53 protein-coding genes (1 of these 53 cut by a window edge) are annotated in these 55,650 nt (G+C 63.4%); 28 read left to right on the top strand and 25 right to left on the bottom strand.

Annotated features, from left to right (window positions below):
* Positions 1-149 precede the first annotated feature (149 nt).
* Both ACQ4WO_RS15735 and ACQ4WO_RS15730 read left to right on the top strand, forming a co-directional pair.
* Positions 150-1,271 carry a beta-ketoacyl-ACP synthase III gene (locus ACQ4WO_RS15735; RefSeq protein WP_436482254.1) on the top strand — a complete coding sequence of 374 codons (1,122 nt, stop codon included), beginning with the start codon at positions 150-152 and terminating at the stop codon, positions 1,269-1,271.
* 211 nt (positions 1,272-1,482) lie between these two features.
* Positions 1,483-3,195, top strand: coding sequence for a cation:proton antiporter domain-containing protein (locus ACQ4WO_RS15730; RefSeq protein WP_436482253.1), 1,713 nt, complete (start codon positions 1,483-1,485; stop codon positions 3,193-3,195).
* Between the two features lie 57 nt (positions 3,196-3,252).
* Here the strand turns inward: ACQ4WO_RS15730 and ACQ4WO_RS15725 are convergent, their stop codons facing one another.
* Positions 3,253-5,298 (bottom strand): oxidoreductase, encoded by a 2,046-nt coding sequence (locus ACQ4WO_RS15725; RefSeq protein ID WP_436482252.1) that lies wholly within the window; start codon positions 5,296-5,298, stop codon positions 3,253-3,255.
* Positions 5,299-5,459: 161 nt separating this feature from the next.
* Between ACQ4WO_RS15725 and ACQ4WO_RS15720 the strand changes: the two genes are divergently transcribed.
* A complete protein-coding gene (locus ACQ4WO_RS15720; protein WP_436482251.1) occupies positions 5,460-6,041 on the top strand; it encodes an SRPBCC family protein in 582 nt (193 codons plus the stop codon).
* A gap of 1 nt (position 6,042) precedes the next feature.
* On the opposite strand, the gene ACQ4WO_RS15715 is transcribed toward ACQ4WO_RS15720, so the two are convergent.
* The 4 genes from ACQ4WO_RS15715 to ACQ4WO_RS15700 form a co-directional block, all read right to left on the bottom strand.
* Positions 6,043-6,498 carry a hypothetical protein gene (locus ACQ4WO_RS15715; protein WP_034752899.1) on the bottom strand — a complete coding sequence of 152 codons (456 nt, stop codon included), beginning with the start codon at positions 6,496-6,498 and terminating at the stop codon, positions 6,043-6,045.
* Positions 6,499-6,540: 42 nt separating this feature from the next.
* Positions 6,541-6,981, bottom strand: a complete 441-nt coding sequence (locus ACQ4WO_RS15710; RefSeq protein WP_034752898.1) for a DUF2721 domain-containing protein — start codon at positions 6,979-6,981, stop codon at positions 6,541-6,543.
* A 112-nt stretch (positions 6,982-7,093) separates the two neighbouring features.
* Positions 7,094-8,050 (bottom strand): prolyl aminopeptidase, encoded by a 957-nt coding sequence (gene pip / locus ACQ4WO_RS15705; protein ID WP_436482250.1) that lies wholly within the window; start codon positions 8,048-8,050, stop codon positions 7,094-7,096.
* A 78-nt stretch (positions 8,051-8,128) separates the two neighbouring features.
* Entirely contained in the window at positions 8,129-8,611 is a 483-nt protein-coding gene (locus ACQ4WO_RS15700) for an Lrp/AsnC family transcriptional regulator (protein ID WP_034752896.1), read from the bottom strand.
* A 153-nt stretch (positions 8,612-8,764) separates the two neighbouring features.
* On the opposite strand from ACQ4WO_RS15700, the gene ACQ4WO_RS15695 reads away from it, so the two are divergent.
* Positions 8,765-9,385, top strand: a complete 621-nt coding sequence (locus tag ACQ4WO_RS15695) for a LysE family translocator (RefSeq protein WP_436482248.1) — start codon at positions 8,765-8,767, stop codon at positions 9,383-9,385.
* Here ACQ4WO_RS15695 and ACQ4WO_RS15690 read toward each other — a convergent pair.
* The 5 genes from ACQ4WO_RS15690 to ACQ4WO_RS15670 all read right to left on the bottom strand — a co-directional run bounded on the left by ACQ4WO_RS15690 (position 9,322) and on the right by ACQ4WO_RS15670 (position 14,724).
* Positions 9,322-10,746 (bottom strand): tetratricopeptide repeat protein, encoded by a 1,425-nt coding sequence (locus tag ACQ4WO_RS15690; protein ID WP_436482247.1) that lies wholly within the window; start codon positions 10,744-10,746, stop codon positions 9,322-9,324. The two genes, ACQ4WO_RS15695 and ACQ4WO_RS15690, sit on opposite strands and share 64 nt — an antisense overlap.
* 116 nt (positions 10,747-10,862) lie before the next feature.
* A complete protein-coding gene (gene phbB / locus ACQ4WO_RS15685) occupies positions 10,863-11,603 on the bottom strand; it encodes an acetoacetyl-CoA reductase (protein ID WP_034752894.1) in 741 nt (246 codons plus the stop codon).
* A gap of 211 nt (positions 11,604-11,814) precedes the next feature.
* Complete coding sequence (locus ACQ4WO_RS15680; RefSeq protein ID WP_436482246.1) at positions 11,815-12,993, bottom strand: acetyl-CoA C-acetyltransferase; 1,179 nt, start codon at positions 12,991-12,993, stop codon at positions 11,815-11,817.
* Positions 12,994-13,200: 207 nt separating this feature from the next.
* Complete coding sequence (locus ACQ4WO_RS15675) at positions 13,201-13,686, bottom strand: phasin family protein (protein WP_436482245.1); 486 nt, start codon at positions 13,684-13,686, stop codon at positions 13,201-13,203.
* A gap of 129 nt (positions 13,687-13,815) precedes the next feature.
* Positions 13,816-14,724, bottom strand: a complete 909-nt coding sequence (locus ACQ4WO_RS15670; RefSeq protein WP_436482244.1) for a LysR family transcriptional regulator — start codon at positions 14,722-14,724, stop codon at positions 13,816-13,818.
* A gap of 118 nt (positions 14,725-14,842) precedes the next feature.
* On the opposite strand from ACQ4WO_RS15670, the gene metE reads away from it, so the two are divergent.
* From metE to minE, 4 genes are all read left to right on the top strand, one after another.
* The gene (gene metE, locus ACQ4WO_RS15665) at positions 14,843-17,152 is read left to right on the top strand and encodes a 5-methyltetrahydropteroyltriglutamate--homocysteine S-methyltransferase (RefSeq protein WP_436482243.1); all 2,310 of its coding nucleotides are present in this window, start codon (positions 14,843-14,845) and stop codon (positions 17,150-17,152) included.
* 228 nt (positions 17,153-17,380) lie between these two features.
* The gene (gene minC / locus ACQ4WO_RS15660) at positions 17,381-18,130 is read left to right on the top strand and encodes a septum site-determining protein MinC (RefSeq protein ID WP_436482242.1); all 750 of its coding nucleotides are present in this window, start codon (positions 17,381-17,383) and stop codon (positions 18,128-18,130) included.
* Between the two features lie 37 nt (positions 18,131-18,167).
* Positions 18,168-18,983 (top strand): septum site-determining protein MinD, encoded by an 816-nt coding sequence (gene minD / locus ACQ4WO_RS15655; protein ID WP_436482240.1) that lies wholly within the window; start codon positions 18,168-18,170, stop codon positions 18,981-18,983.
* Position 18,984: 1 nt separating this feature from the next.
* Positions 18,985-19,236, top strand: a complete 252-nt coding sequence (gene minE / locus ACQ4WO_RS15650; RefSeq protein ID WP_034752886.1) for a cell division topological specificity factor MinE — start codon at positions 18,985-18,987, stop codon at positions 19,234-19,236.
* Positions 19,237-19,239: 3 nt separating this feature from the next.
* Here the strand turns inward: minE and ACQ4WO_RS15645 are convergent, their stop codons facing one another.
* A complete protein-coding gene (locus tag ACQ4WO_RS15645) occupies positions 19,240-19,743 on the bottom strand; it encodes a hypothetical protein (RefSeq protein ID WP_436482239.1) in 504 nt (167 codons plus the stop codon).
* Positions 19,744-19,911: 168 nt separating this feature from the next.
* Here ACQ4WO_RS15645 and ACQ4WO_RS15640 point away from each other — a divergent pair, with 168 nt between their 5' ends.
* From ACQ4WO_RS15640 to ACQ4WO_RS15610, 7 genes are all read left to right on the top strand, one after another.
* The gene (locus tag ACQ4WO_RS15640) at positions 19,912-20,601 is read left to right on the top strand and encodes a response regulator transcription factor (RefSeq protein ID WP_046681910.1); all 690 of its coding nucleotides are present in this window, start codon (positions 19,912-19,914) and stop codon (positions 20,599-20,601) included.
* 81 nt (positions 20,602-20,682) lie between these two features.
* Positions 20,683-21,957 (top strand): glutamyl-tRNA reductase, encoded by a 1,275-nt coding sequence (hemA, locus tag ACQ4WO_RS15635; RefSeq protein ID WP_139091343.1) that lies wholly within the window; start codon positions 20,683-20,685, stop codon positions 21,955-21,957.
* A gap of 96 nt (positions 21,958-22,053) precedes the next feature.
* Positions 22,054-23,130, top strand: a complete 1,077-nt coding sequence (gene prfA / locus ACQ4WO_RS15630) for a peptide chain release factor 1 (RefSeq protein ID WP_034752877.1) — start codon at positions 22,054-22,056, stop codon at positions 23,128-23,130.
* 126 nt (positions 23,131-23,256) lie between these two features.
* Entirely contained in the window at positions 23,257-23,727 is a 471-nt protein-coding gene (locus ACQ4WO_RS15625) for a disulfide bond formation protein B (protein WP_436482238.1), read from the top strand.
* An 11-nt stretch (positions 23,728-23,738) separates the two neighbouring features.
* Positions 23,739-24,569 (top strand): peptide chain release factor N(5)-glutamine methyltransferase, encoded by an 831-nt coding sequence (gene prmC / locus ACQ4WO_RS15620; RefSeq protein ID WP_436482237.1) that lies wholly within the window; start codon positions 23,739-23,741, stop codon positions 24,567-24,569.
* Positions 24,570-24,785: 216 nt separating this feature from the next.
* Positions 24,786-26,387 carry a glutamate--cysteine ligase gene (gene gshA / locus ACQ4WO_RS15615; RefSeq protein WP_436482236.1) on the top strand — a complete coding sequence of 534 codons (1,602 nt, stop codon included), beginning with the start codon at positions 24,786-24,788 and terminating at the stop codon, positions 26,385-26,387.
* Positions 26,388-26,415: 28 nt separating this feature from the next.
* Positions 26,416-27,459: a histone deacetylase family protein gene (locus ACQ4WO_RS15610; RefSeq protein WP_139091340.1), complete on the top strand. Its 1,044-nt coding sequence runs from the start codon at positions 26,416-26,418 to the stop codon at positions 27,457-27,459.
* Between the two features lie 81 nt (positions 27,460-27,540).
* Here the strand turns inward: ACQ4WO_RS15610 and ACQ4WO_RS15605 are convergent, their stop codons facing one another.
* Both ACQ4WO_RS15605 and ACQ4WO_RS15600 read right to left on the bottom strand, forming a co-directional pair.
* A complete protein-coding gene (locus ACQ4WO_RS15605) occupies positions 27,541-28,323 on the bottom strand; it encodes a LytR/AlgR family response regulator transcription factor (RefSeq protein WP_436482234.1) in 783 nt (260 codons plus the stop codon).
* On the bottom strand, positions 28,310-29,575 hold the full coding sequence (locus tag ACQ4WO_RS15600) for a histidine kinase (RefSeq protein WP_436482233.1): 1,266 nt from the start codon (positions 29,573-29,575) through the stop codon (positions 28,310-28,312). Before ACQ4WO_RS15600 ends, ACQ4WO_RS15605 begins: the two co-directional genes overlap by 14 nt.
* Positions 29,576-29,859: 284 nt before the next feature.
* Here ACQ4WO_RS15600 and ACQ4WO_RS15595 point away from each other — a divergent pair, with 284 nt between their 5' ends.
* Positions 29,860-30,285 carry an organic hydroperoxide resistance protein gene (locus ACQ4WO_RS15595; protein ID WP_034752862.1) on the top strand — a complete coding sequence of 142 codons (426 nt, stop codon included), beginning with the start codon at positions 29,860-29,862 and terminating at the stop codon, positions 30,283-30,285.
* A gap of 62 nt (positions 30,286-30,347) precedes the next feature.
* On the opposite strand, the gene ACQ4WO_RS15590 is transcribed toward ACQ4WO_RS15595, so the two are convergent.
* A complete protein-coding gene (locus tag ACQ4WO_RS15590) occupies positions 30,348-31,181 on the bottom strand; it encodes a type 1 glutamine amidotransferase domain-containing protein (RefSeq protein ID WP_436482232.1) in 834 nt (277 codons plus the stop codon).
* A gap of 120 nt (positions 31,182-31,301) precedes the next feature.
* Between ACQ4WO_RS15590 and ACQ4WO_RS15585 the strand changes: the two genes are divergently transcribed.
* Genes ACQ4WO_RS15585 through ACQ4WO_RS15575 form a run of 3 tightly spaced genes read left to right on the top strand, consistent with a single transcriptional unit; the run spans position 31,302 to position 33,394 of the window.
* A complete protein-coding gene (locus tag ACQ4WO_RS15585; protein WP_070304446.1) occupies positions 31,302-32,210 on the top strand; it encodes a LysR family transcriptional regulator in 909 nt (302 codons plus the stop codon).
* Positions 32,211-32,249: 39 nt separating this feature from the next.
* Entirely contained in the window at positions 32,250-32,720 is a 471-nt protein-coding gene (locus ACQ4WO_RS15580) for a GNAT family N-acetyltransferase (protein WP_436482231.1), read from the top strand.
* A complete protein-coding gene (locus ACQ4WO_RS15575; RefSeq protein ID WP_319992036.1) occupies positions 32,717-33,394 on the top strand; it encodes a Dph6-related ATP pyrophosphatase in 678 nt (225 codons plus the stop codon). The genes ACQ4WO_RS15580 and ACQ4WO_RS15575 overlap by 4 nt, the downstream gene beginning before the upstream one ends.
* Before the next feature lie 65 nt (positions 33,395-33,459).
* On the opposite strand, the gene ACQ4WO_RS15570 is transcribed toward ACQ4WO_RS15575, so the two are convergent.
* Complete coding sequence (locus ACQ4WO_RS15570) at positions 33,460-33,921, bottom strand: FKBP-type peptidyl-prolyl cis-trans isomerase (protein WP_436482229.1); 462 nt, start codon at positions 33,919-33,921, stop codon at positions 33,460-33,462.
* A 169-nt stretch (positions 33,922-34,090) separates the two neighbouring features.
* A complete protein-coding gene (locus tag ACQ4WO_RS15565) occupies positions 34,091-35,968 on the bottom strand; it encodes a potassium transporter Kup (protein WP_436482228.1) in 1,878 nt (625 codons plus the stop codon).
* A 238-nt stretch (positions 35,969-36,206) separates the two neighbouring features.
* Between ACQ4WO_RS15565 and rarD the strand changes: the two genes are divergently transcribed.
* Both rarD and ettA read left to right on the top strand, forming a co-directional pair.
* Entirely contained in the window at positions 36,207-37,091 is an 885-nt protein-coding gene (rarD, locus tag ACQ4WO_RS15560) for an EamA family transporter RarD (protein WP_436482227.1), read from the top strand.
* A gap of 87 nt (positions 37,092-37,178) precedes the next feature.
* Positions 37,179-38,846 carry an energy-dependent translational throttle protein EttA gene (gene ettA, locus ACQ4WO_RS15555; RefSeq protein ID WP_034752850.1) on the top strand — a complete coding sequence of 556 codons (1,668 nt, stop codon included), beginning with the start codon at positions 37,179-37,181 and terminating at the stop codon, positions 38,844-38,846.
* A gap of 183 nt (positions 38,847-39,029) precedes the next feature.
* On the opposite strand, the gene ACQ4WO_RS15550 is transcribed toward ettA, so the two are convergent.
* The gene (locus ACQ4WO_RS15550) at positions 39,030-39,611 is read right to left on the bottom strand and encodes a porin family protein (RefSeq protein ID WP_034752848.1); all 582 of its coding nucleotides are present in this window, start codon (positions 39,609-39,611) and stop codon (positions 39,030-39,032) included.
* Between the two features lie 235 nt (positions 39,612-39,846).
* Between ACQ4WO_RS15550 and ACQ4WO_RS15545 the strand changes: the two genes are divergently transcribed.
* The gene (locus tag ACQ4WO_RS15545; RefSeq protein ID WP_436482226.1) at positions 39,847-40,428 is read left to right on the top strand and encodes a putative pterin-binding protein; all 582 of its coding nucleotides are present in this window, start codon (positions 39,847-39,849) and stop codon (positions 40,426-40,428) included.
* A 15-nt stretch (positions 40,429-40,443) separates the two neighbouring features.
* Here the strand turns inward: ACQ4WO_RS15545 and ACQ4WO_RS15540 are convergent, their stop codons facing one another.
* Positions 40,444-40,806 (bottom strand): hypothetical protein, encoded by a 363-nt coding sequence (locus ACQ4WO_RS15540; RefSeq protein ID WP_436482225.1) that lies wholly within the window; start codon positions 40,804-40,806, stop codon positions 40,444-40,446.
* Between the two features lie 265 nt (positions 40,807-41,071).
* Here ACQ4WO_RS15540 and ACQ4WO_RS15535 point away from each other — a divergent pair, with 265 nt between their 5' ends.
* Entirely contained in the window at positions 41,072-42,526 is a 1,455-nt protein-coding gene (locus ACQ4WO_RS15535; RefSeq protein WP_436482224.1) for a sensor domain-containing diguanylate cyclase, read from the top strand.
* A gap of 1 nt (position 42,527) precedes the next feature.
* On the opposite strand, the gene ACQ4WO_RS15530 is transcribed toward ACQ4WO_RS15535, so the two are convergent.
* The 7 genes from ACQ4WO_RS15530 to ACQ4WO_RS15500 form a co-directional block, all read right to left on the bottom strand.
* Positions 42,528-43,370 (bottom strand): Rossmann-like and DUF2520 domain-containing protein, encoded by an 843-nt coding sequence (locus tag ACQ4WO_RS15530; RefSeq protein WP_436482223.1) that lies wholly within the window; start codon positions 43,368-43,370, stop codon positions 42,528-42,530.
* 9 nt (positions 43,371-43,379) lie between these two features.
* Positions 43,380-43,967 (bottom strand): DUF924 family protein, encoded by a 588-nt coding sequence (locus tag ACQ4WO_RS15525; protein WP_436482222.1) that lies wholly within the window; start codon positions 43,965-43,967, stop codon positions 43,380-43,382.
* A 16-nt stretch (positions 43,968-43,983) separates the two neighbouring features.
* Positions 43,984-44,724, bottom strand: coding sequence for an MgtC/SapB family protein (locus ACQ4WO_RS15520; RefSeq protein WP_092713279.1), 741 nt, complete (start codon positions 44,722-44,724; stop codon positions 43,984-43,986).
* Complete coding sequence (locus tag ACQ4WO_RS15515) at positions 44,725-44,973, bottom strand: hypothetical protein (protein ID WP_034752831.1); 249 nt, start codon at positions 44,971-44,973, stop codon at positions 44,725-44,727.
* Entirely contained in the window at positions 44,973-46,796 is a 1,824-nt protein-coding gene (locus ACQ4WO_RS15510) for an aminopeptidase P family protein (protein ID WP_436482221.1), read from the bottom strand. Before ACQ4WO_RS15510 ends, ACQ4WO_RS15515 begins: the two co-directional genes overlap by 1 nt.
* A 109-nt stretch (positions 46,797-46,905) precedes the next feature.
* Positions 46,906-48,954 carry a DUF4132 domain-containing protein gene (locus ACQ4WO_RS15505; RefSeq protein WP_436482220.1) on the bottom strand — a complete coding sequence of 683 codons (2,049 nt, stop codon included), beginning with the start codon at positions 48,952-48,954 and terminating at the stop codon, positions 46,906-46,908.
* Positions 48,941-49,639 (bottom strand): Crp/Fnr family transcriptional regulator, encoded by a 699-nt coding sequence (locus tag ACQ4WO_RS15500; RefSeq protein ID WP_070289386.1) that lies wholly within the window; start codon positions 49,637-49,639, stop codon positions 48,941-48,943. The genes ACQ4WO_RS15505 and ACQ4WO_RS15500 overlap by 14 nt, the downstream gene beginning before the upstream one ends.
* Before the next feature lie 180 nt (positions 49,640-49,819).
* On the opposite strand from ACQ4WO_RS15500, the gene ACQ4WO_RS15495 reads away from it, so the two are divergent.
* The 5 genes from ACQ4WO_RS15495 to ACQ4WO_RS15475 all read left to right on the top strand — a co-directional run.
* Positions 49,820-51,751 (top strand): AMP-binding protein, encoded by a 1,932-nt coding sequence (locus tag ACQ4WO_RS15495; protein WP_139091327.1) that lies wholly within the window; start codon positions 49,820-49,822, stop codon positions 51,749-51,751.
* A 14-nt stretch (positions 51,752-51,765) separates the two neighbouring features.
* On the top strand, positions 51,766-52,581 hold the full coding sequence (locus ACQ4WO_RS15490) for an ABC transporter ATP-binding protein (protein ID WP_034753577.1): 816 nt from the start codon (positions 51,766-51,768) through the stop codon (positions 52,579-52,581).
* Positions 52,582-52,606: 25 nt separating this feature from the next.
* Complete coding sequence (locus tag ACQ4WO_RS15485; RefSeq protein ID WP_175444594.1) at positions 52,607-53,503, top strand: branched-chain amino acid ABC transporter permease; 897 nt, start codon at positions 52,607-52,609, stop codon at positions 53,501-53,503.
* 78 nt (positions 53,504-53,581) lie between these two features.
* A complete protein-coding gene (locus ACQ4WO_RS15480; protein WP_034752817.1) occupies positions 53,582-54,640 on the top strand; it encodes a branched-chain amino acid ABC transporter permease in 1,059 nt (352 codons plus the stop codon).
* 58 nt (positions 54,641-54,698) lie between these two features.
* Positions 54,699-55,650, top strand: partial view of an ABC transporter substrate-binding protein gene (locus ACQ4WO_RS15475; protein WP_034752814.1) — the 5' portion only. 368 nt of this gene lie beyond the right edge of the window; the window shows 952 of its 1,320 coding nt (coding positions 1-952); the start codon lies at positions 54,699-54,701; its stop codon lies off the right edge, out of view.

The raw sequence follows: 55,650 nt of genomic DNA, 5'->3' as shown, positions 1-55,650 counted from the left end.
CCCGGTAAGCCGTCCACGCGACAAAAATCAATCTTCCGCCACACATCGCCCTGCCCCGCAACACGAAACTCTCTACAGTCGAGCACGTTTGTGTAAAATTTGCTTCACTTATCGGCGCCACGTCGATTGCCAAATTTGAAAGTTTAACCATGAAACAAGTCGTCATCAGCGGTACCGGACTGTACACGCCGCCATTTTCGATCTCCAACGAAGAGCTGGTCACCTGCTTCAATGCCTACGCGGAAAAGTTCAATGCCGACAACGCCGACGCGATCGCTGCGGGCACGGTGACGGCGCTGGACCTGTCGAGCGTGGCCTTCATCGAAAAGGCGTCCGGCATCAAGTCGCGCTTCGTGATGGAAAAGGAAGGCATCCTCGACCCGGCGCGCATGGTCTCGCGCATCCCGGAACGGGGCGATGACGAACTGTCCCTGCAGGCGGAAATGGCGGTCGCCGCCGCGCACGACGCGCTGGCGCGCGCCGGCCGCACGCCAGCCGATATCGATATGGTGCTGGTCGCTTGCAGCAACATGCAGCGCGCCTACCCGGCCATGGCCGTGGAAGTGCAGGATGCGCTGGGCATCGATGGTTATGGCTTTGACATGAACGTAGCGTGCTCGTCGGCCACCTTCGGCATCCAGCAAGCCGTGGCCGCCGTGCAAAGCGGACAGGCGCGCGCCGTGCTGGTCCTGAATCCCGAAATCACCAGCGGCCACCTGAACTGGCGCGACCGCGACAGCCATTTCATTTTCGGCGACGCCTGCACCGCCATCATCGTCGAAGCGAAAGACACGGCCGTGTCGCAGCACCAATTCGAGATCATCGGCACGGAACTCAAAACGCGCTTCTCCAACGCCATCCGCAACAATTTCGGCTTCCTCAACCGTTTTGACGAATCCGGCGTGGGCCAGGCCGATAAATTGTTCCGCCAGCAAGGCCGCAAGGTCTTCAAGGAAGTGTGCCCGATGGCCGCCGAGATGATCAAGGCGACCCTGGCCAAGGCCGGCGTGGAAGTGCCGCAAGTGAGCCGCTACTGGCTGCACCAGGCCAACCTGAACATGAACTTGCTGATCGCGCGCCTGATCCTGGGCCGCGACGCGCAAGAAAACGAAGCGCCCGTGATCCTCGATACCTACGCCAACACCTCGTCGGCCGGTTCCATCATCGCCTTCCATAAATATCAGGATGACATGGCGGTAGGCAGCACCGGCGTCATCTGCTCGTTCGGCGCCGGCTATTCCATCGGCTGCGTGGTCGTGCGCAAGCTCTGAGCACATGGGTGTAACATCGTTTGATACCTTGAATTAGGCGATGTTCGAGGTGGATAGGCATGCGTTCGTGGCCACCTGGACGAAGATATAGCACTGGTTTTTTGCAATAAAGCCGCAGGAAATTTTCCGGCAGGGGCTTTGATGCGTTTATACTTGGTCGCTGAGCAACATCTTTTTCTATCCGCACGTCCCCTTAAGGAACCCCACACGCATGCCCCATGACATCAGCCTGATCACCACCATCGCCGCCGCCCTCGGGTTCGGCCTCATCTTCGGCTTCATCGCCGCGCGCCTGAAACTGCCGGCACTGGTCGGCTATCTGGCCGCCGGCATCATCATCGGACCGGCCACGCCCGGTTTTGTGGCGGATGCGGAAATAGCGGGACAATTGGCGGAAATCGGGGTGATGCTGATGATGTTCGGTGTCGGCCTGCACTTTTCCATCGACGATTTGTGGGACGTGCGCAAGATCGCGCTGCCCGGCGCCATCCTGCAGATCGGCGTCGCCACGGCGATGGGCATGGGCCTGGCCCACTGGTGGGGCTGGACCCTTGGTGGCGGACTGATCTTTGGCCTGGCCCTGTCCGTGGCCAGTACCGTGGTGCTGCTGCGCGCGCTGGAAGAACGGGGCATCCTCGATTCCCTCAATGGCCGCATCGCCGTCGGCTGGCTGGTGGTGGAAGACCTCGTCACCGTGCTGGTGCTCGTGCTGCTGCCGGCGTTTGCCGGCGCGCTGGGCGGCAAGGTCGCCCCTGGCGCCGAAGCCGTCAACCTGTGGCAAACCCTGGCCGTGACCCTGGGGCAAGTGGCCGGTTTCATCGTCTTCATGCTGGTCGTCGGCCGCAAGCTGTTCCCGTGGATTTTGTGGCAAGTGGCGCGCACCGGTTCGCGCGAACTGTTCACCCTGTGCGTGATCGCCGCCGCCGTCGGCATTGCCTATGCTTCGACCAAGCTGTTTGGCGTGTCGTTCGCGCTGGGCGCCTTCTTCGCCGGCATGGTGCTGCGCGAGTCCGAACTCAGTCACCGCGCCGCGGAAGAATCCCTGCCCCTGCGCGACGCGTTCGCCGTGCTGTTCTTTGTTTCCGTCGGCATGCTGTTCGAGCCGAATATCCTCATCGACAAGCCCCTGCAAGTGCTGGCCGTGTGCGCCATCATTATCTTCGGCAAATCGATCGCCGCCTTTTTGCTCGTGATGGCGCTGCGCTATCCGCCGAAAACGGCCATCATCGTCTCGGCCAGCCTGGCGCAGATCGGCGAGTTCTCGTTCATCCTGGCCGCGCTGGGCCTGTCCCTGGGCCTGATGCCGCAGGAAGGGCAAAGCCTGATCCTGGCCGGCGCCATCCTGTCGATCGCCCTCAACCCGCTCGTCTTCAGCATGGCCAAGCCGCTGCTGCGCGTGATGAACAACAGCGATTTCGCCCGCAAGTTCGAACGCACGACCGACCCGCTGGCCGAGCTGCCGATGACCGTGCCGCAGGAAAAACTGTCGGGCCAGATCGTGCTCGTCGGCTATGGCCGCGTGGGCCGGCGCATCGCCGCCGCCCTGATGGAACGGGGCATTCACTTTGTCGTGGCCGAGGAAAACCGCGAAATCGTCGACCAGCTGCGCAAGCAGGGCATTCCCGCCGTGGCCGGCAATGCGGGCGAACCGGCCGTGCTGATCCAGGCACACATCACGCACGCCACCATGCTCGTCATCGCCACGCCCGACACCTTCCACGTGCGCGCCATGATCGAGACGGCGCGCGCGCTGAACCCCACCATCCTGACGGTGGTGCGCACACACAGCGAGGAAGAGGCGGAATTGCTGCGCGCGGAAAACGCGGGCAAGGTCTTCATTGGCGAGCACGAGCTGGCCAATGGCATGGCCGAGCACGTGCTGCAGAGTTTTGAGACGGCGAAAAAGGGGCATGGCGGGCATTAAGCCAGCGCCCTTTCCGTCCAGAAAGCCTGCCCGCTACCCAGCCGGCAGGCTTTCTTTTTACAGGCTGGCGGCCAGCTCCGCGCCTTCCCGTATCGCCCGCTTGGCATCGAGTTCCGCCGCCAGCGCGGCGCCGCCGATTTTATGGAAGCGCGGACCGCCCGGCGTCAGCGGCTTGCCATCCTTGTCGGTGGGCGGCATGAGTTCCGTCAAGCTGTCCTGACCCGCGCAGATGACCACGTTGTCCACCGCCAGCAGGCGCTGCTCGCCGCCCACGGTGATGTGCAAGCCCTGCTCGTCGATCTTGTCGTACGTCACGCCGGCCAGCATGGCCACGCCGTTTCTCGCCAGCGCCGCGCGGTGCACCCAGCCCGACGTCTTGCCCAGTCCGGCACCCACTTTCGACGTCTTGCGCTGCAACAGGAAGATTTGCCGTACGGGATGGGACGCCACGGGCGGCACCAGGCCGCCACCGGTCGCCGCATTCAAGTCCACGCCCCACTCGCCCGCCCAGGTGGCCACGGGTTGCGGCAGCGGGTGCGCCGGGTCGTGCAGCAAATACTCTCCCACGTCGAAGCCAATGCCGCCCGCACCGATGATGGCCACGCGCGCGCCCACCGGCTTCTTAGCTTGCAGCACATCCAGGTACGACAGCACTTTCGGGTGGTCGATGCCGGGAATGGCCGGCAGGCGCACCTTGATGCCGGTGGCGACAATGACGTCGTCGTAGCCGCCGGCCAGCAATTGCTCGCGCGTGACGCGCTGGCCCAGGCGCTGCTTGACGTCCAGCAGCGCCAGCCGTCGCGCAAAATAGCGGATGGTTTCCGTAAATTCTTCCTTGCCGGGAATTTGCATGGCCACCTTGAACTGGCCGCCCACGCTGTCGCTGCTGTCGAACAGGGTGACCTCGTGCCCGCATTCGGCCGCCACGCAGGCGGCGGACAAGCCGGCCGGGCCCGCGCCGACGACGGCGACCTTGCGCGGCACGGCCTTTTTCGCGTACACGAGTTTCGTTTCATGGCAGGCGCGCGGGTTGACGAGGCAGCTGGCGCGCTTGTTGGCGAACGTGTGGTCGAGGCAGGCCTGGTTGCAGCCGATGCAGGTATTGATTTCGTCGGCGCGTCCCGAGGCCGCCTTGGCGACAAAATCAGGGTCGGCCAGGAAGGGGCGCGCCATCGACACGAGGTCGCAGTCGCCCCGCTCGAGGATGGCGTTGGCTTCGTGCGGCATGTTGATGCGGTTCGACGCCACCACGGGAATCGTCACTTCGCGGCGCAATCGGCCCGCCACGGAAGCAAACGCGGCGCGCGGCACCGAGGTGACGATGGTGGGGACTCTTGCCTCGTGCCAGCCGAAGCCCGTATTCAAAATCGTCACGCCCGCGTGCTCCAGCGCCTTGGCCACCGCCACCACGTCCTCCCAGGTATTGCCGCCCTCGACCAGGTCGAGCAGCGAGTGGCGGTACATGATGATGAAGCTGGGGCCGACGGCGGCGCGGATGCGGCGCACGATCTCGACGGGCAGGCGCATGCGGTTCTCGATGCTGCCGCCCCAGCGGTCCTGGCGCAGATTCGTGCGCGCGCACAGGAACTGGTTCAATAAATATCCTTCGCTGCCCATCACTTCGATGCCGTCGTAGCCCGCCTTTTGCGCCAGGCGCGCGCAGCGGACGTAATCGCAGATCGTGCGTTCGATGCCGCGCTCGCTCAGGGGCCGGGGACGGAAGGGCGAGATCGGCGATTTCTTGGCCGACGCCGAGACGACGAACGGCTGATAGCCATAGCGGCCCGCATGCAGGATCTGCATGACGATCTTGCCGCCTTCCTCGTGCACGGCGCGCGTCACTTTACGGTGGTTCGGCACGTCGCCGAGGAAATTGAGGGTGCCGCCGAACGGCAGCAGCCAGCCCTGGCGGTTCGGCGAGATGCCGCCCGTGACGATCAGCCCCACGCCGCCGCGCGCCCGCTCGCGGTAAAAGGCGGCCAGCTTGCCATAATGATAAAAGCGGTCTTCCAGGCCCGTGTGCATGGACCCCATGATGACTCGGTTGCGCAAGGTGGTAAAACCCAGGTCGAGCGGGGCCAGCAGGTGAGGATAGGCAGTCATGGTGATCGGTCCGGTAGAAGTGGTATGCAGGCCGTACGGTAGCAAGCATTATCGATCGCCGCAGCGACTTTCTCTAGACCGGGAGTTCTAAATCGCCCGGCGCGCGGGCCGGCGAAGGGTACAGCTTGTGCCGGACGGTACTTTCCCGTAGGCTAGCTGGCATGAAGCGACTCTTCCTCTGCCTGCTGATGCTGTGCGCCGTCCCCGCTACCGCGCTGGCACAGGCGATACGCCTGGACAAGCTGAAGGTCGAGGTCAAGCGCATCGAGGTCGACGGGCAGCGCATGTATGAAGTCGATGCCAGCGCCAGCGTGCAGGCGCCGCCGGCGTCCGTGTGGAAAACCCTGACCACCTATGAGCGCATGAGTGAATTCGTGCCCGACCTCAGCTCCTGCCGCGTGCTGTCGCGCAACGGCAATGAAGTCATCATCGAGCAGCAGGGCATGGCGCGCTTCCTGTTCATGAACCACCCCATCCACCTGGTGGTGCGGGCCACGGAAACGCCGTTCATGTCCATCGATATCGCCCTGATCTCCGGCGACATGCGGCATTACGAATCGCGCTGGAATTTATATCCCGTGCCCGAGACGGGCGGCACGCGCATCGTCTTTTCCAGCCGCCTGATGCCGGGCTTCTATGTGCCCGGCATGCTGGGCACGACCATGATACGCGGCGATATCGAGCGCATGATGGCGGCCGTGCTGGCCCGCATCGACAGCCAGTACGCCGACAAGTCCAGCTGAACTACGCCAAGTACGTGTCGCGGTCGCGGATTTCCGCGAAGTTTTCCAGGCTGCCCAGTTTCACGGTGACGGGGTTCAGGCTCGCCTGCGGCTGCATCGAGCGCCAGGCGAACAGCCATTCCTGCTCGGGCGCTTCGGCGCGCGTCTTGGTGAAGGCGGCGCCCAGGGCGGCGCGCTGGCCGTATTCGACGAGGCCGTCGATGCCTGCCCAGCTGGGCAAGGTGCGCTGCACGGCGCGGTGCAGGCGTTCGCCGAATTCTTCCGTATTGTGGATGATCAAACAGGCGTCGGCCGGGGCGAACAGGTCGAACAGTTGCTTGTCCCACACTTGCGAAAAGCTCAGGGTCAGGCAATTGCCCGCGGGCGCCAGGCGGAACTGACCCAGGCTCAGGGCCAGCTCGAGTTCACTGCGTTGGCCGTAGCGGTGCAGGGTGGGGGGACGTTTGTAATCGTGCATGCTGGACTCGTTCTTCAATAGTAAGGTAAACCGGCGCGCCGCTTAACGTGGCGGGCGGATATGGCGCCGGATGCGCTGGGCCGTCGCGGCCAGATAAATTTCGCGCAGTAAATAAATAAAACAGCCGATCAGGCAAATCACGGCCAGCACAAAGAAGGCCGCGATGTATCTGTCCAGGGTCAGGTTCAGAATATCGCCCAAAAACAGCATGGCGATGATGACGCAGACGAAGAAACCGCACGCCGTGCTCAGCGAAATCGAATAATTGATCAAATGGGTACGCCGATACAAGGTATCGAGCTCATCCATATAGAAATCGTTGTAGCCGATGTCGAGCCGGTCTTCCAGCACGCGCGTGCGGTCGATGATGCGGCCCAGGCGGTTGGTCAGCACCACCAGCATGGTGCCGATACCGGTCAACAGGAAAACCGGCGCAATCGCCAGCTGGATGATATGGCCGATGTCGCCGATCTGTATGTTCATGGATAAAAAGTCGTGGGTTCACACCGGCGCCCGACCCTGGCGCCAGCACAGGCCATAGTGTAGCAGGTGGCACACGCCGGCTGGCCGCTTTGCCAACCGGCATGTTCACAGTTCATGCGAAGCCGCGCCCCGGCACGAAGCGCTCGGTGGCGCGCACCAGCGCCGAAGCGATGCCGTGCTCGAGCGCGCCATGGCCCGCGTCCGGGATCATTTCCAGTTGCGCACCGGGCCAGGCCTGCTGCAGGCGGTAGGCCGACAGCGGCGGGCAGATGGCGTCGTAGCGTCCTTGCACGATGACGGCCGGCAAATGCGCGATGCGCCCCATGTTGCGGATCAGCTGGTCTTCCTCGAAGAAACCGAGATTGGCCATGTAATGCGATTCGAGCCGCCCCACGCCCAGGTCCAGCGCATCGTTCGGCGCGTCTTCCGGCTGCGGCATCAGGTAGACGCGGCGCCCTTCGAAGCGGCTCCAGGCGCGCGCGGCCGGCCAGTACACGGCCGGGTCGCTGCTGAGGATTCGTTGCACGTAGGCCGCCAGCAGGTCGCCCCGCTCTTCCTGCGGAATCGGTGCGGCGAATTCCGCGTACAGTTCCGGATAGAACCAGCGCACGCCCTCAATGAACCAGTCGATTTCCGCCTGCGTGCACAGGAAAATGCCACGCAGCACGAAACCGAGGCAGGCTTCAGGATGCGCCTGGCCATACGCCAACGCCAGGGTGGAACCCCACGAGCCGCCAAACACCAGCCATTGGGCGATGCCGAACTGGGCGCGCAAGCGTTCGATGTCCTCGATCAGCAACTGCGTCGTGTTGTTGCGCCATTCGCCCAGCGGCGTGGACTTGCCGGCGCCGCGCTGGTCGAACAGGATCACACGGTAGCGCTGCGGGTCAAAAAAGCGGCGGTGCTGCGGCGACAGGCCCGCGCCGGGGCCGCCATGCAGGAACAGCACGGGAATGCCGTCGGGATTGCCGCACTCTTCCCAATAAATGGTGTGGATGTCATCGACCGCCAGCATGCCGTGCCGGTTCGGCGACAGGGCGGGAAACAGGGGAGACAGGGAATCGGGCATGGCGGTCCTTGGAGTGGCGGTCAGGGCGCCAGGCGCGAGTCCTGGCAACTGTTCCAATTATAGTGCGCGCCCGGCGCCTCAGGCCAGCAGCAAAGGCAGGCGGTTCGACGACTTGATTTCACGCATCGACAGGCTGGACTGGATTTCCGCCACGCCAGGCAGGCGGCGCAGCACAGTCGAGACGAATTCGCCATACGCTTCCAGGTCGCGCGCCACCACTTGCAGGAAATAGTCGGCTTCGCCCGCCACGTTGTGGCACGACAGAATTTCGGGAATCGTCGCGATCGCTTGCTCGAACTGCGACGGTTGCTCGCCGCCATGGTTGGCAAACACGACCCGTACGAACGCGACCAGGCCGATGCCCAGCTTCTTGCGGTTGAGCAAAGCCTGGTAGCCGGTAATAAAACCTTCCTCTTCCAGACGGCGCAAGCGGCGCCAGACGGGGGTTTCGCTCAGTTTCAAGCGCTCGGCCAGGCGCGCATTCGACAGCCTTCCTTCATCCTGCAACAGCCTGAGTATCTGCAAATCAGTGGCGTCGAGACTAACTTCTGAAATTTTCATCTAATTTTTGTTTTTATACGAGTGGAATCCACCCTAATACTAGGGCATGCAGGGCAGGAAAAGCAAGCACATTTCATCGCTGCAAGAACATAATGGGACCCGGCGAGCAGGCTGCACCGTGCGCATGCTCCCGCTTTTCTTTTCGACTGGCCCATGTCCGATTCTACCTTCCTGATGTACCTGCTGGCACTGGCTGGCGCCTTTTTATTACCGGGCCCCGACATGGCGCTGGTGCTGGCCACGGGCGCCGCGCGCGGCGTGGCCACGGCGCTGGTGACGGCGCTGGGCATCGCCGGCGCGCGCGCCGTCCACGTGGCGCTGTCGGGCGCGGGCCTGGCGGCGCTGATGGTGACGCATCCGCAAGCCTTGCAGTGGGTCAAATGGGCGGGTGCCGCCTACCTGCTGTACCTGGCGCTGCGCCTGCTGCAGTCGGCCCTGTCGAGCAAAACGGCGCAGGAAGAAGCGGCACCCGCCACGGCGCACAGCGCCCGCGCCAGCCTGGTGCGCGGCTTCCTGACGAATCTGCTCAATCCGAAGGCACTGCTGTTTTGCAGCATGTTCCTGCCGCAATTCGTCGCCGGCAGCGAACAGGTCGGCATGCAATACCTGCGCCTGGGCGCCATCCTGGTGCTGATGGGCCTGCTGTTCGACGCCATCTACGCCGTGCTGGCCGCGCGGCTGGCGCGCCGCCTGCGCGGCAAGCCTTCGCCTTACGGCAAGTTCGTGCTGCCCTCCGTCTTCGTGCTGCTGGCCGGACGGCTGGTGCTGGGCTGAACTGCTTTAGCGTCGGCAAAGAAGGCAGGATAATCGTTCAGCAGGCTGCGCTCAAGGTCGTTGACCTTGCGAAATTGCCGTAGCGACGGCGCCACGGCCCGGCCCGCATCCCAGCTACGCCAGGCATTTGGCGCATCGAATTGCGCCAGCAAGGCGTCGCCCAGATCCTGATACACGGCCGCCATCTGCGGCTTTGCCTGCAGCACTTGCAGATACAAGGCCGTCGCTTCCGGCCATTGTCCCAGCTTGGCGCGCAAATTCCCCTCGAACAAGGCCAGCACGGGCTGCTCCAGCCCCGTTTGCTTCCTCAATTCCTGCACGGTGGCCAGCGCGTCCGCGATGCCCTCCTTGTCCTTGGCCTGCAATCCCCGCGTCAAGTCGTGGATGGGCTGGCATTCCTGCATGGCCCGTTGTTGCTGAAGCGACAGTTTTTCGACCAGCGCGCCCGTGGAAAAATGGTCTTCCAGCATGGTCAAGAAAGCCTCGAAGGGTTTGTCTGCCGCAAACAGGCGCTCCGCCTCGGCTCGCAGCGCCGGATGCGCCTGGGGGCTCAACGGCGGCAGCGACGCCGCCTGCGCCAGCACCCGTTCGAGCGGCGGCGCATCGGCCGCCAGCGGACGGAGCCGGTAGGCAGCCAGCGAATACGTGGCGGGCGCCCCCGCCGTCATGGCGCTGATGCGGAAATGGCGCGCGACCTTACCGCCCACTTCCTCGTAGTGCAAGGTGAAGTCGGCGGGAATGCGCTTGCCGTTGGCCAGCAGCTTCAGTACCAGCGGGTGACCGCCCCAGGTGTAACGCACATACTGGGCAAACGCCGTCGCATCGTCGCCGCTGACGGGGCTGCCGGCAATGCCCAGGCGCAGCAGGGGCTGCTTATCGAGCGACCACAGCACGGCGCCATCGAGCAGCTGGGGCTGCAGCGCGCCGCGCCGCTTGTTGTCCAGCACCGATAAAGCTTGCTCCTCATACACGGGCAGCGTTGCGTGCTGCTCAAGGCCGCCCGCCTTCAATATGCCGACGATCCCCTGCCGGTGGCGCAGCTCGACGACGCGAAAACCCGCCACGTCGAACAACGAATACGTGTCGTAGGTAGACGCCGCCATATCGATGACGTGGCGGCGGCGCGTGGCAAAGTCCAACACCGACAAGGCCTTGCCATCGCGCACGCTCAGGTAATGCGGGCCCAGCACGACATCGCTTTCCTGCGTGGTGCGCGCGGGCAGGCTGGTTTTCACGCCGGGCTGGTTGACGCGTTCGGTAGTTACCGTGACGTGGAACGCAACGCTGGCCTGGGCCGCGCTGGCGCCCAGGAAAAGGATGGCGGCCACGCTGGCGCGGCGCAAGGCGGGAACAAGGGTCATGGAATGATGCAGTGAAGAAATGCTGATTTTAAGGCAAATCCGGCCATCCCCTTGTTTTGCTGGCAAGCATAAAAAAAGACAGCCGAAGCTGTCTCTCTGTTTTACCTCAACAACGATTACGACATGTGCTGGCCGCCGTTGATCGAGATGTTGGCGCCCGTGACGAACGCCGCTTCATCGGAAGCCAGGTAGGCCACCAGGCCGGCCACTTCTTCCGGCTTGCCCAGGCGCGCCATCGGAATTTGCGGGATGATTTTGCTGTCGAGCACTTCCTGTGGAATCGCCATGACCATCTTGGTGCCGATGTAGCCTGGCGAGATGGTGTTGACGGTGACGTTCTTGCGCGCCACTTCCAGCGCCAGCGACTTGGTGAAACCATGCATGCCGGCTTTCGCGGCCGAATAGTTGGTCTGGCCGAAGGCGCCCTTCTGGCCGTTGACGGACGAGATATTGATGATACGGCCCCAGCCGCGTTCCACCATGCCGTCGCAGACGGGCTTGGTCATGTTGAAGACGGAATCGAGGTTGGTGCTCATGACGGCATCCCAGTTCGGCTTGTCCATCTTCTTGAACGTCATGTCGCGCGTGATGCCAGCGTTATTCACCAGCACGTCGACAGGACCGATTTCCGCTTCCACGGCCGCCACGCAGGCAGCCGCCGAATCGTAGTCGGCCACGTCGCATGGGTAGGCCTTGAAGTCATAACCCATGTCCTTCGTCGTCGCCAGCCATTCCGCGACCTTCGGATTGCCTGGGGAATATGTGGTCACCACGCGATAGCCGAGCGCCGCCAGCTTGAAACACACCGCTTCGCCCAGACCGCCCATGCCACCAGTTACCAATGCAACTCTTGCCATTTTCATCCCCTCAGTGTCGTTCTGTTGCTAAAAAGTTAATTATTTAGTGAAAGTAGTCCACAACCGTTGAACCACAGCGCCGTACCGCACCGTATCCAAGCGTAGCGAGCGGCGATGATTTGTGGCTAAGAAGCGCAACCGTGCTCTAGCACGGTGAGCATCGCAGGCCGCAAAGCGCGCCGCGCAGTAGCTTGGGTGCGGTGCCAGCTACTTAATCCCGCTCGATCGCTAAAGCCACGCCCATACCGCCGCCGATGCACAATGCCGCCAGGCCTTTCTTGGCGTCGCGGCGTATCATTTCGTGGATCAGGGTGACCAGGATGCGCGCGCCGGACGCGCCGATCGGGTGGCCGATGGCGATCGCGCCGCCGTTCACGTTGATCTTGCTGGTATCCCAGCCCATTTCCTTGTTGACGGCAATCGCTTGTGCGGCAAACGCTTCGTTGATTTCCATCAGGTCCAGCTCTTCATGCGTCCAGCCGGCTTTTTTCAGGCACAAGCGCGAGGCGGAAACGGGACCCATGCCCATGACGGCCGGGTCCAGGCCCGACGACGCGTAAGCCTTGATGCGCGCCAGCGGCTTCAAGCCCAGTTCTTTCGCTTGCGAAGCGGACATCATGATCACGGCGGCGGCGCCATCGTTCAGGCCCGACGCGTTGCCAGCCGTGACGGTGCCGTCCTTGGCGAACGCGGGGCGCAGGCCGGACAGCGATTCCAGGGTCGAACCGGGCTTGATGTATTCATCGCTGTCGAAGACCACGGTGCCTTTTTTGTTGGCGATTTCCAGCGGCAGGATTTCATCCTTGAACTTGCCCGCTTTTTGCGCCGCTTCCGCTTTCAGTTGCGACTGCAGCGCGAACTCATCCTGCTCGGCGCGCGTCACTTCGAATTTCTTGGCGACGTTTTCCGCCGTGATGCCCATGTGATACTGGTTGTACACGTCCCACAGGCCGTCGACGATCATGGTGTCGATCATCTTGAAGTCGCCCATGCGGAAACCGTCGCGCGAGCCGTTCATCGCATGTGGCGAAGCGCTCATGTTTTCCTGGCCGCCGGCGATGATGATGTTGGCGTCGCCGCACTTGATCGCTTGCGCCGCCAGATGCGTGGCCTTCAGGCCGCTGCCGCAAACCTTGTTGATGGTAAATGCCGGGATCGAGCTAGGCAGGCCAGCCTTGATGACGGCCTGGCGCGCGGCGTTCTGGCCGACGGCGGCCGTCAGCACCTGGCCCAGGATCGCTTCGCCGATCAGGTTCGGGTCGATGCCGGTTTGTGCCAGCAAGCCCTTGATTACATGCGCACCCAGTTCGGACGCAGGAATCTTGGCCAGGCTGCCACCGAATTTGCCGACTGCGGTACGGCCAGCGGCCACGATTACGACATCATCCATTTATTTCTCCGATATGCAGGCCACGAGGGCCAAGGTCAAGGTGTTAATAGAATCCAATGCGGGAAGACGCAGCAAGCTGCGTTTCATTCTAGCGCGGCATGCGCCGCAGTTCCAGCGCCGCACCGCTGGCGGCGGCGATGACAGCCTGCTTGCGGTACTGGCGGACGGCCTGGCGCGGCGGATAGCCGCTGCCGGGCCGCAAAACGCTTACGCCTGGGGCGCAGGACGCGTGTTTTTATTTTTATCATACCCTTCATCGGCGCTGCCGAAAGTGGTTTTTAGAAAATTATTGAAGGGAATAATCAGGGGTACGGGGGTTTGCTTTACCACTTGCAACAGCTCGCCAAATTTTTGACGCGATGCAGCAAACTCACCCTTTGTCACAGTGTCGAATTTCTCTTGGGTTTCTTGGGCAACATCCTTTGCCTGGCGGCCATATGCACCGATGCGTTCAATGGCCAGTTGCGACTGCGTGCGCGACAGTTGCAGCAGCGCTTGCGGGTCCGTCACGGACAGCAGCTGATTGCCCGCCACCGTAGCGGCCGCCAGCGCCGTGCGGGCCGCATCAAGCTGCAAGTTCAGCACGCTGGCGCCGCTGTCGACGGCGGCCTGGGCATACGCTTGCGCGCTGACCAATTGTGCTTCCACCACGGCCTTGCCGGCCCGTGCCCATTGTTCGGAAAATGAAAACATGTCGTTCCTCCCCAAAGAGTAGGCAGCGCCATGTTGCGCCGCACAGTGCTCAACTGTAAGCGGTAGTTCATTACTAAACCTTGATATTTATCAAACATTCCTGTTGGTTTGTTTCCAACTCAACGTTGATCAGGACAACAACTTGATACCATCAAGCGAGGCCGCGCACTGCTCGCGTATCACGCTGACGAAATCGCGCACGTATGCCTTGTCCTGCAACTGCTCGGGCACGGACACATACAAATCGCTCCACAGGCCGTGCTCGCCCACCGGGCGCGCCACCACATAATCGTAATCGACGTAATTCTTGATGGCCCAGTTCGGCAAGGCGGCAATGCCGCGCCGGCTCGCCACCAGCTGCAGCACGGCGACCGTCAATTCGGCTGTGCGGCGCTCAAACTGGATGCCGGCGGGCTTGAGCACTTCGCGGATCAGGTCGATGCGCTCTTCCGGCACGGGATAGGTAATCAAGGTCTCGCCCGTAAAGTCGGCCGCCGCCAGCCGGCGCTGCGCCTGCAGCCGGTGCTTCTGCGCCATCACTACCAGCATTTCAAAGCGGAACAGGGGAAACACGGTGAAATCGGGGCCATACGGCGAGCCGATGACCAGGTCCGCCTCGCCCGTGCGCAGCAAGTCCGCCGGTTCGCTGTGAAAGCCGGAGACAAGATCGATTTCCACTTCCGGCCAACGCTGGCGGAACGCATCCATCACGGGCATCAGCCAGTCGAAGCAGGTATGGCATTCGAGCGCCACCCTCAACTGTCCCTGGTCGCCCTGCGACAGGCGCGCCACGTCGCGTTCGGCCAGCTCGATCTCGGGCAGCAGCTTGTCGGCCAGCTCCAGCAGCCGGCTGCCGGTGGCCGTAAAGGCGATCGGCATGGACTTGCGCTCGAACAGGGGCGCCTTGTAGCGCTCTTCGAGCAAGCGGATCTGGTGCGACAGGGCCGACTGGGTCAGGTTGAGCAGCTGCGCGGCGCGCACCAGGCTGCCGGACGAACGCAGGGCACTCAGGGTGCGCAGGTGGCGGATTTCTAGCATCGGGAAATTGGTTGCCGCACGTGAATTATTTTCATGTTATTCGTCAAAATGTTTCGTTTTGATTATAGACCAAGTTGCCGCACACTCTAGCGCATTCACATTAAATCTCGATGACATCATGACCATTCGTACCCACATTCTTGGCTTTCCCCGTATCGGCGCCGCGCGCGAACTGAAACTGGCGCTGGAAAGCCACTGGCGCGGCGAGCTGTCCGAGGCGGCGCTGGAAGCGACGGGCCAGCAATTGCGGGCGCGCCACTGGGCGCTGCAACGCGACGCCGGTCTCGACTACGTTACCGTGGGCGACTTCGCCTTTTACGACCAGGTCGCCAACCATATCCAGCTGCTGGGCTGCGAATCGGCCCGTTTCAGCTACGCGCCAGAGCAATCGCCGCTGTCGCGCTATTTCACGATGGCGCGCGGTGCAGAAACCGGCACGCATGCGGAGCACGCGGACTGCGGCCATGCACACGCCGCAGGCACTGCCGCGCTGGAAATGACCAAGTGGTTTGACACCAATTACCATTATCTGGTGCCCGAATTGTCGCCGCAGACCCGGTTTTCTCTCGCTTGCGAGCGCCTGCTGGCGGAAGTAGCCGAGGCGCAGGCGCTGGGCCACCAGGTCAAGGCGGCCCTGATCGGCCCCCTCACCTTCCTGTGGCTGGGCAAGGAAAAGACACACGGCTTCGACCGCCTGGCCCTGCTGGAACAATTGCTGCCCGTCTACGGCGCCCTGCTCGACCGCCTGAAACAGCAAGGTGTGGCGTGGGTGCAGGTCGACGAACCGATCCTGGGCCTGGACTTGCCCACCGCGTGGCGCAGCGCTTTCGAGAGCGCGTACTGGCAGCTGAACCAGGTGGGCGTGAATATCCTGCTGGCCACGTATTTCTCGCCGCTGGAAGAAAACCTCAGCCTCGCCTGCCGCCTGCCCGTGGCTGGCCTGCACGTGGACGGCATCCGCGCGCCGCATGAACTGGTCAGCGTGACGGACTGGCTGCCCGCGCATAAAGTCTTGTCGATAGGCATCGTCGACGGGCGCAACATCTGGCGCACCGACCTTGACGCGGCCCTGGCCGTGCTGCAGCCGCTGGTGGCCAAGCGCAATGGCCAGCTGTGGCTGGCGCCGTCGTGCTCCTTGCTGCACGTGCCGTTCAGCCTGGAAGCGGAAACAGAGCTCGACGGTGAAATCCGGACCTGGCTGGCGTTCGCCACGGAAAAACTGGCGGAAATTGCGCTGCTGAAGGACGCGCTGACGGGCCATCCCGATGAGGCCGCACTGGCTGTGTCTCGCCTGGCCAGTGCCGGCCGCCGTGCCAGCGCCCGCGTGCACCGTGCATCGGTGACGCAGCGCCTGCAGGCGCTCACGCCCACCGTGGACCGCCGCGATTCCAGCTTCCCGCTGCGCCAGGCCCTGCAGCGTGCGCGTTTCCAGCTGCCCGACTTCCCGACGACAACCATCGGCTCCTTCCCGCAGACGACGGCCATCCGCGCCGCCCGCGCGAGTTTCAAGCGGGGAGAACTGGCCATCGCCGATTACGAACAGCAGATGCGCGCCGAAATCGCCCACGCCGTGGGCCGCCAGGAAGCGCTGGGTCTGGACGTGCTCGTGCATGGCGAAGCGGAACGCAACGACATGGTCGAATACTTCGGCGAGCAACTGGACGGTTTTATCTTCACGCGTCACGGCTGGGTGCAATCGTACGGCTCGCGCTGCGTCAAGCCGCCCGTCATCTATGGCGACGTGCAGCGCCCGGCCGCCATGACGGTGGCCTGGACGGTGCACGCACAAAGCCTGACGCACAAACCGGTGAAGGGTATGCTGACGGGGCCGGTGACGATCTTGCAATGGTCGTTCGTGCGCGACGACCAGCCACGCGCCACCACGGCGCTGCAGATCGCCCTGGCCATCCGCGACGAGGTGGCCGACCTGGAAACGGCCGGCATCGGCATCATCCAGATCGACGAGCCTGCCATCCGCGAAGGCTTGCCGCTGCGCCGCGGCCAGTGGGATACTTACCTGGCCTGGGCCACGCGCGCCTTCCGCATCGCCGCGTCCGTCGTCAGCGACGCGACGCAGATCCACACCCATATGTGCTATGCCGAGTTCAACGACATCCTGCCGCAGATCGCCGCCATGGACGCCGACGTGATCACGATAGAGACGAGCCGCTCGGACATGGAACTGCTGACGGGCTTTGGCCAGTTCCAGTATCCGAACGAAATCGGCCCCGGCGTGTACGACATCCACTCGCCGCGCATCCCCTCGACACCTGACATGGTGGCATTGCTGCAAAAAGCCAGCGCCGTGATTCCACCGGCCCATTTATGGGTCAACCCGGACTGCGGCCTCAAAACGCGGGGCTGGGTGGAAACGGAAGCGGCTTTAAAGAATATGGTCGCGGCGGCGCGGCAGATGCGCGCGGCGTGATCCAGGACAGCGCCGCCAAGGCGCATTCTCGGCGGCTTCCAGGGCGGCGCACCGGTTTTCCGGTGCGCCGCCCGTTTTTTTTGACATGAAGTAGGTGTTGCCTTGCGGAATAGCATGCGCCAGGCCCCTGACGCCGATTTTTTTGCAGTAGAATGCAAGAAATTTACTGCTCCCATTGTTGCCGTACGGAACATCTGGCCTGCCGCAGTTTCACTTTGATAAATGTTTATGTCCAAAAGCCCGTCGCAGAAGCCTATCGAAATCAAGATTTCCACCGTCGTTGCTGTCTCCGCCATCATGCATAGCGCCGATACGCAGGCCCTCGATGCCGCCTTGCGCGACATGACGGGAGGCGTGGCCGACTTTTTCGAGGACGACCTGGCCGTGCTGGACGTGGCCGCCTTGCCGCCCGGCAGCGTGCCCATCGACTGGGCCGCCCTCGTGGCCCTGCTGAAGAAATACCGTTTGAATGCCGTGGCCGTGCGCAATGCGTCGGCCGACATGCATGACGCCATCCTGGCGCAAGGCTTGAGCCTCGACAGCGGCAAGACGCGCGACGATGCGCCGCCCAAGGATGGCCCCAAGGATACGCCCACGGCGGCGGCCCAGTCGGGCGCCGACGCCCAGGTGATGGTGATCGACACGCCCGTGCGGGCCGGTCAGCGCATTTATGCGCGCGGCTGCGACCTGATCATTACCGCCGTCGTCAACAATGGCGCCGAAATCATCGCCGACGGCAGCATCCACGTATATTCCTCGCTGTACGGCCGCGCGCTGGCCGGCGCCTCGGGCAATCCCCAGGCGCGCATCTTCGCGCTGGCGATGGAACCGGAACTGGTCTCGATCGCCGGCGTGTACCGCACGTTCGAGGATGGTTTCCCCGCAGAAATGGCGCGCGGACCCGCGCAAATTCGTTTGGCTGGAGACAGAATCGATATACACTCTGTCAATCCGGTCACTCCCGTGAACCGCTCTTAAGCTGCACAATTCAAGAGATATCTGAAAAGGATTATTTGTGGCAAGAATTATTGTTGTGACGTCCGGCAAGGGCGGTGTCGGCAAGACGACCTCTAGCGCCAGTTTTTCCACTGGCCTGGCCATGCGCGGCCACAAGACAGCCGTGCTCGACTTCGACGTAGGCCTGCGTAACCTCGACCTGATCATGGGTTGCGAGCGCCGCGTCGTCTACGACCTGATCAATGTGATCAACAAAGAGGCCACCCTGAACCAGGCCCTGATCAAGGACAAGCACTGCGACAACCTGTTCATCCTGCCTGCGTCGCAAACGCGCGACAAGGATGCCTTGTCGGAAGAGGGCGTGGAACGCGTGTTGAACGACCTGATCAACATGGGTTTCGAGTTCATCATCTGCGATTCGCCGGCCGGCATCGAGCATGGCGCGCTGATGGCGCTGACGTTCGCCGACGAAGCCATCATCGTCACCAACCCGGAAGTGTCGTCGGTGCGCGATTCGGACCGCATCCTCGGCATCCTGCAAGCCAAGTCGCGCCGCGCGCAGACGGGCGGCGAACCGGTCAAGGAACATTTGCTGATCACCCGCTACTCGCCGAAACGCGTGGAATCGGATGAAATGCTGTCTTACCAGGACGTGCAGGAAATCCTGCGCATCCCGCTGGTGGGCATCATTCCGGAATCGGAGCAAGTGCTGGCCGCCTCGAACCAGGGCAATCCGGCCATCCATTTCACGGGCACAGACGTGGCGCAAGCCTATGAAGACGTGGTCTCGCGTTTCCTCGGCGAAGAAGTCGAGTTGCGCTTTACCAACTATGAAAAGCCTGGATTATTCCAGCGCATTTTTGGGGCGAAGTGATATGGCCTTGCTTTCTTTCCTCTTCCCCCCCAAGCCGAAGACGGCCACCGCGGCCAAGGAACGCCTGCAGATCATCATCGCCCGCGAACGCAGCGGACGCGATGGTCCCGACTTCCTGCCCGCCCTGCACAAGGAATTGATCGCCGTCATTTCCAAGTACACCAAGGTCAACGCCGACGACATCAAGATTTCGCTGGACCGCCAGGGCAACCTGGAAGTGCTCGACGTCAACGTGGTGCTGCCGGACGCATAATAGTTAATCCGGCCTGACCGTGAGCAATTCCTGCGCCACCGCGGCGCAGGCGTTCACGTGCTGGTTGCCGATCTGGCGGAACACGGCGTAGCCAATGGCTGCCGCCACCGCCTGGCCGGCAAACGGCACGAAGCGCGCCACCTGCTTGGTGGCTATCTTGACGCCACTGCGCTTGAGCAGGTGGAGGATCAGTTCGCGCGACACCAGCTTTCCCACCAGCATGCCGCCCATGCCCACCGCCGCGCGGTAGACCATCATCTTGAACTGCGGGTTCAGGCGCTCGATCTGCTCGGGCGTGAGGCCGAATTCGTGGTTGATATCGTTGATCAGCATGGAAAACAGGCCCACGTCGGACATCAGATCGACGCCGGGAATGGGAATGGCCGAGGCGCCCGCCGACATCATGGCGCGCCGCTGCACCAGGCGCCGGCAACGCTCGCGCACCTGCTCAATTTCCGCACGACTGGCCGGTATCAGTGTCCAATCCGTAGTGCTCTTGTCTGACATGGCCGCTTCTCCACAGTAGGGGGTAGATGAACAAGTGTAACGTAAAGGCTCCGCCCTCCGATTTCACTGGACACAGTTGCAATCTCTGTTATATTTCACTTGAGCATTCCTTAACATTACGATAAGCAGAGCAGACCGTCTGTTTGTTGCTACACACTCCAGCCAATTATGCGAATTGCCGTACTCGATAGCGACCATAGCCAGGCAGAGCTGATCTGCCAGGTGCTCACCGCCGCCGGCCACGCTTGCCACGAGTTTCAGAGTGGTAAGGAAATGCTGGGGCAACTGCGCAAGGACAGTTGCGACATGCTCATCCTCGACTGGCATGTGAGCGATCTGGACGGTGCGGAAGTCTTGCGCCGTGCCCGCGAAAAACTGGCGCCAAAGGCGCCCGTGTTGTTTATGACCAACAGTTCCGGCGAAGACGATGTAGTGGCGGGCATGACGGCCGGTGCCGACGACTACATGATCAAGCCCCTGCGGCGCAGCGAACTGACCTTGCGCACCCAGGCGCTGCTGCGCGTGGCCTACCCGGCCCAGAATGGCGCCGAATACTTGCAGTTCGGTCATTACACGTTTGAAACCCGCCCCGGCCGCCTGCTGCGCGATGGCGAAGTGCTCGACGTGACGCACAAGGAATTTGCCCTGGCGCTGCTGTTTTTCCGCAACCTGGGCCGTCCCCTGTCGCGCGCCTACATCCACGAAGCCGTGTGGCAGCGCGACACGGCCCTGCCCTCGCGCACCATGGATACCCACGTCTCGCGCGTGCGCAACAAGCTGCAGCTGAAACCGGAACACGGCTACAGGCTCGTGCCCGTCTACAGCTACGGTTATCGCCTCGAAAAACTGGGCGGCTGAACGGCGGCAAACGGCTGACCTGCTCAAAGCGCGGGCACAAAGCGCTATAATGTCGGCATAAGTCACCCCAACAGCCCTGAAATGCAACTGCTCGCCGTCGGCCTCAACCATACCACCGCCCCAGTGTCGCTTCGCGAACAGCTGGCGTTTGCGCCTGAGCACTTGGGTTCGGCGGTGATGGCGGCGCGCACCTGGTTCCAGCGCATCGACTTGCGCGACAACGACGAAGCGGCCATCCTGTCGACGTGCAACCGTACCGAGCTGTATGCGGCCAGCCACGTGCCCAATCCGCTCGACGCGGGCGCGCATTTCCTGGCCGACTACCACCAGCTCAACTACAGCGAGCTGCGCCCCCACTTGTATATGCTGCCGCAGCACGATGCCGTGCGCCACACCTTCCGCGTCGCCTCCGGGCTCGATTCGATGGTGCTGGGCGAAACGCAGATCCTGGGGCAGATCAAGGACGCCATCCGCACGGCCGACGAGGCGGGCGGCCTGGGCACGTATCTGCACCAGTTGTTCCAACGCAGCTTTTCCGTCGCCAAGGAAGTGCGCAGCAGCACGGAAATCGGTGCCCACAGCGTATCCATGGCGGCCGCCGCCGTGCGCCTGTCGCAGCGCATCTTCGACAAGATCGCCGAGCAGAACGTGCTGTTCATCGGCGCCGGCGAAATGATCGAATTGTGCGCCACGCACTTTGCGGCGCAAAACCCGAAAAGCATCACCATTGCCAACCGCACCATGGAGCGGGGCGAGGAACTGGCGCACCGCTTCAACGCCAAGGCCATCCGCCTGGCCGATTTGCCGGAGCAGCTGCACCAGTTCGACATCGTCATCTCGTGCACGGCGTCATCGTTGCCGCTGCTGGGCCTGGGCCTGGTCGAGCGCGCCATCAAGGCACGCCGCCACAAGCCCATGTTCATGGTCGACCTGGCCGTGCCGCGCGATATCGAAGCGGAAGTGGGCCGTTTGAACGACGTCTTCCTGTACACGGTCGACGACCTGGGCAAGGTCGTGCAGACGGGCCTGGAAAGCCGGCAAGCGGCCGTGGCGCAAGCCGAAGCCATCATCGAGACGCGCGTGCAATCGTTCATGAGCTGGGTCGACGACCGCGCCATGGTGCCCGTCATCCAGCATTTGCATGAAAACAGCGAATCGTTGCGCCTGATGGAAGTGGAACGGGCGCGCAAGATGCTGGCCAAGGGCGCCGACATCGATGCTGTCCTCGAAGCGCTGTCGAAAGGCTTGACGGCCAAGTTCCTGCACGGCCCGCAGCAGGCGCTGCACCACGCGCAAGGCGACGAGCGCAAGCAGCTGGTCACCCTGCTGCCGAAACTGTTCCGCCCCCGCCGTTAGCGCAGCCCCGCTGGCCGCCCGCGCGCGGCCACCCCTGCCCGCCTGCCGTAGTTGCAGAACCTGCACCATCCCTACACTCTTTTACCGCGAATCGCTATGAAACCATCCATGCTGGCCAAACTCGATCAACTGGCGAACCGCCTGGTCGAACTCGACGAACTGCTGATGCATCCGGACGCCACGTCGAACATGGACAGCTACCGCAAGATGACGCGCGAGCACGCCGAACTGGGCCCGCTGGTGGCCCTGTACCGTTCCTACCAGGAAGCGGGCAACGATATCACGACGGCGCAAGAGATGCTCGGCGATCCGGACATGAAGGAATTCGCCCAGGAAGAAATCGAGGCGGCGAAAACCACCATGGCGCGGCTAGAGCGCGAACTGCAGACCATGCTGCTGCCGAAGGACGTCAATGACGAGCGCAATATCTTCCTGGAAATTCGCGCCGGCACGGGCGGCGACGAATCGGCCCTGTTCGCCGGCGATTTATTACGCATGTACACGCGCTTTGCCGAGCGCAACCGCTGGCAAGTGGAACTCGTGTCCTCATCCGATTCCGACCTGGGCGGCTACCGCGAAGTGATCGTGCGCGTGGTGGGCAATGGCGCGTATTCGAAACTGAAATTCGAATCGGGCGGCCACCGCGTGCAGCGCGTGCCGGCCACGGAAACGCAGGGCCGCATCCACACCTCGGCCTGCACGGTGGCCGTGATGCCGGAAGCCGATGAAGTCGAAGACGTCAACATCAACCCGGCCGACCTGCGCATCGACACCTACCGCGCCTCGGGCGCCGGCGGACAGCACATCAACAAGACGGATTCGGCCGTGCGCATCACCCACTTGCCGACCGGCATCGTGGTCGAATGCCAGGATGACCGCAGCCAGCACAAGAACAAGGCGCAAGCGATGAAAGTGCTGGCCGCGCGCATCAAGGACGTGCAGCTGCGCGAACAGCAGTCGAAGGAAGCGGCCACGCGCAAGAGCCTGATTGGCTCGGGCGACCGCAGCGAGCGCATCCGTACGTATAATTTCCCGCAGGGCCGGCTGACGGACCACCGCATCAATCTGACGTTATATAAGCTCGACTTCATCATGGATGGGGATTTGACGGAGTTGACGAATGCGCTGGCGGCGGAACACCAGGCGGAGCTTTTAGCAGCGCTGGGCGACTAAATGCCGGCGCCGTTGCGTCGGCTTACGCTGCGCTAAGCCGACAGCTTTAAGTAGCGGCTAAGCAATAAAAATCGGCCCTTGTGCGAAAATGACCAGCTCGATTCCATCCACCTCACCGTGTCGCCCATGAAAAATTCACGCACCGTCCTCCTGTTGACCGCCGCCCTGTGTTTCCTGATGCTGGGCGTGGCCATGTATTTGCAGCATGCCATGAACATGGCGCCGTGCCCGCTGTGCGTGATCCAGCGCTACCTGTTCCTCGCCATCGGCATTGCCTGCCTGGCTGGCGCGGCCGCCAACCGGCCAAAAATCGGCGCCAGCGTCGGCCTGTTGGCGGCCCTGGGCGGCTTGGGCGTGGGCGCCAAGCATTTGTACGTGCTGGCCAACCCCGGCTTCTCGTGCGGCATCGATCCGGTGGAAACGGCGCTGAACAAGGTCTTCACGGCCGAACTCATGCCTTTCATGTTTGAATCGTACGGCGCCTGCGAAAGCGCCGGCGAGCCGTTTTTCGGCCTGTCGATCCCACAATGGGCCTTCGCCTGGTTCGCCATCTTCGCCATCGCCATGCTGTGGACCTTGCTGCGTCGTCAGAAATAATTGAAAGCACCATGCCAGAAACCTTGATTCCCGCCGGCAGCACTGTCGGCGCCCTGCAAATCCGTCCGCTGCTCGACCCGCTCGACAACCGCATTTTGCTCGGCCACGCACTGGGCCTGTCGCGCGTGAGCCTGATCATGCAATCGGAGCGTGTGCTCACTGCGGAAGAAGCGCTGCGCCTGTCCAGCTTGCTGGCGCGCCGCCTGCAGGGCGAGCCGATCGCCTACATCGTCGGCCAGCGCGAATTTTTCGGCCTGCCGTTCGAAGTGAACGACGCCGTGCTGATCCCCCGCCCCGACACGGAAGTGCTGGTGGAACTGGCGCTCGAACGCCTGCCACCGGGCGGACGGGTGCTCGACATGGGCACGGGCAGCGGCGCCATCGCCGTCGCGCTCGCGCACATGCGGCCCGACGCCGTCGTCACGGCCCTGGACGTGAGCAGCGCGGCGCTGGCCGTGGCGCGCCGCAACGCCAGCGCCAACGGCGTCAACATCACCTTCATGGCCAGCGACTGGTTCGAAGCGCTGGGCACGGAAAAATTCGACCTGATCGTCTCCAATCCCCCCTACATCGCCAGCGGCGACCGCCACCTGGCCGAAGGCGATCTGCGCTTCGAGCCGACGGGCGCGCTGACCGACCATGCCGATGGCCTGTCGGCCCTGCGCACCATCGTCTCCGGCGCCGCGCGCCACCTGGCGACGGGTGCCTGGCTGCTGATGGAGCACGGCTACGACCAGGCGGCATCGGTGCGCGGCTTGCTGGCCGACGCCGGCTACAACAAAGTGCAAAGCTGGCGCGACCTGGCCGGCATCGAACGGGTCAGCGGCGCCCGCCTGGGCTGACGGCTGCCACCTGCGCAAAGCTTGACCCGGCAGCGCGCCAGATCCCCCCGCAGTTTGTTAAACTATCAAGCGAATTCCTGACCGAAGCGCCGTCCCCGTTCTCCGGGACGGACGCTGGCGACGCGGCGTTTTTTGGGCCGGCGCCGACGCATTTGCCAAAATTCGGTTAATCTCAGCACAAATTATTTATATGCTGCACAAGAAAGGAAGCTCAAATTGCCCAACCTGTTGACTCGCCGCCTGGCATTGCTGACCGAAGATGCCAACCGCGCGCTGCTGGGCGGCTTGCGCGGCATCGAGCGTGAAACCCTGCGCGTCGACCACGCCGGCCATCTGGCTTCCACGCCCCATCCCGCCGCTCTGGGCTCGGCGCTGACGCACCCTGAAATCACCACCGACTACGCCGAAGCGCTGCTCGAATTCATCACCCCGGCCGAAGCCGACATCGGCGTCACGCTCGACAAGCTCGACACCGTGCACCGCCACGCCTACAGCCGCCTCGGCGACGAGTTGCTGTGGAGCCAGTCGATGCCGTGCCAGCTGCCGCCCGAAGCAGAGATCGAGATCGCCAACTACGGCACGTCGAACATGGGCATGCTCAAGCATGTCTACCGGCGCGGCCTGGCCTTGCGTTACGGCAAAGCCATGCAATGCATCGCCGGCATCCATTACAACTATTCGCTCGACGAGCAACTGTGGCAAGTGCTGGCCAGCAATCCGGACACCAGCGCCAGCGCCACGCAGGCGGCAGCCACGCCGAAAGACGTGCAGTCGGAAAGCTATCTGGCAACGATCCGCAATTTCCGCCGCTACAGCTGGCTGCTGATGTACCTGTTCGGCGCTTCGCCGGCCCTGTCCGCCGGTTTCCTGCGCGGCCGCGCGCACAAGCTCGATACCTTGTCCGACGACACCCTGTTCCTGCCGTACGCCACCAGTCTGCGCATGAGCGACCTCGGCTACCAGAACGACGCCCAGTCGGGCCTGCGCCCGCACGAAAACAGCCTGGAAGACTACGTCAACGCGCTCACGCACGCCGTCAACGACCCGTATCCGCCGTACGAAGCGCTGGGAACAAAAAAAGATGGCGAGTGGATTCAGCTGTCCACCAACGTGCTGCAGATCGAAAATGAATACTATTCGACCATCCGTCCGAAACGCGTGATCCGCACGGGCGAGCGCCCGATCCAGGCCCTGTGCCTGCGCGGCGTGCAATACATCGAAGTGCGCTGCATGGACGTCGACCCGTTCGAACCGGTGGGCATCAGCCTGGAAACGGGCCGCTTCCTCGACGCCTTCCTGCTGTTCTGCGCGCTCGACGACAGCGGTCCCATTTCGGCCGAGCAAAGCGCCTGCTACACGAACAATTTCGCGCGCACCGTCAAGGAAGGCCGCAAGCCGGGCCTGACCCTGCGCCGCGATGGCGAGGACATCGGCTTGCAGGCGTGGGGCGAGGAATTGCTGGCACGCATCGCGCCCGTGGCAGCCTTGCTCGACGCGCGCCATGGCGGCACGCAGCACGCGGACAGCCTGGCGGCGCAAGCCGTCAAACTGGCCAACCCCGATGCGACGCCATCGGCGAAGGTCTTGGCCGAGCTGCGCGCCAACGGCGGCTCGTTTGCCGCCTTCGGCCTGCAGCAAAGCGAACGCCATGCGGCGTTTTTCCGCGCGCATCCGCCCACACCCGAGCAAAGTGCGTATTTCGACGCGATGGCCGCCAGTTCGCTCGCCGAGCAGCGCGCCATGGAAGCGGCGCCCGCCGGCAGCTTCGACGATTTCGTCGCCGCCTACCGCGCCAGCACCCTGTGCTCGCACACCTGATCCTGCCTGACTTGCTGCCTGGCGCCCCATGCTGACCTTCTACAATGAATTGCACGGCCAGCACCGGGGCCGCTTCGAGATGTTTCGCGGCGCCATGGTGCCCTGCTTCGAGACGCCCGAACGGGCCGACATGGTGGTGGCCGAACTGGGGCGGCGCAACCTGGGCCGCATCGTCACGCCGCACGGCGTGCCGCTGACGTCGCTCGAGCGCATCCACACGCCCCGCTACCTGCATTTTCTGCGCCACGCCTGGCACGACTGGCTGGCGCTCGACCCCGACAACGCGGGCAAGGATGCGCTGCCATCCGTGTGGCCCGTGCGCACCTTGCGCAGCGATATCGAACCGGACGACTTCACGGCCAAGCTGGGCCTGTACTCGATGGACAATGGCACGCCGCTGACGGCCGGCACGTGGACGGCGGCCAAGACGGGCGCCGACTGCGCCGTCAACGCGGCCCACGCGCTGCGCCTGGGCGAACGGGCCACGTTCGCCCTCACGCGCCCGCCGGGACACCACGCGGGCAGCGACTTTTTTGGCGGCTACTGTTTTCTGAACAACGCGGCCCTGGCCGCGCAGCATCTGCTCGACGACGGCGCCCGCAAGGTCGCCATCCTCGATATCGACTACCACCACGGCAACGGCACCCAGAGCATCTTTTATGCGCGCGACGACGTGCTGTTCGCCTCCATCCACGCCGACCCGCGCAGCGAATACCCGTTTTATCTGGGCCACGCCGACGAGACGGGCAGCGGCGCGGGGCTCGGCTACAACGTCAACCTGCCGCTGCCGGCCGGCAGCACCACGGCCAGCTGGTTCGCGGCGCTGGAAACGGCCTGCCTGCGCATCAATATGTACGCGCCCGACGCGCTGGTGGTCTCGCTCGGTGTCGACACCTTCGCCGGCGACCCGCTGTCGCACTTCGCCCTGCAAAGCGGCGACTACCTGCGCGTGGGCGAACGCCTCGCGCATCTGAACCTGCCCACCGCCTTCATCCTCGAAGGCGGCTATGCGGTGAAGGAAATCGGCATCAATGTCGTCAATGTGCTCGAAGGGTTCGAGACGGCGGAGTAATTCTGGGGTAAGACCCCCGTCCACGTTGACGGTGAGCCTGGCGTTAGCGGTGTTGAGGGTCTGACCCCGGCTTTAGCAGCTCTACATATTCCGGAACAAGGCCATGAACGGCTGGCTCACGGCCAGCGTTTCCGGCCGCGTCTTCAGGCGCAAGGCGCCGCGTCCCACCTCGTCGCGCGTCACCGACGCCACCATCTTCATGTTGACGATGGTGGAACGGTGGATCTGCTTGAAGATGGCCGGGTCGAGCACGTCGAGCAGTTCGCGGATCGGCTTGCGCAGCAGCGCCTCGCCGTCCGCCGTCATGACGGCCGTGTACTTGGTGTCGGACTGAAAATAGGCGATGTCTTCCACCATGATCAGCCGCGTATCCTTGCCGCTGCTGGCCGTCAGCCACACCAGCGGCGGCGACTTGGCCGCCGCCGGCAAGGCGCTGCTCAATTGCTGCAGCAGGCCGGCCAGCGCGCCATCACCCGCCCGGGCCTTGCCGGCCCGTGCCCGTACACGCTGCAGAGTCGCTTGCAGGCGCTCACGGGCGATCGGTTTCAATACATAATCGACGGCGCCCTTGTCGAAGGCATCGATCGCGTACTGGTCGTAGGCCGTGACGAACACCACCTGCGTGGCGGGACTCGCTTCGAGCGCGCCGGCCGCCACTTCCAGCCCCGTCAGGCCCGGCATGCGGATATCGAGGAAGGCGACGTCGGGCTTGTGCGCGGCGATGGCCTCGAGTGCCGTGCCGCCGTCATCGCAGGCGGCGACGATGCGCAGTGCCGGCCACTCTTCGGCCAGCAGGGCCACGAGCGCGTCGCGCAGCAGGGTTTCGTCTTCGGCAATGACGCAAGTCATCTCAGGCTGATGCATACGACACTCCTTGCGCCGTACTGTCCGGCACCGTGATGGTGGCTGTCACGCCATCGGGGAAATTGGCGACGATGGCAAACGCGGCGGCGTTGCCGTAGGTCAGGCGCAGGCGTTCGCGCACATTGCGCAGGCCGATGCCCGTGCCGGCGCCGTCGTCGCTGAAACCCTTGCCGTCGTCGGCCACCGTGACGATCACCGTGCCGTCGCCGCTGCGCGCCATGATCCAGATGGTGCCGCCGCCGCTTTTCGGCTCCAGGCCATGCTTGATGGCGTTTTCCACCAAGGTTTGCAGCATCATCGGCGGCAGTTCCACCTGGCGCAGGTATTGCGGCACTTCGATCTGCAGGTTCAAACGCCCGCCCATGCGGATTTTCAAAATATCGAGGTAGGCGCGCGCCCGTTCCAGCTCCGTACCCAGGGTCGACATGGCTTGCTCCGTACGCGGCAGCGAGTGGCGCAGGTACAGGATCAGATTGCCCAGCATCTCGTCGGCGCGCACGGGGTCGCTGCGCGTGAGCAGCTGCGCGCTGGCCAGGGTGTTGTACAGAAAGTGCGGCTCGACCTGCGCATGCAACAGGCTCAGCTTGGCCACCGTGAGCTCCTTTTCCGTCACCGTCTGGCGCGCCTCGGCCTGTTCGCCGCGCCGGCGCTGCGCCACGCGGCGCGTCAACGCCCGCGTCACCGCTTCCGCGTTTTCCAGGTTGCTGCCATGGTCGACGAGGAACCAGTCGGTCCAGGCATTGCGCGCCGGCTCGCAGATCAGGGTCACGCTGCCCGCCTCGCCATTCGGCGTCACGGTGGCGAGGATCTGGTTCGGCCGCGGCTCGAGGAAACCGAGCACGCGCATGCGGGGCAAGCCCGTGTGCGTGTACGGCGCGGCACGGCGCACTCTAGCTTGCACCTGCAGGCTGTCGCGCGCGCTTTCGACCACTTCGCTGCCCGGCAATTCGCGGATGGCCGCGTCGATCATGTCGAACGTTTCGCCCGCTTCGAACGGGATCTCGATCTGGCGCCGCTGGCGGCTTGACAGGGTGCCGGCATTGACGGCGCCGGCGATCAGGCGCACGCGCCGCACGTGCGAAAACGCATTCGTGATGACGGCGCTGGCCAGCAGCGCGCCGACGATGACAAAGAAGCCTTCCATATTCCCGAAGATATGGCGCAGGAAGTTCTCGACCAGGATCGCCGTGGCGATGATGTAAGTGAGCATCGTGGCCACGGTGATGCGCAGGATAAAGAAGAGGCTAGTCATGATTTTTCCTTGGGGTGTGAAGTGGGCCAAGCATAACCATCGGCCCCGGCGGCGGTGGCCATTATGCGATGGAAGCCAGGTAGTGGCGACAAAGGCTGCAAAATAAAGCATCAATCCGCGCCACTTCAAAATAAAATAGCTTGCAATTAAATAGCACACGATATATATTGTGTGCATGGACGCCGGCAAGTGCTTCTGCAGACGGAGATCCTGGGGCGAGAGCCCACGAAAAAAGTAGCACACTATTTAGTAGCCATCTATTTATCTACCTAAAGGAAACCATCATGTCGATCAAACAAGTCCTGTACCGCGCTCAAGCCACCGCCACCGGAGGCCGCGAAGGCCGTGCCGTGTCGTCCGACAATGTGCTGGACGTCAAGCTGACCACGCCAAAAGAACTGGGCGGCAATGGCGCCGTCGGCACCAACCCGGAGCAACTGTTCGCCGCCGGCTACTCGGCCTGCTTCATCGGCGCCATGAAATTCGTCGGCGGCCGCGACAAGATCGCCGTGCCAGCGGATCTGTCCATCGAAGGCAACGTCGGCATCGGCGCCATCGAAACGGGCTTCGGCATCGAAGTGGAACTGAAAATCTCGCTGCCAGGCATGGAACGCGCCGCCGCCGAAGCGCTGGTCGCCGCCGCCCACATCGTCTGCCCGTACTCGAACGCCACGCGCGGCAACATCGACGTCACCCTGACGATCGTCTAATCCCCGCTGCATGCACTCGACCTCCCCGGACGCGCCACTTGGCGCCGCCGGGGATTTTTGCTTTAGCGCAGCGCCTGCAGCAGCTTGTCCGCCAGGGCCGGCGCCGAGGCGGGATTCTGTCCCGTGATCAGTTCGCGGTCGACCACGACGTTGCTGGTCCACGGCGCCTGGTTCTGCACATACCGCGCGCCGGCCGCCTGCAAGCCCGACTGCGGATAGAACTTCATCGTCCCGCCCTTCAGCGCGCCTTGCGCCGCCAGCTCTTCCTGATTGCTGATCACCGTCATGCGGTAGCCGCTGTAGATCCAGTCCGCCGGCTTGGCAGGCGTGCGGCCCGCTTCCAGCGCGGCCGCAAACGCTGCCGCCTGCGGCAAGGCCGACAGCAAGGCGATGGGGCCATGGCACAGCAGCGCCGTCGGCTTGCCATCCGCGTGGAACTGGCGCAGCAAGGCGCCCAGGCTGGCATCCTTCAACAGATCCTGCATCGGTGCGTGGCCGCCCGGCACCAGCACGGCCGCGTAGTGGCCATAACCGATCTGTTCCACACGCTTCAGGCTGATCACGGGCGAGCGGCCCGGCACCGCCAGCGCCAGCTGGTCCAGCAGCGCCTTGTGCGCCGCGTGCGCGGCGGCGTCGCCGCCAAAGTAATCGACCGTATCCGAACTGGCGTCCAGGGTGGGCGCCTTGCCCTGCGGCGTGGCGAACGTCACCGTGTGGCCCGCGTCGAGCAGCTTTTTCACGGGCTGCATCAGTTCATTCAGATAAAAACCCGTCGAAAAGACCTTGCCGTCGCGCAGCTCGAGGTGATTGGCGTCCGACAGCACGACGAGGACCTCGGCCGCCTGGGCGTTGGAAAAGGCGGCGAGCAACAGGCTGCTGATCAGTAATTTTTTCATGGTGTGGCCTTTCTGTAGAGAGGTCACCAGCATATTCCGAATCAAAATGGGGAAAAATGATGAATAATGCACAGCACTGATGCAGAATAAGACCGAATAGAAGCGCCGAATAGGAATGAAATGGATAAATTGCAGGCGATGCAGCTGTTTCGCCGCGTGGCCGAGCTGGGCAGCTTTCGCCGCGCCGCCGATGAACTGGACCTGTCAGCGTCATATGTGAGCCGGCGCATCGGCCAGTTGGAGCAGGAACTGGGTGGGCGCCTGATGACGCGCACCACGCGCCAGCTGGCCCTGACGGAAACGGGCGCCGCCTACCTCGAGCACTGCCGCAAGCTGCTCGACGAGCTGGCGCAGGCGGAAGACATGGTGGCACACTCGACGGCGCACGTAACGGGCCGCCTGCGCATCAACGCGCCGCTGACCTTGGGCGTGGGCGAGCTGGCCGAAGGCCTGGCCGATTTCATGGCCGACTGGCCCGCGCTGCGCCTGGACGTCGACCTGAAGGATGAATATGTCGACCTCGCGGCCGCCAACTACGACCTGGGCTTTCGCGTCACCACCGCGCTCAACGATTCGAGCTACGTGGCGCGCCATATCCACGACTACCGCCTGCACATCTGCTGCGCGCCCGCCTACCTGGAACGCCACGGCCCCTTGCGGGAAGCCACGGACCTGACGCGCCAGCGCTGCTTCATCTACAGCCACGCGCTGTTCGGCAGCCGCTGGCCGCTGCGCCATGCGGGACCGCACAGCGACATCGAAGTGCCGAACTGGGTCCGCACGAACAACACCCTGTTCATGCGCAGCCTGATCCTGCGCGGCCTGGGGATCGGCATCCTGCCCACCTTTGTCTGCCGCGAGGAACTGGCCAGCGGCGCCCTGGTCGAACTGTTTCCGGATATCGAGCGGCCCAGCCTGGCGCTGTTCGCCATCTATCCGTCGCGCCAGCTGGTGGCGCCCCGCGTGACGCGCTGCATCGAGCACCTGAAGCAGTGGTATGCGCAGCGCTATCCCACGCCGGCCGCGTGAAGCCGGTAAAATCACGCCACTCTCAATCAAGGATGACCCATGATCAGCTGGCAATGGAACACGTTCGACGAACTCGGCCCCCACGATTTGTACCAGGTGCTGGCTCTGCGCCAGCGCGTGTTCGTCATCGAACAGCAGTGCATTTACCCGGACCTGGACGGCCATGACCAGCAAGCCATGCATTTGCTGGGCTGGCAAACGGTCGATGGCCAGCGCCGTCTGGCCGCCTACCTGCGCGTGCTGGCACCGGGCGCCAAGTACGTGGAAATGTCGCTGGGCCGCGTGCTGACGGCGCCCGAGGCACGCACCACGGGCGCCGGCAAGCATCTGCTGGCGGAAGGCATCGCGCGGGCCGAACGCCAGCATCCCGGCCACGCCATCCGCATCGGCGCGCAGCAGTACCTGGAGCGCTTCTATCAATCGTTCGGCTTTGTCACCGTCAGCGCACCGTACGACGAAGACGGCATACAGCACGTCGACATGCTGCGCGCGGTGGAGCAAGCGGCATGACGACGGCCCTGATTTCCTGGAGCGGCGGCAAGGATTCCTGCCTGGCTCTGTGGCGCGCGCGCAACGCCGGCATGGACGTGCCGCTGCTGATCACGGCCATGGATGAAGATGGCCGCAAGTCGCGCTCGCACGGTGTGCCGCCCGAGCTGCTCGCCGCGCAGGCGGCCAGCCTGGGCGCGCGGCTGCAGCGCTATCACGCCAGCTGGGCCAGCTATGAAGAGCAATTCATCGCCATGCTGCGCGCGGCAAAGGCCGAGGGCATCGATCATGCGCTGTTTGGCGACATCGACCTGCAGCCGCACCGCGACTGGGAAGAAAAAGTCTGCGCGGTCGCCGGCCTGACGGCACACCTGCCCCTGTGGGGCGGGGATCGCCGCGCGCTGGTCGACGAATTTCTCGCCGCCGGCTTCAAGGCCATCGTCGTGTGCATCAATGGCCAGCACCTGCCGCGCGCATTTTGCGGGCGCGAGTTCGACGCTTCCTTCCTCGCCGACCTGCCGCCCGGCGTCGACGCCTGCGGTGAAAACGGCGAATTCCACACCTTCGTCTACGACGGCCCCGCCTTCAGCGCACCGGTGGCGCTGCGCCGCACGCAAGTGCTGCAATATGACGCGCCGGCCAACTTGGGCGGCGCCACGTATTACTTCCAGGAACTGGCTCCGCCCGAGGCGTAAAGGGCCGCCAAAGCAAAAAGGGCGATTCCGTGGAATCGCCCTTGTATTTGCTGCCCTGCGCGTGCTTACTTTTTCGTCACGCTCACCAGCTTGATCTCGAACAGCAAGCCGGCATAGCCAGGAATCTTCGGCGGGCTGCCCGCCTTGCCATAACCGAGGTCATACGGAATGGCCAGCACGCGCGTGCCGCCGACCTGCATGCCGACCAGGCCGCGGTCCCAGCCCAGGATAACCCGGCCGATACCGAGAGGGAAAGTAAAACCGGTGCCTTCCGCACTCGCATCGAATTGCACGCCCTTGTTGCCCGGCTTGCTTGCGTCATACAGCCAGCCCGTGTAAGTCACCAGCAGGGTATCGCCCGCTGCCGCTGCCGTACCGGTACCGACCACCGGATTGGTAATGGTCAGTTCTTTCACTTGCGTATTCGGGTCGAGCACGACCGGCTTCTCGGTGTTGGCAGCAGCACCGCAAGCGGTCAGGGCCACGGCACAAGCGAGGGTGGCGATCATTTGAAATACCGATTTCATGGTTTCCCTTTAAATATTGGTGTGTGGCTGAGGCCCGTACGGTGCGGACCGGTGCGAGCAGCAGTTTAACAGGAGTCGCGCAGCCAATTTGTAAGCAGACGTAAGCACGGCGGAAGATTACGCAACAATACAACATTGCCAGAATAACCATCCCGCCGCATTGTCATGTCTAGATTTCCACCTGCGTGCCCAGTTCGATCACCCGGTTGCTCGGGATCTGATAGTAGTCGGCCGCCGTGCGCGCGTTGCGCGACATGGTGACGAACAGGTGCTCGCGCCACGGCATCATGCCGGCGCCCGGCGTCGAAATGATGGTCTGGCGCGCGATGAAGAACGACGTTTCCATCATCTCGAAATCCAGTCCCTGCTGCGCACACTGCGCCAGCGCGGATGGAATGTCCGGTTCATCCTTGAAGCCGTAATGCACATTGACCTGGTAGCACTGGTGGCCCAGGTCCACCACGCGCACGCGCTCCGATGGCGCCGCCCATGGCTCTTCATGCATGAAGACGGTAAGGAAAATGACGCGCTCATGCAACACCTTGTTGTGGAGCAAGTTATGCAGCAGCGCATGCGGCACGCCATCCGTTTCGCCGCGCAGGAAGATGGCCGTGCCCGGCACGCGCAGCGGCGGCGCGATGAACAGCGACGAGAGGAAATCGTCGAGCGGAATCGCATGCTTTTCCAGGTTCTGGAACACCAGCTGGCGACCGCGCTTCCAGGTCAGCATGACGATGAACAAAATCGAGCCCAGCAGCAGCGGGAACCAGCCGCCATGGAACAGTTTCAGGGCAGTCGCCGACACCAGGTTGACGTCGATGATCAGGAAAAAGCCCGTGGCGGCCCAGCACAGGGCCAGGTTCATCTTCCAGCGGTAGCGGATGACGAAGAACGTCAGGATCGTGGTCGACAGCATGGTGGCCGTCACGGCGATACCGTAGGCGGCGGCCAGGTTTTCCGACGAGCCGAAGCCGACGACGGCCAGCAGCACCACGGCCAGTTGCAGCCAGTTCACGGCGGGGATGTAGATCTGCCCGATTTCGCTTTCCGACGTGTGGCGCACGCGCATGCGCGGCAAGAAGCCCAGCGCGATCGCCTGCTTGGTCATCGAGAAGGTGCCGGAAATGGTCGCCTGCGAGGCGATCACGGTGGCCATGGTCGACAGGATCACCAGCGGATACACGCTCCACGCGCCCAGCTGCTGGTAAAACGGATTCGTGACGGCTTCCGGATGCGCGAGCAGCAAGCCGCCCTGGCCCAGGTAGTTCAGCGCCAGCGCGGGAAAGGCGATCAGGAACCAGGCCAGGCGGATCGGCTTCTTGCCGAAGTGGCCCATGTCGGCGTACAGCGCCTCGGCGCCCGTCAGCGCCAGCACCACGGCGCCCAGGGCAACGAAGGCAACGAAGCCGTTATTCATCAGGAAGGTCGCCGCGTGCAGGGGATTGAGCGCGGCCAGGATGGCTGGCGACTTGATGATGTTGACCACGCCCATGCCGGCCAGCGCGGCAAACCACAGCACCATGATGGGGGCAAAATAGCGGCCGATGCCGGCCGTGCCGTGCGATTGCACCGAGTACAGCGCCACCAGCACGACGATCGTCAGCGGCACGACATACGGACTGAAGGCGGGCGTGGCCACTTCCAGGCCTTCGATCGCCGACAGCACGGAAATGGCCGGCGTGATCACGCTGTCGCCATAGAACAGGGTGGCGCCGAAGACGCCGATCACCATCAGCGGGAAATGCCAGCGCGACAGGCGGCTGACGGACGACAGCACCAGTGCCATCAGGGCCATGATGCCGCCCTCGCCGCGGTTATCGGCGCGCAGCACCAGGGTCACGTACTTGAGCGAGACGATCAGGGTCAGGCCCCAGAAGATCAGCGAGACGATGCCCAGCAGGTTCTCGGGCGACAGCATCAGGCCGTGGGCCGGGTCGAAAACGGTCTTCAAGGTGTACAGCGGACTGGTACCGATATCGCCGTAAACGATGCCGACGGCCGCCAAGGTCAGGCCAGCCAGGCCGCTTTTTTTATGTTCCGACGTCAAGATTGCACCCGTTTTTGTTTTGTTGCATCGCACAATATGATAGGTATTAGCAAATAGCAAGAGTATTTTTGCATGGTTCCGCAGCTGCCCCAAAGTCGTGGTTTTGTGCCGCTCCGCCTTGCTGCGCGGGCTTGCGGCCATTGATTTGTTGCCATTCTACGCCTCGCCAGCGGCGCCGGGCAGCCCCCGATGTTTTCAGCCATAATGACAGACTGTCTACTCTCCTGCGAAGCCCATCATGAATCCAGGCATGTTGTACGCCTCCCTCGCCTTCCTGTGCTGGGGCCTGTTCCCCCTGTACTTTCATGCCATCGGCGAGATCGCGCCGCAGGAAATCCTCGCGCACCGCATGGTCTGGTCGCTATTGTTCCTCGGTATCGTGCTGACCGTGCGCCGGCAGTGGAGCTGGCTGGGCAGCCTGAAAGCGCAGCCCAGGGTCGTGGCCAGCTTCGTCGCCAGTGCGTTCTTACTCTCGGCCAACTGGTTCATCTATATCTGGGCCGTCAACAACGGCCACGTGGTCGACGCCAGCCTCGGCTACTTCATTACGCCCCTGATCAATGTCATGCTGGGCTTTTTGCTGCTGCACGAACGCCTGCGCCGCCTGCAGTGGCTGGCCATCGGCCTGGCCGCCTGCGGCGTGGCCTGGCTCACCTGGCAGGCGGGGCAAGTGCCCTGGATCGCCTTGCTGCTGGCGGCCTCGTTCGGCGGCTATGGCCTGCTGCGCAAAACGGCCGCGCTGGGCGCGCTGGAAGGCCTGTCGTTCGAAACATTGATTCTGTTTCCCCTGGCGCTGGCCTACATGCTGTGGCTGGCATGGCATGGCCATAGCGGCTTCGTCAATACAGATTCCACCGCCACGCGCGTGCTGCTGCTGGCGTCCGGCCCCATCACGGCCATTCCCCTGCTGCTGTTTGCCGCCGGCGCGCGCCGCCTGCCGCTGGCCGTGCTGGGACTATTACAATACATCGCGCCCACGGGCCAGCTCCTGATCGGCGTATGGGTCTTCCATGAATCGTTCACGCCCGAGCGCATGCTGGGCTTCCTCGTCATCTGGACAGCGCTGGGCCTGTATGCGGCCGAAGGCCTGTGGAGCAGCCGCCGCGCGCGCGTGGCCGCCTGACCGGCCCGTTCCGGCAACGCACAGCGCTGGCCGGAAGCGGGCGTTTACCGTATCCTGTCCGTCTTTGTATATCACCCGAGATTTCTAATGGCAAATTACGTCTACACCATGAATCGCGTGGGCAAAATCGTCCCGCCCAAGCGTCAGATTCTAAAAGATATTTCCCTCTCCTTCTTCCCAGGCGCGAAGATCGGCGTGCTGGGCCTGAACGGCTCCGGCAAATCGACCCTGCTGAAAATCATGGCAGGCATCGACACCGACATCCAGGGCGAAGCCGTGCCGATGCCGGGCCTGAACATCGGCTACCTGCCGCAGGAACCGCAGCTGGACCCGGCAAAAACCGTGCGCCAGGAAGTGGAATCGGGCCTGGGCGAAGTGTTTGAAGCGCAAGCCAAGCTGGAAGCCGTGTACGCCGCGTATGCCGAGGAAGACGCCGATTTCGACGCCCTGGCCACGGAACAGGCACGCCTGGAAGCGATCATCTCGACTTCCGACGGCGGCAATTTGAATCTGCAGCTGGAAATGGCCGCCGACGCGCTGCGCCTGCCGCCATGGGACGCCACCATCGGCGTGCTGTCCGGCGGTGAAAAGCGCCGCGTGGCGCTGTGCAAGCTGCTGCTGTCCAAGCCCGACATGCTGCTGCTCGACGAGCCGACCAACCATCTGGATGCGGAATCGGTCGATTGGCTGGAACAATTCCTGCTGCGCTTCCCCGGCACCGTGGTGGCCATCACCCATGACCGCTACTTCCTCGACAACGCGGCAGAGTGGATCCTGGAGCTGGACCGCGGCCACGGCATTCCATGGAAGGGTAACTACTCGACCTGGCTGGACCAGAAGCAAGCCCGCCTGAAGCAGGAAGAGGCGACGGAATCGGCGCGCCAGAAAGCGCTGCAGAAGGAATTGGAATGGTCGCGCCAGAACCCGAAAGCGCGCCAGGCCAAGTCGAAAGCCCGCCTGGCCCGCTTCAACGAGCTGTCCGAGCACGAATACCAGAAACGCAACGAAACGCAGGAGATCTTCATTCCCGTGGCAGAGCGCCTGGGCAATGAAGTCATCGAGTTCAAGAACGTGTCGAAAGCGTTCGGCGACCGCTTGCTGATCGATAACCTGAGCTTCACCGTGCCGCCAGGCGCCATCGTCGGCATCATCGGCCCCAACGGCGCCGGTAAGTCGACCCTGTTCAAGATGATCACCGGCAAGGAAACGCCGGACAGCGGCGAAGTGGCCATCGGCCAGACGGCGCGCGTATCCATCGTCGACCAGAACCGCGATAGTCTCGCTGACAACAAATCCGTGTTCGAAGACGTATCCGGCGGCGCCGACATGCTGACGGTCGGCCGCTTCGAAATGCCGTCGCGCGCCTACCTGGGCCGCTTCAACTTCAAGGGCTCGGACCAGCAAAAGCAAGTGGGCAACCTGTCCGGCGGTGAACGCGGCCGTCTGCACCTGGCGAAAACCCTCTTAATGGGCGGCAACGTCCTGCTGCTCGATGAACCGTCGAACGATCTGGACGTGGAAACCTTGCGCGCGCTGGAAGACGCCCTGCTGGAATTTGCCGGCAGCGTCATGGTCATTTCCCATGACCGCTGGTTCCTCGACCGTATCGCCACGCACATCCTGGCCTTCGAAGGCAACTCGCAAGTCACCTTCTTCGACGGCAACTATCAGGAATATGAAGCCGACAAGAAGAAACGCCTGGGTGAAGAAGGCGCGAAGCCGAAACGCATCCGCTACAAGCCTTTGACCACGTAATTTCGGTCTGGCCATGCAAAAAGGCAGTTACCGCGGTAACTGCCTTTTTTTCAGCACATTTCCAGTTCTTAAAACCGTAGCGAACGGCAACGAGTTGTGGCTGAGAAGCGGAACTGTGCTTTAGCACGGGGCCGCCGAGGCAGTGAGCATCGGAGGCTGCAAATCGCGCCGCGCAGTAGGTTTTTAGAAGTTGTAGCGTGCGCCTAAAGCGAGGCCCGTAGCCTTGCGGCCCTGGTCGGCGCTCTTGCCGAAGTGTTCCACTTCCGCCGTCAGCGAGACTTTCTCGTTGATCGCGTACTGGGCGCCGACGGAAGCGTACACGCCCGTCTTGTCGTTGCCGCTGATGCCGGTCGACAGGCCCGTGCCGCTCAGGCTATTCTTGACCTTGGCCACGCCGAGCTTGCCGAACACACCGACCTTGTCGGTCACGGGCATGGTGGCCTTGCCGGCCAGGTAATAACCGTGCGAATCGCTTTTCACGGAACCGTTGCCGGCGCCGGTGACATAGCTGTAATCCTTGCTACCGAAATCGGCATAACCACCCTCGACCGCCCAGGTCTTATCGAAATCGTAACCGGCGAAGATCTTGGCGCCTGCCTTGTAGCCGCTGTGATTATCGGCGCTGGTGGCGCCAGGAATATCGAAGTTATAACGGTTGCCCGTGACGCCGGCACCCACATAGGCGCCTTCGGCGTGTGCGGCGCTCATGCCGGTCAGTGCGGTAACGGAAGCGATCATTGCAAACAGGATTTTCTTCTTCATCATGTTCTCTCTCTTAATTGGTAAATGTTCCTAGATTCATGCCTGGATTCGCAGTTCAGCGAAGTGCGATGAGGACACAATAACAGCCCAAAAAAGCTACGTCTTTCACCATTCCGTAAGAACTGTGACAAGATGTAAGCCGAGATTCCAAACTGACAATAACCGTAAAATGCGCCCCGTTGAGCGAACTTAAGATAGACTTAAGAACATTATCGATTTTCAGCCAGAGGAGAAGTGCATGCATAAACGCCAGTTTCTCGCCGCCGCCATGGCGGGCGCGGCACTGCCCACCGTCGCCCGGGCGGCACCCGCCGGCTTGCGCGGTCCGGCCTTGCTGACCGTCACGGGCAGCATCGACAAGCCCAACCGCGGTCCGTTCGACGCCGTGCGCGACCAGATGATGCACAAGCAAAAGATCAGTTTTGAGCGGGCGCGGGCATTCGACTTTGCGGCGCTGGCGAACTTGCCGGCGCGCACGATCCACCCCACCCTGGAATACGACGGCAAGGCGCATGCCTTGCGCGGGCCGTTGCTGGTCGATGTATTGAAGGCGGCGGGCGCGCCCGAGGAAGGTGAGATTCGCTTGCTGCTGCGCGCCGTCGATGGCTACGCGGCGGCGCTGACCATGGCGCAGGCGCGCGCCCAGCGTTTTATTGTCGCCACCCACCTGGACGGACAAGCGATGGCGCTGGGCGGGCTGGGGCCGCTATGGGCGATCCACGATGCGGACCGCATCGCGGCCGTGGCGGCCCTGCCCCTGGCCGAACGCTACGCCAGCTGCCCGTGGGCGCTGTATCACATTGGCGTGGAGACAGGCTGAGGCGGTTGAGGCAGATTATGCGTAGGCTTCCGCCATCGACATCACCCGTGGTGTGATAACGATGCCATGCTCCTCGAACAGGGCCGTGATAGCCGCCAGGTTCTGCGTGCACTCCTCGGTTTTCCAGCCCTTGAAGATATCCGTGCCATCCTTCTGGAAATGCAGGTCCAGCACTTTGCCCCCATCCTTGTGCAGGTAAGGCGAGCTATAGGTGTTCTCGAAGCCCAGCGCCTTCAATTGCCCCAGCAACGCTGACGGTGGACGGTCGGGATCGGTGGCGAGAAAAATGCCGAAGGTCTTGCCAGGCGGCTTGGCGGCAATGTCGACCTCGTAGATGCCGGGGGCCTTGCTGACGGACGTACTCTTTAAAAATAACATGCAACACTCCCTGCGCGTAATATCCTGCGCCTGAAACGGGCGGCAAGACAGGGGCGGTGCGCAATGATTCCCCTCGTCAAATCTTATTGCTAATTGGCATCTTTGTCGACAAATCGGCACTTTTATTTGGTAAGTCGTGGTTATCTTGTCGCGTTCGCCAGGGTAAATTATCAATAAAACCAGTTATCATTGCGCCAATACCCACCCTGCTGCATACTTTTGGCTTGCGTCACGATAGCCTTCCCGCCGGCCACTCCCCGTCTCCATGCGTCTTCTGTCGATCAAATACCGCCTGCTCATCCTCCTGACCCTGATCCTGGGGGCGGGCTTCATGGCGACCAGCCTGGCCAGCTACCTGGCCTCGCGCCAGGCCATCGAACACGGCATCGCCGACCAGACCCTGCCGCTGACGGGCGACAACATTTACTCGGAAATCCAGAAGGACATGCTGCGCCCTGTCTTCATTTCCTCGCTGATGGCGCACGACACCTTCGTGCGCGACTGGATACTGGCGGGAGAAAACAAGCCGGAGCAGATCGTGCGCTACCTGGCCGAGGTCAAGAAGAAGTACGGCGCCATCACCAGCTTTCTCGTCTCGGACAAGAGCAGCAAATATTACTATGCGGGAGGCACCTTGAAATCCGTCAGCCCGCAGGCGACGCGCGACATCTGGTACTACCGCGTGCGCGCCATGGACAAGACCGATTATGAAACGAACGTCGACATCGACATGGCCAACCGCGACAGCATGACCATCTTCATCAACCACCGCGTGGTTGACTACGACGGCCAGTTCATCGGCGCCACCGGCATCGGCCTGACCCTGGACACCATGAGCCACATCATCGACCGCTACCAGGCGCGCTTCCACCGCAACATCTATTTTGTCGATGCCGCCGGTACCCTGGTATTGGCGGGCAAGACCATGCGCAACGGGCGCGGCAACATCCGCAGCCTTCCCGGCGTGCGCGCCATTGCCGAGCAAATCATCAACCACCGGAGCGAACCGACGCATCTGTCGTACCAGCTGGGCCGCGCGGAAATCCTCGTCAATTCGCGTTTCATCCCCGAACTGGGCTGGTACCTGGTGGTCGAGCAGAATGTCAGCGACGAAGTCCAGTCGCTGCAGCGCGTCTTCATCTTCAACCTGGCCATCAGCTTTGGCGTGACCGTGCTGGTACTGGTGCTGACCTTGCTGACGGTAAACCGCTACCAGCGCCGCATCGAACGCATCGCCTCGACGGATGCGCTGACCGGGCTATTGAACCGCCAATCGCTGGAATTGCTGTTCCAGCGCGCCATGCTCCTGTCCAGACGCAACGAGCAGCCGATGTCGGCCATCCTCTTCGACATCGATTTCTTCAAGCGCGTCAACGATACCCACGGCCACCTGTGGGGCGACAAGGTCATCCGAGGCGTGGCCGACGTGGCGCGCGCCACCGTGCGTGAAAGCGACGTCATCACGCGCTGGGGCGGCGAGGAATACCTGGTACTGCTGAATAACTGCAGCCTGGCGCAAGCGGCGGAAGTGGCGGAAAACCTGCGCGCCGCCATCGAAAGCCACGATTTCGGCCTGCCCGCGCCGCAGCTACCCGTGACGATCAGCCTGGGCGTGGCCGAGTACCGGCCGGAGGAGAGCGAATCGGCCTTCTTTTCACGCGCCGACAGCGCGCTGTACCAGGCCAAGCATCACGGCCGCAACGGCGTGCACGCGGCCTGAGTCATCCGCCGCGCTTGCGCCTGGCCAGATCCTGTGTGGGCGCCACCAGCGCCCGGTACAGCTCGCCCGTGGCGGCATCCCAGCTTTGCACGGCCAGCTGCTGGCGTTGCACGGTGGCCGAATCGCCGCGTGCGATGGGGCCGGACAGCGCCGGCGCGGCGCCCAGACGAAATACATTGGCCACCGCTTCCGTCACCAGCGGCTGCGCCAGTTCGCGCGCCACCGGTTCGGGAATGCCGGCCGCCTGATACGCGCGCAAGGCCGCGTCGAGCACCGTCACCAGGTAATTGCTGGCGAAGACGGCGGCGGCGTGATACAGGGTCTTGCCGGCCGGATCGATGGGCACGGGGCGCGCGCCGATGGCATTCAAGGCCGGCGTGAGGAAGGCCAGCGCCAGCGGATCGCCTTCCACGCCGCAAAACGTGCCGTCGAAGGTAGCGGCCACCTGTGCCGGGTCGGCAAAGCTGCGGATCGGGTGGGCGCTGGCGACAAACGCGCCGGCCTGCGTGGCCGCCAGCAGCACGTTCGAGGCCAGCGCGCCGCTGCAGTGAAACACGATGGCGCCCGCCTGCCGTCCTTCGGCCACCAGCGCCGCGCAGGCCGGGCCGATCTGGTCGTCGGAGACTGCCAGCATGGTGACGTCGGCGTGGCGCAAGGCCGCATAGCTGTCGACGGGCGTGCCGGCGCCGATGAAAGCGACGGCCGCTTGCGCCGAGGCCATCGACCGTGTCAGCACATCCTGCACGAGGATTTTTCCACCATGCGCCCCCTCGGCTTGCGCAAATAAACGGCCCAGCACGCGGCCCACGTGGCCGGCGCCGATGATATTCAAAGTCACATTCATGGCGATGGTCTAGAAACTCGATCCCGGCTGGCGCAAAAATTCCAGCTCTTGCGGCGTGGAAGCGCGGCCCAGGATGGCGTTACGGTGCGGGAAGCGGCCAAAGCGGGCGATCACTTCCTGGTGGCGCTCGGCGTAGTCGAGCATGCCCTCAAAACCGGGCTGCGCCTGCGACAGCAGCTGGAACAGCTCGACGGCGCGCGCCTGCATGGCCAGGTCTTCCGCGTGTTCGAACGGCAGATAGGCAAAAGCGCGCAGCATCGGCGGCAGCTGGCGGTCCTGCCCCGCTTGCGTCAAGGCGATGGCCAGCGCCAGCGCCCGTGCATCGCCGGCAAAGGCGCGCGGCGTGCCGCGATACACATTGCGCGTGAACTGATCGAGCACGATGAGGCGCGCCAGCGCGCCGTGCGGCGTCGCATCCCACTCGCGCAAGCCGCCGTCGATGGCGGCATCGATCAGCGCGCCGAAACGCGCGCGTATCTGCGCGTCGAAAGCATCATCCTTGCGGAACCATTCCGCGCGCGACTGGCCATAGTCTGGGTTATCCGGCGGCAGGAACCAGAAATCGAGTACCTCTTGGGCCTGTGCATCCATGTCCATCCTCTCAGCATCCAGATCAATTGCGGGCATGCGACAGCTGGAAGCCGGCGATGCCTTCGAAGGCGGCCAGTTCTGCCGACATGGCCGACAGGCTGGCGCCCGTGTTCTTGCCATGCGCGATGGCGACAAAGCGCCATTCCTGCATGCCGTCGTTGCTGCCGATGGTCAGCGAGCCGCCGGCGATATCGTAGCCGCGCTTGGCGGCCATGCGCCGCAGCGCATCTTCGCGGGGAATGAATCCTTGCTTGAAGCGCATGGTGATGGCCACCGCGTGGCGCGACGGCAGCCAGTTCTCCAATTTTGACAGAAAAATCATCGCCATCGCGCACAAAAAGGCCAGGCCCATGGCCGACAGATAAAAGCCGATGCCGACCATGATGCCGATCACGGACGAAGCCCAGATCGAGGCGGCCGTCGTCAGGCCGCTGATATTGAAACCCTCGCGCATGATCACGCCGGCGCCGAGAAAACCCACGCCCGTGACGATGCCCTGGATCACGCGCGTGGGGTCGCTGCCGACGATGGCGCCATGGCCGCCGTACCAGAACTCGGGATAGCCGCCCAGCACCGTCAGCGCGGCCGAGGCCATGCACACCAGGCTGTAGGTGCGCATGCCGGCAGCGCGCCCGTGATACGAACGCTCGTAGCCCACCAGCAAGCCCAGCAGCAGCGCACCGAGCAGGTTCAGCAGGATCACGCCATTCGTCGCCAGCTCGGCCGGCGACCAGTAGGCGCGCAGGAAGTCGATGGTCGGCATTTAGGGCTTTTTCGTCAGCTGCTTTTCAAATGCCACATCGAGCTTGCTGACGCGACGCGCCTTTTGCGGTCCCAGGCCATTGACGAAGGCGACAAAGGCATCGAGTTCCAGCGGCGGGCACAAGGGCGGCAAGCCGGGACCTTCCGTGAGGAAAAACAGTTCATCGCCCGTGCGCGCCATCGTGTAGAGGCGGTTGCCGGTGCGTTCCTTGAGCCGCTCGATGGCGGAGGTGGCGCGGGTCGAGCGCATCAGATGGCTCCCGTGCGCTGTTCCAGCCACGCCAGCGCAGGCGCATCGGTCAGCGCGGCCAGGTGCGGCGCCAGGCGCTCGCGCACGGTGGCGTGATAGTCGTTGAGCCAGGCCGCCTCGTCGTCGCGCAACAGCGAGCGTTCCACGCAGCGCGTATCGATCGGGCACAGGGTCAAGGTTTCGAAGCGCAGGAATTCGCCGAACTGCGTCGTCCCTGCGGGTACGTTCAGCACCAGGTTCTCGATGCGGATGCCCCACTGGCCGGGGCGATAAATGCCCGGCTCGATGGACGTGATCATGCCTGGTTCCATGGCCGTCTGCGGCTCCGGCATGGCGGACTGGGAAATCGATTGCGGTCCTTCATGGACATTGAGGAAAAAGCCCACGCCGTGGCCCGTGCCATGGCCAAAGTCGATGCCTTCGGCCCACAGCGGTGCGCGGGCAATCGCGTCGAGCATGGGCGACTTCACGCCGCGCGGGAACTGCGCGCGCGACAGGGCGATCATGCTGCGCAAGACCAGGGTGAAATCGCGCTTGTGCTCGGCCGTGATCGTGCCGACGGGGACCACGCGCGTGATGTCCGTGGTGCCGCCCCAATACTGGCCGCCCGAGTCGATCAGCAGCAAGCCGTCGCCTTCGATGGTGGCTGCCGAATCCGCATGCGCGTGGTAATGCATGATGGCGCCATGCGCATTGAAGCCAGCGATGGTGCCGAAGCTGGGGCTGACAAAGTGCGCGCGGCGGGCGCGGGCGGCCGTCAGGTGCTCGTCGACGCCGATTTCCGTCAACGGCGCGCGCTGCGGGTCGGCCAGGGTAGCGTCCAGCCAGCTGAAAAATTCGCACAGGGCGGCGCCGTCCTGCTCCATGGCGGCGCGCACGTGGGCCGCTTCGGCATCCGTCTTGCGCGACTTGGCCAGGGTGGTCGGGTTGATGGCTTCCACCACCCGCACGCCCTCGGCCACGGCCTGGCGCGTGCCGAACGTGATGCGGCGCGGATCGAGCAGCAAGGTGGCGCCGGCCGGCAGGGCGGCCAGCGCGGCCGCCTTGCGGTCATACGCGGCCACGTCCACGCCTTCGCTTTCCAGGGTGGCGCGCAGGGCGGCCGGCACTTTGCCGTCGGCGACGAACAGGGTGGCGCGCTCCGGTCCCACCAGCGCGTGCGCGAGGAAGACGGGGTTGTAACTGACATCGGCGCCGCGCAGGTTGAACAGGTACGCGATATCGTCAAGAGTGGAAATCACATGGTGGCTGGCGCCGTGAGCCGCCATGCTGGCGCGCAGGGCCGCCAGTTTTTGCGTGCGCGACAGCGACGGATACGCGGCCGCATGCTCAACCACGGGCGCGGCGGGCATGGCCGGGCGATCGGGCCAGACGGCTTGCAGCACGTCGGTGTCCGTGCGCAGGGTCACTTGCTCACCCAGCGCCTGCTGCAGCAGGCGCGCATTGGCCAGGCCCAGCACGGCGCCGTCGACGGCGACAGTCTGCCCCGGCTGCATGGTCTCGCCCAGCCAGTCGATATACAGCACGCTGGCGCCGGACGGGGTTTTTTTGAGGACGATGCCGCTGCCGGCCAGCTCGTCTTCCGCCTGTTCCCAGTAGCGGCCATCGGTCCACACGCCGGCGACATCCTGCGTCACGACCAGGGTGCCGACGGAACCCGTAAAGCCCGACAGCCACTCACGGCCCTGCCAGCGCGCCGGCAGGTACTCGGACAAATGCGGGTCGGCCGATGGCACGATCAGGGCATCGATATGCTGCGCGCGCATGGCGCTGCGCAGCAAGGTCAAACGGGAGGCGGGATTACTGTGAACGGTTGTCTGCATGGCGGCGAAAAGGTGCTGTGCTGGGAAGCGATCATGATACTCCGATTGCCGGCAATGCAGTACTCACGCAGCCTCAGGGCCAGGATCAGATCAGGATGCCGGGTCATCTTCAACGCTTGAGCAGCTGGCCGGCAAGGCCGACGATTTTTTCCAGCAGCGCCTCATCGTGCGGCAGCCAGGGCACGGCGCCCAGCTTGTTCCCCTTCGCAGCCACCTCGGTCGCCACTTCAGCGCCATCCAGCGTGACCCGGCCGGTGACCAGGTGAATCGCGTGCCTGCCTACCGTCAGGTGACGCGGTTCGAGCGCCATGCGCCCAGCTTCGATCTGCTGCGCAAACACCTGACGCAGCACGGTGCGCCGCATGCCCGCCATCGGCCCCGGTGCCAGGTTGGCCAGGTAAAACAGGCGCTCTTCGCGCTGCACGCTTTGCTCTTCTTCCACCAGCGCCAGGGCGCTGGCGCTGACCAGCAGATCCACCGCGCGGCACGCCTCCGAATACGCCACCGGCGCCATCGGCAACATCTGCGCGGGCGCCAGCCCGTTTGACGTGCAGACGCCGCCCGCGCCTGGATACACGCGTCCTCCGAGGCGCAGCAATACGCGCCAGGCGCCGAACTGGCGCGACAAGCCTTCATCGTCATCCAGCCGCCAGCCTTCGCGGCGGGCCAGTCCCAGCAAGGTACGCAGCGACAACTGGTAGCCGGCAAATGGGGCGCTGCCGTCGCCGGACGGCTCATATATTTCACGATACACCTGGCGCAGCGGCTGGCGCACGCGCCGCCGCGTGACCAGCGCCTGCCAGGCGGCGCGCTGCTCGCCGCTGCCGTGCAAGGGATGCCACAGGCCGATGTCGCCTTGTTCAGGCAATTGCACTGGCTGCCCCTGCGCATCGATGGCCCCCTTCCCGTCGAGCATGAAGGCCAGCCCATCGCCCGTGCGCCAGACCAGCGCGCGCGCCACCGTATCGATATCGGCATCGTCGCACAAGGCGCGCCATTGGTCCAGGCCAAACCACACCTCGCTGGCGTAGCCCGCTTCCAGCCGGCGCGCCAGCATGGCCTGGCGCCGCTTGCCCATGGGACCGGGCATGCCGATCCTCCAGGCGATATCGGGCCGCTCGGCCAGCGCCCGTTCGGCCGGTTTCAGATTGCGTTCCAGCTTCTTGCGGATGCCCGCATGGCGCACCTGCGCCAGCGCCGTGCGCAGAGCCAGCAAGCTTTCGGGCGTGGGGATGGTTTCCACCGCATGGCCCAGCGCCATCGCCAGCGACTGCGACGGTGCGCTTTTTGCCGCGCCGGGCGCCGCGCATGCCAAAGGCAGCAAGACGGCGATCACGGGCCGGAACCATCCATCATCGCGATACGCGGCGACCCGCGCGGCGCGCGCCAGCACCGGCGAGTCTGCCGTGGCAAAGGCGGCATCGGCCGCATACGGTACGCTGCCATCGTGGATGGCGGCGATATGACGCGCCGCCTGTTCCAGTATCGCCCGCGCAAAATCGACATACGCCGCATCGTCGGCCAGCACCTCGGCGGGATCCGCCTCGCCGATACTGTTGCGGTTCCAGAAGCTGCTATGGGGCGAACCGGCCAGCGCCAGCAGGGACGCTTGCGCCAGCTGCGGCAGCAGTGCCAATTCCTGCAAGGTCAATGGCATCGGATAACGGGCGTGGCGCTCCTCCATCAGCTGCGCAAATTGGGCAGGGGCGTCGTCACCCGCCAGGCGCGCCAGCAGCCAGGCCTGGTAGGGCCGCTCGGCCCAGCCCGAGGTTGCGCCAAGAATGCGCCGCGCCTGCGCCGCCGTGCCTGCCGGCGCCTCGCCCTGCAGGCAGGCCAGGCAGCCGATGACATACTCCCATTCCAGGTTGTCATCAGCGGCCGCGTCGAGTGCGTCGAGGAACACGGCGCCGGCCAGCAATGGCGCCAGTCCGGCCTCAGTCACCTGTTCCAGCAGCGTGCGCGCCAGATTAAACCGCGCAATATCATCATGGCCGAAGCGCGCCGCGCGGTGCAACGCCCCCCAGATGGCGCCCAGTTCTTCGGGTGTCCAGTCGTTGAAATCGACCGGCGGCCCCGCGAAACGCGCATAGTCGACGGCAGCACCCTCGAGGCGTGCACGCAGCGCTGCGGCACGGCTGGAGCTTTCAGTCTCCATCATCGGCCTCGTAGCGGCGCAAGCCTTCCAGGTCCAGCACGCGGATGCCGCCGTAATCGAGGCGCAATAAACCCTTTTTTTCCAGCACCTGCAAGGCCTGGTTGGCGCGCTGGCGCGAGGAACCGGACAGCAGGCCGATTTCTTCCTGCGACAGTTGCACCAAGGTGTCCACGCTCGGGTACAGATGCGAATGGAACATCGAGGCCAGGCAGCGCGCCACGCGCGTGTTCAGGTCGAGCAGGCGCTCGTTTTCCATCATGCCGATGAACTGGCCCAGGCGCTCGTTGAGCTGCATCAGCAGGAAGCGCGTGAATGGCAGGCTCGTTTCCAGCAGCCAGTGGAAGGTGGTGGCAGGCAGGCGCGCCACGCGCGTATCGCGCACGGCGATGGTGTCGTATTTGCGCATCTCGCGCTTGAGCAGCGAACCTTCGCCAAACCAGCTGCCCGGTGACAAGCCCGTAAACGTCATGGCCTTGCCCGAGGCGGAAAAATTATTCATCTTGACCATGCCGCTGATGACGCCGATCCAGTTGTCCACCGGTTCGCCCTTGCGGCAGACAAAGCCGCCTTTCGGCACGAAAGTCTCGAACACATCGGCCTCGACCCGTGCCATTTGCACGGGGTCGAGCAGCTGCGCCCAGTGGGCCGCGCGCACGGCATCCTTGAGGCTGATATCAGGATTGATCATTGTGCGATGCACCATCGAAAAGTGGGTAAATGTCCCCGAAAAGACAACTTGGCAAACTAACGCAAGCTACTATCATTGCACAAACGCCTTACACATAAAAAACACAGAGCGCCATCCAACGAGGTGGGGCCTGAGACAAGCAACAGGGAGACACTGGTGCAAACGAATACCACAGCAGCAATGCCGACTTTTCCGCGGCGCTTATTGCAACACGGGACAGTACGGTCCGACAAGCCCGCCTTTCGCGAAAAATACCTGGGCATCTGGCAAACCTGGACCTGGTCCGAGGTGAACGAGGAAGTGCGCGCGCTGGCCTGCGGCCTGGCCGCCATCGGCTTCCAGCGCGGCATGAACCTGGCCATCATCGGCGACAACCGTCCCCGCCTGTACTGGGCCATGCTGGCCGCGCAAAGCCTGGGCGGCGTGCCCGTGCCACTGTACCAGGACGCGCCGGCCGCCGACATGGCCTACGTGCTGCAGGATGCGGAAATCCGCTACGCCATCGTCGAAGACCAGGAGCAGGTCGACAAGCTGCTCGAGCTCAAGGCCCTGTATCCGCACGTCGCCCACATCGCCTATGACGATGAACGCGGCATGCGCCATTACCGCCAGCCGGAGCTGACGTCCTTTGCCGCCCTGCAGACGCTGGGCCGTGCCTATGACCGTGAACACCCGGGCTTTTTCGACGCCGCCGTGGCAGCGGGCCAAGGCAGCGACTCGGCCGTGATCCTGTACACCTCGGGCACCACGGGCAAACCGAAGGGCGTGTGCCAGAGCCATACGGCGCTGCTGGCAGCCGGCGAAGGCGGCGTCGCCTTCGACAAGCTCACCGACAATGAAGACATCCTGTCCTACCTGCCCATGGCGTGGGTCGGCGACTGCCTGTTCTCGCTGGCGCAGGCCATGGTGGCCGGCTTCACCGTCAACTGCCCCGAATCGGGCGACACGGTGATGATCGACATGCGCGAAATCGGCCCCACCTGCTACTTTGCGCCGCCGCGCGTGTTCGAGAACATGCTCACCAGCGTGATGATACGCATGGAAGACGCGAGCAGCATCAAGCGCCACATGTTCAGCCATTTCATGGACGTGGCCAAGCGCTGCGGCGCGCAGATCCTCGATGGCAAGCCCGTGCCGCTGGCGGACCGCATCAGCTACAAGCTGGGCGAACTGCTCGTCTACGGTCCCCTGAAAAACGTGCTAGGACTGTCGCGCGTGCGCGTCGCCTACACGGCCGGCGCCGCCATCGGCCCCGACCTGTTCCGCTTCTACCGCTCCATCGGCGTCAACCTCAAGCAGCTGTACGGCTCGACCGAAACCTGCGCCTATGTGTGTCTGCAACCGGACGGCAATATCAAGTTCGACAGCGTCGGTCTGCCGGCACCGGGCGTGGAAGTCAAGCTGGCGGCCAATGGCGAAGTGCTGGTCAAGTCGCCCGCCACCATGAGCGGCTACTTCAAGCGTCCCGACGCCACGGCCGAAGTGATCGACGATCACGGCTACTTCCATACGGGCGACGCGGGCGTGTTCGACAGCGAAGGCCATCTGAAAATCATCGACCGCGCGGCCGACGTGGGCAAGATGAATTGCGGCGCCATGTTCGCGCCCAACTACATCGAAAACAAGCTCAAGTTCTTCCCCTTCATCAAGGAAGTGGTGGCCTTTGGCCATGCGCGCGACCAGGTCTGCGCCTTCATCAACATCGACATCGAAGCGGTGGGCAACTGGTCCGAGCGGCGCGGCATCGCCTATTCCGGCTATACGGACCTGGCGGCGCGCGCCGAGACCTATGGCTTGATCCGCGACTGCATCGAGCAGGTCAACGCGGAACTGGCGGCCGACCCGCTGATGGACCGCACGCAGGTGCACCGCTTCCTCGTGCTGCACAAGGAACTCGACCCGGACGACGACGAACTGACGCGCACGCGCAAGGTCCGCCGCAAATTCATCGCCGAAAAGTATGCGGTGCTCATTTCTGCCCTGTATGAAGGCAAGACAACGCAATACATCGAGACCCAGGTGAAATTCGAGGATGGCCGCACCGGTTCGACCAGCGCCGACCTGCAGATCTGGGACAGCAAAACGTACCGGCCACAGGGCCTGGCCGCATGATGGAGCACAGCACGATGCAAATGAACGAACCCGACGCCCATTTCGGCACGGCCCGCAAGGCGGGCCCCGTGATCCTCGACCTGAAGAATATCTCGCTGTCGTTCGGCGGCGTAAAAGCGCTGACCGACATCTCGTTCGACGTGAAGCAGCATGAAATCCGCGCCATCATCGGCCCGAACGGCGCCGGCAAAAGCTCGATGCTGAACGTGATCAATGGCGTGTACCGCCCGCAGCAGGGCGAAATCATCTACCGCGGCGAGCACCGGCGCGGCATGGACTGCTATGCGGCCGCCAAGTCCGGCATCGCGCGCACCTTCCAGAACATCGCCCTGTTCAAGGGCATGACGGTGCTCGACAACATCATGACGGGGCGTAACCTCAAGATGAAGTCGAATTTCCTGCTGCAAGCCCTGTACTGGGGCCCGGCGCGGCGCGAGGAAATCGAGCATCGCAAGAAGGCCGAAGAGATCATCGACTTCCTGGAAATCCAGGCCATCCGCAAGACGCCCGTGGGGCGCCTGCCCTACGGCCTGCAAAAGCGGGTGGAACTGGGCCGCGCGCTGGTGGCCGAACCGGAAATTTTACTGCTCGATGAACCGATGGCCGGCATGAACGTGGAAGAAAAGCAGGACATGTGCCGCTTCATCCTCGACGTTAACGACCAGCTGGGCACGACCATCGTGCTGATCGAGCACGACATGGGCGTGGTGATGGATATCTCCGACCGCGTGGTGGTGCTCGATTACGGCAAGAAGATCGGCGACGGCACGCCTGACGAGGTGCGCAGCAACCAGGATGTCATCAACGCGTATTTGGGTGTCGCGCACTAGCTCCAGACAAGGAATAGCAATGAATATCAATTTTTTCTTTGAAGTGCTGATCGGCGGCCTGCTGTCGGGCGTCATGTACGCGCTGGTGGCGATCGGCTTCGTCCTGATCTACAAGGCGTCGGGCGTATTCAATTTTGCGCAGGGCGCGATGGTGTTTTTCGCCGCCCTCACCTGCGTCGGCATCATGGACAAGTTCGGCCTGTCGCTGTGGCTGGCCATCCCGCTGACGATGGTAACCATGATCGTGCTGGGCATGGCCATCGAGAAGGTCGTGCTGCGCCCCCTCGTCAACCAGCCCGAAATCACGCTGTTCATGGCCACCATCGGCCTGACCTTCTTCATCGAAGGCCTGGCGCAGCTGATGTGGGGCTCGCAGGTGCACAAGCTGGACCTGCCCATCGAAGACGTGCCGATGCCCTTCCTGATGGACCATTTCAACATCATCATCTCGCAGTTCGACGTGGTGGCGGCCGGCATCTGCGCGCTGCTGGTGATCTGCCTGGCCTTACTGTTCTCGAAAACCAAGGTGGGCCGCGCCCTGCGCGCCGTCGCCGACGACCACCAGGCGGCGCTGGCCGTGGGCATTCCGCTGCAGCGCATCTGGGCCGTCGTATGGGGCGTGGCGGGCCTGGTGGCGATGGTGGCCGGCTTGCTGTGGGGCGCGCGCAACGGGGTGCAGTTCGCCCTCACCTTCATCGCCCTGAAAGCGCTGCCGGTGCTGATCCTCGGCGGCTTTACGTCGGTGCCGGGCGCCATCGTCGGCGGCCTGATCATCGGCGCGTCGGAAAAACTGGCCGAAGTCTACCTCGGTCCCATGGTGGGCGGCGGCATCGAAGGCTGGTTCCCGTACGTGCTGGCCCTGCTGTTCCTGCTGGTGCGTCCGGAAGGCCTGTTCGGCGAGAAAATCATCCGCCGCATATAACGCCCCAAGAGCATCGTAGGTCGGATTAGCCGAAGGCGTAATCCGACAAACACCCCAACAGCCAGTAAAGGACACGCCATGATTTACCGTGAAGCAGGACAATTCAAGACCAGCTACCAGGCTGACAACCAGATTTTCCCGATCAGGCAAGACCGCCTGGCGCTGACGGCCACGCTGCTCGTCGCCGTCTTCCTCCTGCCGTATTTTGCCTCGCCCTACATGCTGTCGGCGATCCTGATCCCCTTCCTGATCTTCGCCCTGGCGGCACTGGGCCTGAACATCCTGACCGGTTACGCGGGCCAGCTGTCGCTGGGCACGGCCGCCTTCATGGCCGTGGGCGCCTTTGCCTCGTATAACTTCATGGCCCGCCTGCCTGGCTTGCCGCTGCTCGTGTCCTTCATCCTCGGCGGCCTGTGCGCGGCCATGGTGGGCATCGCCTTCGGCCTGCCCTCCTTGCGCATCCGCGGCTTTTATTTGGCCGCCTCCACCCTGGCGACGCAGTTCTTTGTCGTCTGGTGCCTGACCAAGATTCCGTATCTGACCAACTACAGCTCCTCGGGCGTGATCACGGTGCAGAAGATGACCATCCTCGGCTACCAGTTCGACACGCCGCAAAGCAAATACCTGCTGGTACTGGCGATTGTCGCCGGCATGGCGCTGCTGGCCAAGAACATGATCCGCTCGAACGTGGGCCGCTCGTGGATGGCCGTGCGGGACATGGACATGGCGGCCGAAGTGATCGGTTTCAGACTGATGCGCACCAAGCTGCTGGCGTTTGCCGTCAGTTCGTTCTACTGCGGCGTGGCCGGCGCCCTGTATGCGTACGCCTACCTGGGCACGGTGGAGCCGGAAGCGTACAACCTGGACCTGTCCTTCCGCATCCTGTTCATGATCATCATCGGCGGCGTCGGTTCGATTTTAGGTTCCTTCCTCGGCGCTGCCTTTATCGTGCTGCTGCCCGTCTTCCTGAACACCATCGCGCATGGCCTGGCGTTGCCGACCAGCGTGGCTTCGAACCTGGAACTGATGGTGTTCGGCGCGCTGATCATTTTCTTCCTGATCGTCGAGCCGCACGGCCTGGCCAGGCTGTGGCAGATCGCGAAGGAAAAGTTGAGACTCTGGCCCTTCCCCCATTAAGTTTTTGCAGTCGATGTCGGTTCACTTGAATACCAAATAAAACAAGAGGAGACACACAATGAAACACATCAAATCGCTCATGCTGGCCGCCGCCATCGCCAGTGCCGCACTCACCATGGCCGGCAGCGCGCAAGCGCAGGACAAGGAACAGTACATCGCCCTGCCGTCCTACCGCGTGGGTCCTTACGCGGCCGGCGGCTCCGGTTTCTACGGCGGCATCATCGATTACTTCAACCTGGTCAATCAGGCCGGCGGCGTCAATGGCGTGAAAATCAGCTGGGAAGAATGCGAAACCGAATACAACCCGTCGCGCGGCGTGGAATGCTATGAACGCCTGAAAACCAAGCAGGGCGGCGCCACCCTGGTCGAAACCCTGTCCACGGGCGTCGCCTACGGCATCCTCGACCGCGTGGCACAGGACAAGATCCCCATGACGATGATCGGCTACGGCCGCTCGGACGCCGCCAACGGCAAGGTCTTCCCATATGTGTATCCACTGATCTCCAGCTACTGGAGCCAGGCCGCCGCCATGATCAAGTACCTGGGCGACAAGGATGGCGGCATGGACAAGCTCAAAGGCAAAAAGATCGTCCACCTGTACCACGATTCGGCCTTCGGCAAGGAGCCGCTGCCCGTGCTTGAAGCGCTGTCGAAACAGTACGGCTTCGAGCTGGTGAAAATTCCCGTTGCGCCGCCAGGCAGCGAACAGCAATCGCAATGGCTGCAGATCCGCCAGGCCAAGCCGGACCACGTGATCCTGTGGGGCTGGGGCGTGATGAACTCCGTTGCCATCAAGACGGCGCAGCGCAACGGCTTCCCGCGCGACAAAATGCTGGGTGTCTGGTGGGCCGGCTCCGAGGAAGACACGATTCCATCGGGCGACGCAGCCAAGGGCTACACGGCGATGACGTTCAATACGCCGGGCAACTACCCCGTGCTCGACGACATCCGCAAGAAACTCTACGCGTCCGGCAAGGGCAACCTGTCCGACCAGTCGCGCATCGGCTCCG

This window comes from Janthinobacterium aestuarii (assembly GCF_051380835.1).
In the GTDB taxonomy this organism is placed as follows: Bacteria; Pseudomonadota; Gammaproteobacteria; order Burkholderiales; family Burkholderiaceae_D; genus Janthinobacterium; species Janthinobacterium aestuarii.
The sequence above is the reverse complement of the archived record's forward strand: the minus strand, read 5'-3'. Positions and strand labels throughout refer to the sequence as shown.

What these genes read in the sequence shown, in the direction of transcription:
- ACQ4WO_RS15735 (WP_436482254.1), top strand. Translation starts at nt 150, where the DNA reads ATGAAACAAGTCGTCATCAGCGGTACCGGACTGTACACGCCGCCATTT.
- ACQ4WO_RS15730 (WP_436482253.1), top strand. Translation starts at nt 1,483, where the DNA reads ATGCCCCATGACATCAGCCTGATCACCACCATCGCCGCCGCCCTCGGG.
- ACQ4WO_RS15725 (WP_436482252.1), bottom strand. Translation starts at nt 5,298, where the DNA reads ATGACTGCCTATCCTCACCTGCTGGCCCCGCTCGACCTGGGTTTTACC.
- ACQ4WO_RS15720 (WP_436482251.1), top strand. Translation starts at nt 5,460, where the DNA reads ATGAAGCGACTCTTCCTCTGCCTGCTGATGCTGTGCGCCGTCCCCGCT.
- ACQ4WO_RS15715 (WP_034752899.1), bottom strand. Translation starts at nt 6,498, where the DNA reads ATGCACGATTACAAACGTCCCCCCACCCTGCACCGCTACGGCCAACGC.
- ACQ4WO_RS15710 (WP_034752898.1), bottom strand. Translation starts at nt 6,981, where the DNA reads ATGAACATACAGATCGGCGACATCGGCCATATCATCCAGCTGGCGATT.
- pip (WP_436482250.1), bottom strand. Translation starts at nt 8,050, where the DNA reads ATGCCCGATTCCCTGTCTCCCCTGTTTCCCGCCCTGTCGCCGAACCGG.
- ACQ4WO_RS15700 (WP_034752896.1), bottom strand. Translation starts at nt 8,611, where the DNA reads ATGAAAATTTCAGAAGTTAGTCTCGACGCCACTGATTTGCAGATACTC.
- ACQ4WO_RS15695 (WP_436482248.1), top strand. Translation starts at nt 8,765, where the DNA reads ATGTCCGATTCTACCTTCCTGATGTACCTGCTGGCACTGGCTGGCGCC.
- ACQ4WO_RS15690 (WP_436482247.1), bottom strand. Translation starts at nt 10,746, where the DNA reads ATGACCCTTGTTCCCGCCTTGCGCCGCGCCAGCGTGGCCGCCATCCTT.
- phbB (WP_034752894.1), bottom strand. Translation starts at nt 11,603, where the DNA reads ATGGCAAGAGTTGCATTGGTAACTGGTGGCATGGGCGGTCTGGGCGAA.
- ACQ4WO_RS15680 (WP_436482246.1), bottom strand. Translation starts at nt 12,993, where the DNA reads ATGGATGATGTCGTAATCGTGGCCGCTGGCCGTACCGCAGTCGGCAAA.
- ACQ4WO_RS15675 (WP_436482245.1), bottom strand. Translation starts at nt 13,686, where the DNA reads ATGTTTTCATTTTCCGAACAATGGGCACGGGCCGGCAAGGCCGTGGTG.
- ACQ4WO_RS15670 (WP_436482244.1), bottom strand. Translation starts at nt 14,724, where the DNA reads ATGCTAGAAATCCGCCACCTGCGCACCCTGAGTGCCCTGCGTTCGTCC.
- metE (WP_436482243.1), top strand. Translation starts at nt 14,843, where the DNA reads ATGACCATTCGTACCCACATTCTTGGCTTTCCCCGTATCGGCGCCGCG.
- minC (WP_436482242.1), top strand. Translation starts at nt 17,381, where the DNA reads ATGTCCAAAAGCCCGTCGCAGAAGCCTATCGAAATCAAGATTTCCACC.
- minE (WP_034752886.1), top strand. Translation starts at nt 18,985, where the DNA reads ATGGCCTTGCTTTCTTTCCTCTTCCCCCCCAAGCCGAAGACGGCCACC.
- ACQ4WO_RS15645 (WP_436482239.1), bottom strand. Translation starts at nt 19,743, where the DNA reads ATGTCAGACAAGAGCACTACGGATTGGACACTGATACCGGCCAGTCGT.
- ACQ4WO_RS15640 (WP_046681910.1), top strand. Translation starts at nt 19,912, where the DNA reads ATGCGAATTGCCGTACTCGATAGCGACCATAGCCAGGCAGAGCTGATC.
- hemA (WP_139091343.1), top strand. Translation starts at nt 20,683, where the DNA reads ATGCAACTGCTCGCCGTCGGCCTCAACCATACCACCGCCCCAGTGTCG.
- prfA (WP_034752877.1), top strand. Translation starts at nt 22,054, where the DNA reads ATGAAACCATCCATGCTGGCCAAACTCGATCAACTGGCGAACCGCCTG.
- ACQ4WO_RS15625 (WP_436482238.1), top strand. Translation starts at nt 23,257, where the DNA reads ATGAAAAATTCACGCACCGTCCTCCTGTTGACCGCCGCCCTGTGTTTC.
- prmC (WP_436482237.1), top strand. Translation starts at nt 23,739, where the DNA reads ATGCCAGAAACCTTGATTCCCGCCGGCAGCACTGTCGGCGCCCTGCAA.
- ACQ4WO_RS15610 (WP_139091340.1), top strand. Translation starts at nt 26,416, where the DNA reads ATGCTGACCTTCTACAATGAATTGCACGGCCAGCACCGGGGCCGCTTC.
- ACQ4WO_RS15605 (WP_436482234.1), bottom strand. Translation starts at nt 28,323, where the DNA reads ATGCATCAGCCTGAGATGACTTGCGTCATTGCCGAAGACGAAACCCTG.
- ACQ4WO_RS15600 (WP_436482233.1), bottom strand. Translation starts at nt 29,575, where the DNA reads ATGACTAGCCTCTTCTTTATCCTGCGCATCACCGTGGCCACGATGCTC.
- ACQ4WO_RS15595 (WP_034752862.1), top strand. Translation starts at nt 29,860, where the DNA reads ATGTCGATCAAACAAGTCCTGTACCGCGCTCAAGCCACCGCCACCGGA.
- ACQ4WO_RS15590 (WP_436482232.1), bottom strand. Translation starts at nt 31,181, where the DNA reads ATGAAAAAATTACTGATCAGCAGCCTGTTGCTCGCCGCCTTTTCCAAC.
- ACQ4WO_RS15585 (WP_070304446.1), top strand. Translation starts at nt 31,302, where the DNA reads ATGGATAAATTGCAGGCGATGCAGCTGTTTCGCCGCGTGGCCGAGCTG.
- ACQ4WO_RS15580 (WP_436482231.1), top strand. Translation starts at nt 32,250, where the DNA reads ATGATCAGCTGGCAATGGAACACGTTCGACGAACTCGGCCCCCACGAT.
- ACQ4WO_RS15575 (WP_319992036.1), top strand. Translation starts at nt 32,717, where the DNA reads ATGACGACGGCCCTGATTTCCTGGAGCGGCGGCAAGGATTCCTGCCTG.
- ACQ4WO_RS15570 (WP_436482229.1), bottom strand. Translation starts at nt 33,921, where the DNA reads ATGAAATCGGTATTTCAAATGATCGCCACCCTCGCTTGTGCCGTGGCC.
- rarD (WP_436482227.1), top strand. Translation starts at nt 36,207, where the DNA reads ATGAATCCAGGCATGTTGTACGCCTCCCTCGCCTTCCTGTGCTGGGGC.
- ettA (WP_034752850.1), top strand. Translation starts at nt 37,179, where the DNA reads ATGGCAAATTACGTCTACACCATGAATCGCGTGGGCAAAATCGTCCCG.
- ACQ4WO_RS15550 (WP_034752848.1), bottom strand. Translation starts at nt 39,611, where the DNA reads ATGATGAAGAAGAAAATCCTGTTTGCAATGATCGCTTCCGTTACCGCA.
- ACQ4WO_RS15545 (WP_436482226.1), top strand. Translation starts at nt 39,847, where the DNA reads ATGCATAAACGCCAGTTTCTCGCCGCCGCCATGGCGGGCGCGGCACTG.
- ACQ4WO_RS15540 (WP_436482225.1), bottom strand. Translation starts at nt 40,806, where the DNA reads ATGTTATTTTTAAAGAGTACGTCCGTCAGCAAGGCCCCCGGCATCTAC.
- ACQ4WO_RS15535 (WP_436482224.1), top strand. Translation starts at nt 41,072, where the DNA reads ATGCGTCTTCTGTCGATCAAATACCGCCTGCTCATCCTCCTGACCCTG.
- ACQ4WO_RS15530 (WP_436482223.1), bottom strand. Translation starts at nt 43,370, where the DNA reads ATGAATGTGACTTTGAATATCATCGGCGCCGGCCACGTGGGCCGCGTG.
- ACQ4WO_RS15525 (WP_436482222.1), bottom strand. Translation starts at nt 43,967, where the DNA reads ATGGACATGGATGCACAGGCCCAAGAGGTACTCGATTTCTGGTTCCTG.
- ACQ4WO_RS15520 (WP_092713279.1), bottom strand. Translation starts at nt 44,724, where the DNA reads ATGCCGACCATCGACTTCCTGCGCGCCTACTGGTCGCCGGCCGAGCTG.
- ACQ4WO_RS15515 (WP_034752831.1), bottom strand. Translation starts at nt 44,973, where the DNA reads ATGCGCTCGACCCGCGCCACCTCCGCCATCGAGCGGCTCAAGGAACGC.
- ACQ4WO_RS15510 (WP_436482221.1), bottom strand. Translation starts at nt 46,796, where the DNA reads ATGCAGACAACCGTTCACAGTAATCCCGCCTCCCGTTTGACCTTGCTG.
- ACQ4WO_RS15505 (WP_436482220.1), bottom strand. Translation starts at nt 48,954, where the DNA reads ATGATGGAGACTGAAAGCTCCAGCCGTGCCGCAGCGCTGCGTGCACGC.
- ACQ4WO_RS15500 (WP_070289386.1), bottom strand. Translation starts at nt 49,639, where the DNA reads ATGATCAATCCTGATATCAGCCTCAAGGATGCCGTGCGCGCGGCCCAC.
- ACQ4WO_RS15495 (WP_139091327.1), top strand. Translation starts at nt 49,820, where the DNA reads ATGCCGACTTTTCCGCGGCGCTTATTGCAACACGGGACAGTACGGTCC.
- ACQ4WO_RS15490 (WP_034753577.1), top strand. Translation starts at nt 51,766, where the DNA reads ATGCAAATGAACGAACCCGACGCCCATTTCGGCACGGCCCGCAAGGCG.
- ACQ4WO_RS15480 (WP_034752817.1), top strand. Translation starts at nt 53,582, where the DNA reads ATGATTTACCGTGAAGCAGGACAATTCAAGACCAGCTACCAGGCTGAC.